Origin of the sequence: Pseudoalteromonas sp. T1lg24 (assembly GCF_002964745.1) — a bacterium.
Classification (GTDB): domain Bacteria; phylum Pseudomonadota; class Gammaproteobacteria; order Enterobacterales; family Alteromonadaceae; genus Pseudoalteromonas; species Pseudoalteromonas spongiae.
On the sequence record NZ_PQCB01000033.1, the window covers coordinates 161298 to 218968 of the forward strand.

A 57671-nucleotide genomic window follows, 5' to 3' on the forward strand; every position below is an offset into this window, starting at 1 on the left:
CTGCATGGATGTAGGTAAGGGCCGTGAGCAGGACGCGGAAGCTTTGCTCGATATTCGCTTAGATTACTAGGCCACACATCGAGCGCCGCGATAAAAGCACGCTCAAACAGAACAAAAATAGAACAGCAAAGATCAACAGACCCTATTATTCCCTGCTTGTTCGATAACATGCAACTAATCAATAAATTAGCGATTAAAAATATCCTTATAGGAATTAAGGTTTCTGTATTTGATTATTTACATTTTTGCTATAGAACAATGCAAAACATCGTTATAAACAGCTACTGTTAAGCACGCACTTTCCCTACTCCCCCTAAGCTTACTGGCTTTGGTTTTAAGTATCTAAAGTGCTTAGAATAATTTTGGCTGTTATAAAGTGTAATATTTTTCTAATCATTTTTTACGACAAACATTTTCATTACGTTTCAACTTAACGTAAAATCTCGGAAAAAATTTCTTTATATTTTACTCTGTTAGCCAGTTGGAGCCCCCTATGAAACTAAACGCTGTCAGAACCCTTGTATGTGCAGCCCTTGCAACATCAGGTTTTTCGGCCTATTCACAATGCCACAGCCCGATTTATGGTATTGCCAGTGATGCAGGCCAAGGTGTTATTCATAAGCTAGATGAATACACAGGTCAAAGCCTGTCAAACTCAATCGCACTTTATGATTCTGCCGCAATCGCACTCGATAAAGCGTCACAGCGTTTATATTATGTTTCAGTTCCACAAAATAATGGCCACAGTTACCTTGCATATTATGATATTAACTCGGGTTCACATCATCAGGTTGGTAAAACTAAATTCACTTACCGCTTGGTAAGCGATCCGAGCCAAAATTTACTGTGGGCCGCACACGACGATACCTTATTTACCATAGATCCAACGACAGGCTATGTCGCAATTTATGGAGAGCTTACAGGCTTTCGCAATGAACAAGATAAAAACTGGGGTGATTTAACCTTTATTGGCGACGACTTATATTTAGTCAGTAAAAACAGTTTGTATCGCGTTGATACAACAGCGTTAACCGTTGAGATTGTTAACCAGCATAACCTAGCATTAGCGACAGGGGCCGCTAAAAACCAGGTAGGCGAACTAATTTTTTCACGTCAGGATAATTTAGGTGGCTCTGAATTTTTCGCTTACGACATGGGTAAATCATCACTCAGCTATTTATCAACCAGTACTCACCGTTTTACCGATTTAGCATCGGCTAACTGTGGCAGCGATGGTTCAGACCATTCTGGTGGTGAAGACAGCTACTATAAAATCAGTGCAATTTACAGCCTAGATAAAAGTCCTGAAGAAGGTGATGAAGCGCACATCCGCGTGAAATTCAACAAAATCCTCGATGATGACAAAGATTTAAACTTAAAATTAAGCAGCGGTACCGCACAAAAAGGGCAAGATTTTAATACCACAGCGTTTATTTCATTTAACCGTGGCGAAAGCTATCCGTATTTAGTGGATTTAGCGAGCCCACAAAAGATCTCAGTACCGCCAGGTGGTCGTCATATCGATATTTTGCTTGATTTAAATGATGACGGCAAAGATGAAGATACAGAATACTTCACACTCGAAGCATGGCACAGAGATACACTGTCGGATCGCCTAACACTTAATCAAGATATTCTCGACCCATCAAGTAACCAAGGTGATCTTCGCGTCAACGCAGTTTATTCACGTCATACTGATGACCTTGTTGAAGAAGGCCGCACCATTAAATTCCGTTTGAAGTTCAATAAAGATTTAGTACTGCCAACTTTACTAAACCTTGAGCTTGATGCACTTTCGGCAACGCTGGGCGATGACTTTTCAGCTAACGCGAATATTTCATTCGACCGCAGTGAAACCTTTGTACAAAACGTTGACTTATCGTCGCGCAAAGAAATTTTGGTACCACCAGGTGGTCGCTATGTTGATATCCAATTTGAATCTTTTGAAGATGATATTGACGAAGGTTTTGAGGCATTAAAGCTTAATGCATGGCACCGTGCTGACCAATCTGATCATGAATTTGAAATTATCCGCATTCATGACGAAGACGCAGATCTTGATTTAGCAAAAGACGCGGTGCACTCGGTTTTTGCGCTCGATAGTAATGTAGAAGAAGGTGAATTTGTAACCTTTAGAGTTCAGTTTAATCAACCACTTAATGATGATGCAAAACTGCGTTTGCGTTTAAATGATGGCGCAGCAACCGCGCAACGAGATTACAATCCAAATGCAGAAATCTCGCTTGATGGCGGCATTACGTGGCCTATGGAATACGATTTATCATCAAAACAACGCCCTCTTATTCCTGAAGGCACTGAATATGTAGATGTTCGCGTGCATACTTTGCGCGACGATGAAGTAGAGAACAGCGAAGATTTCAATCTAGCTGCCTACTTAATTAGCGGTGGCACGGATACACAAACAACAACAGTTACCATTTCAGATCGCACCGAAAATAGCGATGACTTCCCTGAAGTAAGTAGCATTACGGCAACGCATTTAAAGTATCTGAAGGTAACTCAGCACTATTCAATGTGTGCCTAGACGGTACCACTACACAAACACAAGACTATTATTTAGAAGTAAACCCTGACACTGCGGTGCTTGCCGACATTGACCCAGTTGCATATATCAGCTTCGATCAAGGTATCACATTTAACACTCAAATTGACCTATCGAATACTGCGACAGTTGCAGTACCACAAGGATTGCGTTGTTTTGATGTAAAAGTGACAACTGCTAACGACACTCTTGACGAACAACAAGAACAGCTAGTACTTGCAGCTTGGGGTAAAGACGACGGTATCGACCGTAAAGCACAGGCGCTTATCATCGAAAATGAAGTTCAGCACACTGCACCAGAAGTAGCTGGCATTTTCCTTGATACAAAACAAGTAATCGAGGGTGAACCACACCTATTTACAGTGGTATTAGCGGAAGCTACCAGTGCACCTGCTGTTTATAAGCTGGCGTTGAAAGATGACTCTGCAATACAAAATAAAGACTATGCTACCGAGGTAAATTACAGTACTGATAACGGTAGCACGTGGACAACCACAACGATTACCAATGAGTTGGAAATCACAATTCCAGAGGGAATTAATCAGTTTAAGGTTAAGGTTGCAACATTAGCAGACGAAGAAGCTGAAGACACCGAAACATATAACTTCAGCGTGAATGAAGACACTATTGCAGCGCAAATTCTGGATAACCCAAATTCTATACCGGCACGCTTAATCGAAAATGCACCGCGAGAGTATGAAGTTTCTGAAGGCAACTATGCAGTATTTGAATTAAGTTTAGATAAACAAGTAGTCACGACACAAAACGTGTTTGTAGAACTAAAGTCAGACGATGCGACAGCAAATGACGACTTTGATCCTCAAGCTGAATTCTCATTTGACGATGGCGCTTTCTGGCAGACAATCGACCTTAGCGCAGCGAATTCATTCTTGCTTGAAAAAGATACGCAAGATTTCCTTGTTCGCGTATCGATTATTAAAGATCAACAGGCAGACGAAGAAATTGAAACCCTGCAATTACATGCATGGACTCAGCAAGAGCAACTCGATTTAATTGAAGCGCCAGTATTACTTATTGATGCGACGCCTAAAAATGCGGTAATTGATTTTATCAGCACTGATAAAAACCCAATGATGGAAGGTGAAGAAGTCACTTTCAATGTTGTGTTTGACCGTAAGTTGGAGAAATCGCAATCACTCAGCTTCAATGTGATTGGTTTAAATGATACCACTAATGACGACTTCTTAAATTCAGGATACGTTTCACTTGATAACGGCGTTACATGGCAAGAAATGTCGCTGGTTGACAATAAATCGGTTAACGTACCAGCTGAAATTCAAAATGTATTAATTAAAGTAACATCTTTAGTTGATGATAGCGTTGAAGAAAATGAAGCTTATGAGCTATCGGCATGGTTTGAAGAAACCAGCAAACACGCAAAAGCAGTATCAGTAACAGACGGCACAGCACCAAAACCACAAGTGATGTCGGTTATTGCGATGCCAGATCCTGTGTCAGAAGGTGCTACGACCACATTTGAGGTTACGTTAGATAGCAAAGTAGAACGCGAAATTAGCTTCCCGTTCCAGTTAGTTGACGGTAATGCGCTTGCACAAGAAGACTACGATACAACCGTAGAGGTCAGCTTTGACTTAGGTCAGAGCTGGCAAACCGTTTTACTTGCTTCAACACAAGATATTACGTTACCTGAAAACACAGATACTGTACTTGTAAAAGTAGCAACACTCACGAATGACGAATTTGAGCAGTCTGAAAGCTTTGCGTTAGTGGTGGATAACGTGGTTGGCAATGTATTTATTAATGACGATGACAATGCTGAGCCAATCGCAAACCCAGATACCCTTGAAATCAACGAAGATGAGTTCGCTGAATCAATTGCGGTTATCGCAAACGACGAAGATCCAAACTTCGATCCGCTGGTTATTTTAGGTACGCCGACATCATTACACGGCGTAGTGACTGTAAACGACGACAACAGTATCAACTATCAACCAAAAGCTGATTACAATGGTAAAGATATTATCATTTATAGCATTAGCGATGGTCGTGGTGGCGTAGCAACAAGCCAAGTTACCGTTGAAATTGCGGCTGTAAATGATGAACCACGTCAAACAGAACGCACGCTTACAACAAAAGAAGATGTTGAGATTACCAATATTAACTTGCTAGAAGGCGTAACTGATCCAGAAGGTGAAGCACTTTCAATTATTGGCAACCCAGTTGCAACAAACGGCCAGTTAATTGATGCCGGTAACGGACAGTTTACTTACAAACCAAATGAAAATTACTTTGGTGACGATGAAATCCTTTTCGTGGTAAGTGATGGTGAAACCGAATTAAACGCAAAGATTGCCGTTACAGTGACACCAGTTAATGATCTACCTACCGCAGAGATTGCTTCGCTAACGGTTGCAGAAGACAGCGAAAACGAGATTGTTGATACCAGCCCTTATACCGCTGATGTCGATGGTGATACCTTAACGGTAACGAATGCCACAGCTAACCACGGTGAAGTAAGCGTTAACCCAGATGGCACACTAAGCTATTCGCCAAAAGAAAATTATGCTGGTAGCGATCAGATTAGCTACACGGTAGTCGATGGTAATGGTGGTTCGGTAGTCGGTATTATCAATGTACTGGTAACAGGTGAAACGGATGCACCAAACGCAAATAACGATGAAGCACAAACCGATGAAGACCAGAAAATCGATGTGATTGATGTGCTAGCAAACGATAGTGATCCTGACAACGATACATTAACAGTAACTCAAGCTGAGTCTGATCACGGTGTTGTTACTATCAACGCTAATGGCACGCTAAGTTACCAGCCAAACGACAACTTCTTCGGTAAAGATACTATTCGCTACACCATTAACGATGGTGAATTAAGTGACAGTGCAGTGGTTATTGTTACGGTAAATGCGGTAAACGACGACCCAACAACAACTGAAAAAGTCATTGAAGTTGATGAAGACTCAAAAAATAATGTCGTTGATTTAACTCAACATATTTCAGATGTTGATGAAGATCCTGCAAAAGCAGTTTCGGCTACTGCGTTAAACGGTAGCGTAGAAGTAAAATCAGACGGTAGCTTGCGTTATACACCAAACCTAAATTACTACGGTGACGATACCATCACTTACCAAGTTGAAGATGGTAAAGGTGGCACAGCAGAAGGTGTTGTAAAAGTAACCGTAAAACCACTTGATGATGCGCCAATTACGCGTAGTGATTACCTTTCAATCAATGAAGATGAATCAGTTACTGGCTTTGATGCACTAAAAAATGATGAAGACCCAGACGGTCAATCAATTTCATTGGTCTCTGCAACAACTGCAAAAGGCAAAGTAACGGTTAATGGTAATCTTATTAATTACAAACCAGATGCTGATTTTTATGGCGAAGTCGGCATTGAGTACACCATCACTGATGGCGAAAATCAATCGACTGGCTACATTACAATTGATGTAATGCCTGTTAACGATGCGCCTACAATGCAACCAGTATCAGTTGCCGTTGATGAAAACTCAAAAAATAACGCGATTAATATTCTCGATAAAATTGAAGATAAAGATGGTGACAACGCTAAACCGGTTTCAGTATCAACTGATGACGGTATCGTTTCAGTAGATGGCAATGGCATTATTTACTTTACGCCAACCAAAGACTTTGTTGGCACTGCGAAAATTGATGTCACATTGTCAGATGGTAACGGTGGTTCAGTAACAGGCTCCATTACTGTGGTAGTAAACTCGGTAAATCAACCACCGGTGGCTGTAGATGATGGCATTCAAGCATTCCAAGACACGCCACTTTACAATGTTGATGTACTTTGGAACGACTCAGATCTTAACGGTGATGATTTAACGCTGATTTCTGCGGTTGCTAATCACGGTACCGTGGTAATTGATAGCAACCAAAACCTGACCTACACACCAGATGTTGGCTTCCATGGTCAAGATTGGATTACATACACCATCAAAGATCCTGAAGGTTTAACTGACAGTGCTTTAGTAGATGTACGTGTTAAACAAAACAACGCACCGTCAGCAAATAACGATGTTGCAACAATTGATCAAGATACGTCGCTAACACGCTTCAATGTACTTGCAAACGATAGCGACCAAGACTCCGATGCCCTTAGCGTTACAAACGCTGTTGCAAACGTTGGCGTAGCACAGGTAAACAGTGATAACACCATTACCTTTACCCCACCTGCAAACTGGGTTGGTAAAGCACGTATTACTTACACTGTGAGCGATGGTAAAACAAATGGTACAGCACAAGCGGTACTTGAAGTGACAGTACTTTCGACTAACCAAGCACCGGTTGCGAACCCAGATTCAGCATCGGTAACGCAAGGTGAGCGTTTATCGTCAATTAATGTACTCGGTAACGACAACGACCCTGATGGCGATACTCTAACCGTAACCAGTGTTAGCGCCAGCCACGGTAGTGCAACAATTAACAGTAACGGTACAGTGCGTTATCAAGCACCTGAAAATTACGAGGGTCTAGTAGTCGTTACATACGGTATTAGTGATGGCAAAGGTGGCACCGCTTCAAGCCAAGTGAATATCAATGTAACTAAAGCATTAGCCCAATGTATTACAGAATCTGGCAATGGTTTAACTTTTGCACCAGGTACCCGTATTGCATTCGCCCACAAACGTAGTGCCGATTATCAACAAGCGTATAAAGTGCTTTCTAATGGCAGCGCTATAACGTCGTGGATTCAGCCAAGCAACACCAGTAGCTGGGTAGAACAGGCAACATTAACCGGTGGTAACACCTTCTCTATTTCTTACCAATTTAAAGAAAATAACCGTACTTGGAAGTATGGTAGCTGTAAGACTATTTTAGGTAGCAATAACACAGGTTACATAAACTGTGACGATACCGGTGGTGATGGCGACTATAATGATACGCAGCTTCGCTTCCGTATCACCAATGCAAATGGTGTGTGTAAATAACACTCGTTAAGTCAACTTGTTAAAGGCCTGCAATTGCAGGCCTTTTTATTGCCGAAAACTATTCCATCTTGGGTTAATAGTTTGTAAACTCTAACACATCTGACCAGTTAAACAGGCAATACCTATGCAAACACGCATTACCGAACTTTTTGGCATTGAACACCCTATCGTATTACCCGGCATGAGCTGGATTTCAACACCAGAGTTAGTCGCGGCCGTATGTAATGCTGGCGGATTAGGTATTTTGGCGTCAGGTCCACTTAGCCAACAACAAACTCGAGATGCAATTGCAACAATTCGCTCGCTTACCGATAAGCCATTTGGCATTGGCATTACGTTAATGATGCCTGGCGCGAAGCAAAACGCCAAAATCGCACTCGAGCTACAAGTACCTGTGATTAACTTTTCACTTGGTAAAGGTGATTGGCTTGTCGAAGGCGCTAAGCAATATGGCGGTAAAGTAATCGCCACAGTGGTGACAGAAAAACACGCCCTTGCCGCACAAAAATCAGGGGTCGACGCACTGTTAGTGACCGGACATGAAGCCGCCGCTCATGGCGGTGAAGTTACATCGCTATGTTTAGTACCCAATATTGTCGATATTGTGGATATTCCTGTAATCGCCGCAGGTGGTTTTGCCGACAGTCGAGGTTTAGTGGCAGCTCTCGCCCTTGGCGCAGACGCTGTCGCAATGGGCTCTCGTTTTGCAACCAGCCTTGAGAGCCCGGTGCACCAAAATGTTAAAAATGCGGTGATAGAAAAGCGTGTCGCAGATACTATTTATTCCAAGAATTTTGATGGTCTTTATGCGCGCGTAATGAAAACACCCGCAGCACAAAAAGCCACTAAAAAGCCAATGAACTTTTTAATCGCCACCATTAAGTCATTTAAAGCAGCAAAAATGGTCGATATGCCGTTGTGGAAACTGCTTGTCGGCTTAATAGCCCAGTTTGATAAAATAAAAATGTTGTCATTATTTGGTGCCGCTACCGAAAAACTTGAAGCTGCAACCATCGATGGCGATTTAGAAAACGGTGTGCAATTTATCGGTCAATCGCAAGGGGTTATTCATGAGGTTAAGTCGGTACAGACAATCATCAATGATGTTGTTTCAGGGGCCGAAACGCGTATTCAAACACTTGCTAATAAACAAGTTTAATGTGTTAACCCCAATTAATTAGTCAATAAAAAGCCCCGATATTTTGGGGCTTTTTATTACCTAAAACACACTTTATTGGGTGCGATATTTTTCAAACCACGCCATTATATTGCCAACTTTCTGGATCAAGTTACTTGGCCTTGCCGCAATACCATGACTTGCTTTGGGGATACGTACCATTGCCGAATCCACTTTACGCAGTTGTAATGCTTGATAATACTGCTCAGTTTCACTCATCGGCGTACGCACATCTTCTTCGCCAGTTAATAACATTGTTGGTGTCGTAACATTGCCCACCAGCGAGAGTGGCGAACGTGCCCATAAATGTTCAACATGATCCCATGGCATGCCTGGCATCCAATATTTTGTAAAATACGAGTAACCATCAGCGGTCAGAGCAAAGCTCAACCAGTTAATCACAGGCTTTGCCACCACAGCGGCCTTAAAGCGGTCAGTTTTACCCACAATCCAAGCAGTTAAAACACCACCACCAGAGCCACCCGTTACAAACAAGTTATTACTATCAACATACGGTTTCGCAACCATGCCATCAACAACATCCATTAAATCGTTGTAATCTTGCGAAGGGTAATTGTGGTGGATAAGATTCGCGAAATCTTCACCATAAGACGTACTGCCGCGCGGATTCGCCCACACAACAACATAGCCTTTTGCAGCCATTAACTGCACTTCGGTACTAAAATTTGGACCATAAGCCGTATGTGGGCCTCCGTGAATTTCTAAAATCAGCGGATACTTTTTATTTTTATCAAAATTAGGTGGCAGCGCATACCAAGCTTGAATATCACGACCATCAACCGTTGATTTAACGGTGATTTCACCCATTTCAGCGGTTGTTTTATGGGCGAGTAAATCTTCATTTAAAGAGGTGACTTTACGCGTTTTTCCCTTTTTAACCATCGCAAGATCGGCAGGTCGATTGGCATTGGCTAGTGTCACAACCAGTTCATTCGTATCTACTACCGCAAATTCACCCGAAGTATACGGACGCCCTAAAGACTGACCGCCCAGTTTGGCAATTTTTTCTGTGATTTTTCCTTTCAGGTTTACATAGCCTACGTATTTTTGGCCAAAATCGTCGTAGCTAAAGTAAAGGCCACGGCCTTTTGTATCCCACTTAGGATTGCCTATTGGTCTATCAAGTTTCGCAGTTAAATTTTCAACATCAGAACCGTCATTGTTCATGATAAAAATGTCGTTATTTTGGCTCGATAGTTTTTTATCATCAAAACGTAAATACGCGATCTTTTTACCATTTGGCGACATCACTGGCGCAGCATCAGGGCCTTCGCGCTTGGTCACATTAGTGGTTTCGCCCGTAGCAACATTAATTTGATAAATGTCTGACTCACGTGGTCTGTCTTGCCAATCAGGGTGACGATCGCCACTGATAAATATCTGCTCACCATTTGGGCTCCACGCGATATTACCGCCATGGTGAAAATCGCCTGAAGTAATTTGACGAGGCGTGCCGCCCTCTGCTGGCACAATATAAATATGGCGATAGCCATGGGGTAAAAATCCACGTCCGTCGCTACGATAACTCATTTGATCAATATACTTTGCAGTACCGGCCCAATTAGCCCCTTTTGGTTTTTTCGGCATTTCGCTAAAAATACCTTTCGCCTCTTCTGGTTTAAACATAGAAAACGCGATCCATTGACCATTTGGTGACCAACTTATACTACTTACGCCATGTTCCACATTCGTTACGCGAGCCGTGTCGCCACTTTGCAACCAACGCACATAAAGTTGATTGTCGCCCTCTTCATTAGAAATATACGCCAGCTTTTTTCCATCCGGAGAAAAACGCGCCATGCGATACTGAGCCTTACCTGAAAGTAGCGGCGTGTGGGCATTGCTGCTGAGATTATACTGCCACAAGTTGATGCGTGTACTGTCACTCATAATGTCCATGCTACGACGCTCATAAACAATATTGTCACCACTTGGGCTAACTTGAGGTGATGCTGCATATTCAATGTTAAACACATCTTCATATTGCCAAGTTGCATTATCACTGGCAATTGCCGGGCCTGCGCTCAAACTGACTAAACCTGCTAATAGCGTCGTTTTTATTATTTTACTCATAAAAAAGGGTCCATTTTTATTGGTTGCTTAGGCAATGTAGCAACTCAATTCATTTTTGCAAGATGCCTAAGATAGATTGCATATTGACGGGTTTAAACGCGCTTAATAATTTAACATCATGTTATTAAAGTAGATTTATGCTATGCTTAATAGCGATAACTAAAGCAGAAAAGGAGTGCTCAATATCGACAGAGACGTAAAACTCAGTCAAGATGAAAGCTTATCAATTAAGTTAAGCTATTTATTGCTTCCCAAAGAAACGCAGCGCCTCGACCTGTATTTTTCTTTGCCCGTAGAAATGGGCATCAACACCAGCACCTTAAACGAAGAAGACTATTTTCACGCCCATGTGAAAAGCCACAGCGCCTATTATTCTGAGCAATTACATTTACCTTTAGTGCGCAGCCGTTTTATTAGTCAGTCAAAAGGTGAAAAATCCGACTATCGCTTGAATTTAAATCTGTACTCATACCAAATTCGCTTGGCACTTGAGGCTGATATTAAACACACGTTAAACATTAAGGATGCCGAGGTGTTTTACCCGGCAGCCACTGAATTGGTTGAACAAGCAGGCGTGCTATTGAAGAAATTACGCCGCTATACACCACCAGATAAAAAACTAAAATCTTATTTCGACAACGCCGATAACTACTTAAGTTGGCACTGTGAACAAATGTTTTTAAAGCTGTTGTCAAAAGGTCCAAAAAGCAGTGAGTTTGCAATAGCGCGTGATACATTGCGTGATTTTTGTCGCAGTGAAAGTGCCTACCGCGAAGAGCGTGAGTACAATTCTAAACAAACCTTAGAGGACCCCAATCGCATCACCAACAAAATGCGCTTACTGCAAAGGCTAATCGAATATGGTGTGGTGTTTAGTAAAGAAACCAAAAACCTTAACTTAAACCTGCAGCGTTTGGTACGCGGCACCGTCACAGCGGTTATGATGGCGTTTGTGATGTTTTTAGTTCTTAATGCGCGTTCAAATTTCCAAGAAGTTACATTAGCGCTGATTGCCATGTTGGGGGTTATTTATGGCCTACGTGAAACATTTAAAGAAGATTTAACCCGCGTAATTTGGCGCAAAATAAGGCAAGGGCGCCCCAAATGGCGACATATATTTAAAAGCAGTGCAGATAATAAAACCATTCATACCCAAACTGTCTGGCTTGAGCATATTCGTCGAAAAGCACTACCCGATGATGTCGAGAATTTATTTAAAAAACGACGTCAACAGAACAAGCAAGCGGCACACTTAATTCATTATCGCTGTGATAGTAAAGTGATTGCTAAAGCGTTTTTACCGGGCTATGAAGAAATTCAGCAGCAAGTGTTTTTTAACTTAACCCCATTTGTCAGATACTTAAAAAAAGGTGCAGGCAAGCTCTACAGTTTGGATGGCAGCAAAGTATCGGGTCAATCGGTAGAAAGGCGTTATCAAATAAACTTAGTGGTTACCTATTCGGCCAATGGTACAAAAACAGCTAAACGCTACAAAATTACCTTAAACCGCTCTGCGATTGTAGGCATTGAAGCAATGCCTGATTAGGGCTCGCTGATAACTAAGCCAAAGCGTAATTTAAACGAGAGCAAAGCAATCGTTTGTGTTAGTTAAAGGCATATTGGTAACTTAACACCAGTTGCCTGCCTTTTCCTGGCACCGCGCCATCCCAAACTCGCGGATCAAAAATGCTATAGTCTTTATCAAATAGGTTTTCACCTGTTAGTGAGAGCGTATGCCGCTCAAAACTACGCGCTAATTTTATGTTTACTAACGTGTAACTCGGTTGATAATAGCGAAATTCATCACTGCGCTCAGCTTCAATTTTATCACGCCATAAGGCATTAATATGAATATCGATAAAGTTGGTTGGATAGCTCAACTGTAGATTAGCAAAACGCTTAAAGCTTTGATTAATTGGCTCGTCAAATAACTGCGTGTAGTTAGCGGTTATTTGTAACTTTTGATAGAGCTTTTTAGCGGATAATTCCACCCCAGACATATTCTCATTAACACTGTTTTCAAAGGTAAAAAAGCTGGTTCCTGCGGTTGGTACTAAATTAATAAAGTCCCTTAATTGATTGTTAAATAGCACAGCTTCAAGCGACGTACTTTTGCCATTATAAAGCCACGCCAGTTCAGTTGTTTTAACGTATTCAGACGTTAAGTTAGGGTTACCTTTGGTAACACTGTCGCTTGAGTAAAGCTCATTATTAACCGGAGTTCTAAATGATTCGCCGTATTGGAGCTTAATAGTTTGGTTATCAAATGCATGCCAAATCGCTGAAAAACGGGGGGATAATTTACTATCTAGGTCTTTAATGTCATCGTATCGCGCACCAATAAAAAACAACCAGCTTGGATTTAACTGCCACTTTAATTGGCTGTATGCGCCATAAAAATCATGCGAAGCGCGTAGCGCTGCAAATTCAGGAATGTTCTTAATCCGTTGTAACTCGCCTAAATAAAACGCATCGTTTGGAATTATTAACTGACTATCAAAATCATAAAAGTTGGTTGTAACACCCGCTTGATATTGGCTGGCATGACGGTATTCAAAACCTGAGTTTAATTGCTTATCGCTTGATAACTTGTAGTTATGGGTAAACTTTAACTTGCTCCACTGCGTTCGCCAGTTTGGCCCAGTGAGAAAATCATTACTTACAATACCCGCTTCTGTTGGTAACACCATGCCAGAAGAATCAATTTGAAAATTAGCGTAGCTTGCCAGCGCGTCAATTTCATGATGATCATTTTGCCATATTTGATGCTGCAAACTAATACTGGCAGACTGACTGGTATGTACATTTTGTTTACTAAAACCACCGAGGTTTATAAACTCATCCAGTTGATTTTCAATAAAATGAAAACGCAATTCGCTATTTTGGTAGTCCAATTGTGCGTTTACAAATACATGCTTCAAAGGGTCGTTAACCGTTAATTGCTCCCCTACGTGGTATGATTGCCCATCACTGTGTTGTAACGACACATTCGCACTGAAGCTCATTTGCTCCTGTGTATTTGCGTAACTGCCACTGAGCGCTTTATAACCGTGGTCGCCAATCGCAACTTCAAACCTTTTATGTGCTTTTTTAGTAATAAAATTAACCACACCTAAAAACGCATTGCTGCCGTAAAGGGCCGAACCAGGGCCACGAATAATTTCAACTTTTTCAAGTACAGACGCCGCAATATAGGGAGTGTAAACCGTGGCTTTACCAAACGATGTTTCGTTTAAACGCACACCATCAAGTAAAATTAACAAATAGCCATTGTCTAACCTTACCCCTCTGGCATGCTCTTTTGGCACAGCACCAACCCAATCTCCACGAGCCATTTGCATACCAGGTACATAATTCAATACATCAAACGCATTGTTTACACCTAAGGCTGTGAGCTGCTTTTCATCAAACACCGTAATAGTAGAGGGAACCGTTGCTTTTGTTTCCAGTGTATTACTGGCAATAGTGACTTCAATTTCACTCAGCTGATACAAATCGAGCGCGAAGAGATCGGAATTTGTTGCACAAAAAGCATGTTCAGACACACTTAGCATAAGCGCAAACGGCAGCAGTGTTACACAACGAAAAGGCAATATTGGCATTATTATTAGTGTATGATACTTACAAAATATATATTTTAAGAATAGTAAAAAGTGCCGCAACAGCAAGTGGTTAAAGAAAAATATGAACGATACAATCAGTAAAAACCTGCCTAATATGCCCGTGTTTCAGGCTGTGGTATGCCATGTAATGACACAAACTCAAACGGCATTTCCCAACAAAATAGACATTTCATGCTCTACGTTAGCGCACATGTTAATTAATCAAGGTGGCTTTAATTGCGATTCGCCGCTCGATTTAGCAATAGAAATTAGCGCGGCTATTGATTGGCTAGAAAAAGCCGGACTTATTTGGTTTGGAGGCCATGAGCTTAATGATTATTTTGACGTAACGTTATCAAAACATGCATTAGCAAAATTACTGTCTGACATAAATGGCAGCAACTTGGCCGCACAACTTGCGAAAGCCACCACAAGCGAACAACAACTTGCTGTAGTAAAGCAACTCATTGCTTAACACTAAAATAAGGGTAACTTACCGTGATTAAAGGTTAGTTACTCTGCTTACCCATCTCAAAAAAACTTCCCACTACTCTTTTTTATTATGCCAATTCTGTTAAGTATGAGACCAAGAGTAGCGCTGAATAACTGAAATGATAACAAGACGGAATTTTTCTTATGTACTTATTCTACATTGATAAATTCTAACGCAGTTAGCATGATGTTTAGTCCGCTAGAATGATCAGCTACTTAAGTGAATTGGTATTGTTAGCTTAATACCCTATCCATCCACGTAAACTGCAATAACCAAACTGCTTCTTTTTTAGAGCCGTTTCTTAATTTAACGCCAGCTAAAAATTGCCCCGCATATATCGGAACATCAATTTACTTACAGCAGAAATAATTTTAATTGTAATAATATGACAACAAAATAAATTATTTTTAAATAATTTCAAAAACGAAATTAAACAAATAAATTCAGCAACTTAAAACTTAACACCATTTCAAAAACGTACATAAACACAAACATAAACGCCCCCTTAGATTTGAAATATTAGTTAGAGTTCATTAGAATTTATTTTTATTGAACGATCAATTAATAAAAATATGCCTAAAGTTGGATACGAACCCATACGTCGTCAACAGCTGATTGACGCCACATTAAACTCAGTTGCAGAGCTCGGATTAAAAGCGACAACGATTAATACCATTAGCAAACGTGCTGGATTGTCCTCGGGCATTATCAGTCACTACTTTGGTAGTAAGAATGGGTTAATTGAAGCGACCGTGCGTTACTTACTAACCAGTTTAAAATCCAGCTTAATCTCAAAAATCGACGAAAACATAAGTCAGCAACAACGTCTTATGTTAATCGTCGAAGCAAATTTTTCAGTTGTACAAAAGCAGGCTCATGTCACCAAAACGTGGCTGAGTTTTTGGGCAGAATCAATGCATGACGAACAATTACACCGCTTGCAAGCTGTTAACGCAAAACGTCTGTACAGCAATTTACTGTATTCGTTCAAAACGTTATTGCCTTATGAACAAGCATTACAAGCTGCAACTCTTAGTGCAGCGATGATCGACGGCCTTTGGTTACGTGCCGTATTAACCAAAGCAAACGAAGCCGAATTTAGCAATGCAGAATTGCTTGCTAAAAACTACGTAAACTCTCTAATTCCCGTGTATCAGGATTAATTATGTCTCTTCCTAAATTGCTCAACTTTATTCATGGCGAACTGCTTGAAAACAAATCAGGTCAGTCGTTTGATGTTATCAATCCCGCTACAAACGAGGTTATTTACCAAACTGAAATCGCAGACGATTTTATTAAAGAGCAAGCCATTGAAAGTGCCAAGCAAGGTTTTGCCACTTGGTCAGCAATGAGCGCTGTTGAACGTAGCCGAATTTTATTAAAAGCGGTTGCCCTATTGCGTGATCGCAACGACGATTTGGCAAAAATTGAAGTACTGGATACAGGTAAGCCAATTCAAGAAGCCGACTGTGTGGATATTGAAACAGGTGCCGATGTTATTGAGTATTTTGCAGGTCTTGCCCCAACACAACTAGGTTCGCAGCAAACGGTTGGTAATGACTTTTTCTATACGCGAAAAGAACCTTTAGGCATTTGCGCTGGTATTGGTGCGTGGAACTATCCACTTCAAATTGCCTGTTGGAAGTCGGGCCCGGCACTTGCGGCAGGTAATGTTTTAATTTTCAAACCATCTGAAGAAACACCTCGCGGCGCGGTTGAACTTGCCAAAATATTTATTAAAGCTGGCATGCCAGCAGGTGTGTTCAACGTGGTACATGGCGCAGGCGAAGTTGGTCAATGGTTAACAACACACTCAGATATTGAAAAAGTCTCGTTCACTGGCGAAGTGGGCACAGGCCAAAAAGTGATGCAAAGTGCCGCTAGTAACTTAAAAGAAGTGACCATGGAACTGGGCGGTAAATCGCCGCTAATCGTGTTCGATGATGCCGAAATCACCGAAGCGGTAAGCGCTGCAATGCTTGGTAACTTCTATACCCAAGGTGAAGTGTGTACCAACTGTACTCGTGTTTATGTTCAAAGAAATGTTTACGATGAGTTTATCGAAGAGTTAAAAAAACGCACTGAAAATAACATTGTAATGGGCGATCCACTCGATCCAAATGTTAATTTAGGCGCGCTAATTTCGAAAAAACACTTAGCCTTAGTTTTAAACTATATCGAGCTTGGTAAACAGCAAGGTGCCACGGTTTTAACTGGGGGTTATCAGGCAACGCCTAAATCTGCACCTAACGGTAACTTCGTTGCACCAACTATTTTTGTTGATTGTAGTGACGACATGACCATAGTCAAAGAAGAAATTTTTGGCCCAGTGATGTGTGTATTACCGTTTGACGATGAAGATGACGTGATTAAACGCGCTAATAACACAGAACTTGGTTTAGCCGCGGGTGTCTTTAGTCAAAACATTAAACGCGCTCACCGCGTGATTCATCAATTAAATGCCGGTATTTGTTGGATAAACAGCTATGGCAATTCGCCTGCTGAAATGCCCGTTGGCGGATACAAGCGCTCGGGTATCGGCCGCGAAAATGGTGTTGAAACACTAAATAGCTACACCCAAACCAAATCAATTTATGTTGGCATGAGCCAAATTGAAAGCCCATTTTAGCGAGTAATTTTATGCAGTACGATTATATTATTGTCGGCGCAGGCTCAGCTGGGTGTGTGCTCGCCAACCGTTTATCTGAAAATCCTGAACATTCGGTACTTTTACTGGAAACCGGTGGTTCAGATAAAAGTATTTTTATTCAAATGCCAACGGCGTTATCAATTCCAATGAATGGCGATAAATACGCATGGCAATTTCATACTGAAAAAGAGCCGTATCTTAATAATCGCAGTATGCACTGCCCGCGCGGCAAGGTATTAGGCGGTTCTTCGTCAATTAATGGCATGGTGTACGTACGTGGTCATGCAAAAGATTTTGACGAATGGGCCGAACACGGCGCCGAAAACTGGGATTACCAAGCGTGTTTACCTTACTTCAAAAAAGCCGAAAGCTGGTATTTAGGTGAAGATAATTATCGCGGCGGCGACGGTGAACTTGGCGTTAATAACGGTAATGAGATGGCTAACCCTTTGTACCACGCGTTTATCGAAGCGGGTAAACAAGCAGGTTATGACCATACCCACGACTACAACGGTGAAAACCAGGAAGGTTTTGGCCCAATGCATATGACCGTTAAAAACGGCATTCGCTGCTCAGCAAGTCGCGCTTATTTAGATCCAATAAAGCACCGCAAAAATTTAACTATAGTAACCAATGCACTGGTAACTAAAGTGCGTTTGGAAGGCAAAAAAGCAACGGGTGTGAACTACACCATTAAAGGGAAAGCGCATCGTGCCATTGCTAATAAAGAGGTTATTTTAAGCGCGGGGCCGATTGGCTCACCCCATATTTTGCAATTATCGGGCATTGGACCACGCGACGTGCTTGAACAAGCCGGCGTAAAAGTGCAGCACGAGTTACCGGGTGTCGGTCAAAACTTACAAGATCATCTAGAGTTTTATTTTCAGTACAAATGTAAAAAGCAAATTACGTTAAATGGCAAGCTAGGGCTGATTTCAAAAGGTTTAATTGGTGCACAATGGTTGTTTGCAAAATCAGGTCTTGGAGTTACTAACCACTTTGAATCCTGTGCATTTATTCGCTCAAAAGCGGGCGTTGAATGGCCTGATATTCAATATCACTTTTTACCTGCGGCAATTCGTTACGATGGTAAATCGGCATTTGATGGCCATGGTTTTCAGGTACATGTGGGCCACAATAAACCGAAAAGCCGTGGTGCAGTGACAATTCAATCCTCTGATCCGAGTATTGCACCAAAGATTCAGTTTAATTACTTGCAGCACCCCGACGATATTGAAGGGTTCCGCGCTTGCGTGCGTTTAACTCGCGAAATTATCGCACAGCCTGCGTTTGATGATTACCGCGACGGTGAAATTCAACCTGGCGAACAAATTCAAACTGATGAAGAAATTGATGCCTTTGTGCGTGATGCCGTTGAAAGTGCTTATCACCCAAGTTGCTCATGCAAAATGGGTGAAGACGATATGGCGGTAGTAAATTCAAATACGCAAGTGCATGGAATAAGTAATTTACGCGTGGTGGACTCTTCAATTTTCCCAACCATACCGAATGGCAATTTAAATGCGCCAACCATTATGGTTGCAGAAAAGGCGGCTGACATCATTTTGGCAAAGCCAGCGCTTAACTCAACTGCAGTGCCTGTTGGCATTAAGCCAGATTGGCAGCAGCAACAGCGCTAAAAATTGGTAGTAGCGATGAAAGCATCACAATTTTCATCGTTATTTTCAACAAATAGCAACTCGCTATTGATTAACTATGACAACAACAAATAGGAAAACTATGGACTATTTTTACTTATACTGGGAGGGTGACAATGACCTTATGGCTTAGTGCTGGCATTTTGTTCACCTTACTTTCAATCGCCTTTATTTTATATAAATGGGGCAATATGCAAGTAGTGGGTGTGACCCCAGTTAAAACATTTACCTTTATTGCAATTCTGTTTACATCTGGCCTCGACGTTGGCCTTATCATGTTTCCGCTAACCGAGTTTGCCGGTTATGCAGACATAAAAGCAAGCCCAGAATATGGCTTCACAAACCCACTCGCGATTGAGTTTGGTTTTTGGGGATTCTTAATTTGGGGTTTCTACTTTTTGACCTGTTTTTATTTCTGTGTAATTGAACCTAAAGTGAAATTTTTCGAAATTCCACTGGTAAAATTGGTTAACAACGTAGTGATTATCGGCACATGTGCGTTTACTGCCTTTTTGTTACTGAGTAACTTGCCATGGTACCTACCTGCGGTAGGTGATGGCGAATCAATTGTGCCAACATTTTACTTAATTGTATTTGCTGCAATTTGTTTTGCTGCTTATTCAAGTACCAGTATTCGCTATGTACGCTTTTTAAGTATTACAACAACCTGGGTATTTATCGCGTTAATTGTTGCTATGTGGGCAGGCGCCTTTGTATTTGGCGACAGCGAAATGAGTGCCTATACAAATAACTTAGCACTCATTGGCGACTACTTTGCGAATATTCACCATTTTGTATTGCCGCTTAACGACTACCATGAATTCTATTTATTCTGGTGGTTTGCGTGGAGCATTATGATAGGTCAATTCACCTCTCGTTTTGTTGGTGGACTTAAAACTTACCAAGTACTCGCAGCGATGTTAATTTTCCCATCAATTCCAATTGCTGCTTGGTTTGCCGTGCTGTATCACTACCATGATGCTGGTATTGCAACCGATGGTCTGGTGAACTTTGCCATGGTATTTGTCGGTATTGTGTTTGTGATCAATTCACTAGACTCACTGATCCGCTTGTACACAGATAACCTTAACCTTACCGTCGCCCGTTTAGGTAAGCGCAATTATCTGTTGCTAAATATTGTTGCACTTTCACTTTTAACACTATTATTTAAACTGAACTTTCTACAAATCCAATGGGTTGGTGCCATTGTTATTGCGATTTTCTTTGCTGGTTTTGGTTTTATTTTGGTTAATAAATTCAAAACTGTTAAGACGATTCATAGTTCACCAAAAGAAAACGCAATTGATTTTAATAAAATAGAGACAATAAGCTAATCATATGAAAAATTTAATTAAATTATCATTAATCCCGGTTGCAGTAATGACAAGCGTGGCGCATGCCGATTGGAGTACAACAGTAACTGGGGCATCTGACTATACCTTTAACGGTGTTAGCCAAACCATGAACGACCCTGCGCTACAGGTTAGTCTCGACAAATCATTTGAAAATGGCTTTTACGCGGGTAGTTGGGCATCAAATGTCGATTTTGGTGATGACACTAACATTGAGTGGGATTTTTACGCTGGTCACTATATCAGCCTTAACGATGCGTTAAGCCTTGATTATGGTATCGCGTATTACACCTACCACGGCGCAAGCTATTCAGATGATGGTAACTACCCTGAAGCTTACGCAAAATTTGGCTATTCATCAGCCTTAGGTAATACCGAATTTAACTTCTGGTACAGCTGGGATTACTTTGGCACAGGTGCAGGCCACACTATTGCGATGCTAGCGCATTCTTATGAAATCGCGCCAAATCATACGCTACGTGCAAGTTTTGATGTATCAAACTCACTTGATGGCGATAAGTGGTTATGGGATGGTAATAATTCGTCATACCATCACTATCGATTAGCCTATCAAACCAGCTTTAAAGGGTTTAACCTAGAGCTTGCAGCAGAGAATACAAACCTTGATTGGGATACCGCAGATGAGCGCTTAGTGTTCTCTATTTCAAGAACATTTTCGCTGTAACCTGCAATATTTAAACGCATAAAAGTAAAAAGGCGCACATTGCGCCTTTTCTTTTACCTAAATTAAATTAACCTAGCTCTGCCAAATGGGTAATTAACTCATTGAGCGCAGCAACGCTAAAACCGCTGTCATAAAAATAAACAACGTTACCCTTTTCATCTAACAACAAAACCCTTGCGTTGTTTGGTTTTTCATTGCCGGTAAAAGCCTGAATACGCTCACCGTCCTCATAAATTGTAATTACCCCACCCCATAACTCTTTTGGAATGCCGCGCCGCATACCCTCGTCTATTTGCGTGCTAAACATGCGCGGAAACATCCCAGCAATAGTAGGTAATTCAAAAGCAACCACATCCACTTCTTTCATATCAAGTCCAATTAACCAGCGATCAATATCAAATTGCGAATCTTGTTTATAGCCAATTAAATATACACTCGGCTTGCCAGCAACATGCGCTGGTAAACTGACGGTTTGTTTTTCTAAACTCGTGCCGGTGACATTTGGAAACCGTTTGCCTTCAATATCTTGGTTTGGATAATGCGTTGTGCATCCAGTAACTAACAGCAAAAGAATTAAACTAATGATCTGTCTCATAAGCTCCTCGCGCGTATCGCGTTTTTTAATTAAAATTTTTAAATTTAAGTAAGTTAGGTAGCTAAGGGAACGCGCTATTCTACTTCTTTAACCAAAGATTCGAGTTTGCTCATAAACACGTCTTTTAATTTACTGTGTTCATAATCAAGATGGTAGGTGTTGTGAAAGCCAAAACGTAGCAATACACCATTTCCTTTTAGGTAAATGGTGTAGCCGTCAATATCTGAAAACGCGGTGATCCCTTGATAGAGTTTACCGTCTTCAAAGTCTTCACCTTTTTGGTAGATAAGGTCGAATACTTTCAATAATAGTTTGGCGTCTAGCTCGTTTTTCATAATTAAGCACTCCCTGATTTCTCAAATTGTTACTTAATTATAGTGAGTTACTGGACGTTTAGATCAGTTAGCGGAACGTATCAAGGTAAAGTGCTTCAACTTTATCACGTGCCCATTGGGTACGACGTAAAAATTTTAGCGATGATTTAATTGAAGGATCGTTTGCAAAACAGTTAATCTTAATCTCGCGGTAAAGGCCATCCCAACCATACTCTTCGACCAATTGTGTCACAATTTTCTCTAACGTTAAGCCATGTAATGGGTTATTTGGTTGGTTTTGCATTTTTGCTGCCTTAAATATTAAAAAAGCCCTAAACGGGCTTTTTTTAAAGAATGGTTGAACTCTTATAGTTTAACCAAATCACCTTTTAATGTCACACCGGCCATTACAAAACCTGCGCCACATTCAAATTCAGTTTCACTTACAAATTCGCGTTTTTTGTAGTACGAACTAATGTTCATTACGGCATTCATGCCTTCTCTACGCGCGCGCTCTTGTAATGACTTCAATGCGCTAAGCATTACCCATTGGCACGCTTCTTTATCGCTTTTGTTGAACGCATTGGTTTTTTTATTGGTTTGCACTTCACCGTAAGTTGACTTTACTTCGCCCGCTTTTTGCTTACCAAAAAATAGTTTAATGTTTGGATCAAGCGCTTGCTCAGCTTTTGCTGTGCTTAGTAGCTCTTCAACCGAGTAACGACCAATATCATCACGCGCCGTTGCAGTACTTGCAGCAAGTGCAAGCGAAACACCAAGAATTAATTTTTTCATTACTTCTCCCTAATTTTTTAATGAATAGAACTTCCATGCAAAGCCAAAACCAAGTGCAACGTTGTGATTATCACGCAACAGGGGACTTTGCTGATTTGCACTGTGTGAATAATTATAATAACGAAGAAAACCGCCGGCCCAAAGCCAATCGTTATCGTAAGTTAATCCTAAACTAAATACCGATGCAAGATAACCCGCATCCGCATCAAAAGACAAACGGTCAATTGTTTGAAATTGTTCAGCAACGTGATAAAAGTAGCTGTTGTAAGCATGGCTACCAAAACGGGTACTAAAACGTCCAGTAAGGTTTACCTGATGCTGACCATCTTGATAAATCTGCTGCCCCGCTTCTAGCATAACGCCATACACACTGCCGATATCGTCAATATCTCCGCCATCAAATGCGTACGCTTTTCGAATAAAAGGTGAAATATATAAATAGTCGTCTGAGGTAGGATTACCAAAACTAAAATATTGATAGCTTGGGCCTATTTCGCCTACCCAGGCAAGGTCGTCCATGCCTTCGCGGGCGCGATTATCTTTACTTGATACGGCAATCGCACCACCTGCACTGACACTAATATAATGATTAGGTGCAACTTCATAAAATGATTCGAATTCGTTGCGCTCTACTTTATAGTGTTCTTTCTCAATGTGAATGTACGGCAGCGGAACCACATAACTTTCGTTTTGTTCCGCGCCTAAATAATGCGGGAGCGATGAATAAAACGCGCCAATACCAAACGTGACTTCATCGGCAACACTGTGTGTTGAGATAAACAGTAAGCTAAGTGCAATCCATCGCATCAACATGATTTACGACCAGCGTTTGAAGATTAACGAGGTATTGATCCCACCAAACGCAAAGTTGTTACTCATCACATAATCGGTGTTGATTTCACGCCCCTCTACACTTAAGTAATCGAGTGGCGCACATTCTGGGTCGACATTATCTAAGTTGGTCGTGCCACCAAACCAATTGTCTTGCATCATATGAATGCTCGCCCACGCTTCAATAGCACCGCACGCACCTAAGGTGTGTCCTAAATAACTCTTTAACGAACTAATCGGCACCTTACCTAACGCATTGAAAGTTGCATGAGATTCAGCAATGTCACCACGGTCAGTTGAAGTGCCGTGAGCATTCACGTAACCAATTTGAGATTTTTCTATACCCGCTTCGGCAATTGCTTGCTCAATCGCCACTTGCATGGTTTCGCTGGTTGGTTGGGTTACATGTTGCCCGTCTGAATTACAACCAAAGCCAACAATTTCGGCAATAATATGTGCGCCACGCGCTTGTGCGTGTTCTAACTCTTCTAAAATAAAGGTACATGCACCTTCACCAATCACCAGACCGTCACGGTCTTTATCAAACGGGCGTGGAGTGTGTTTTGGCGTGTCATTTTTGCAGCTGGTTGCGTACAAGGTATCAAATACTGCAGCTTCGGTTACACATAATTCTTCTGCGCCACCTGCCACCATTAACTTTTGACGACCAAATTTAATCGCCTCAAAAGCATAGCCCAAACCTTGTGAGCCTGATGTACATGCTGAACTTGTGGTAATAACGCGGCCTTTTAAGCCAAAAAATACGCCCACATTAACTGGCGCGGTATGCGCCATCATTTGAATATAACTCGTTGCTGTCACCCCCGTCATTTCGCCACTGTCCATCATGCGTCCAAATGGAATAAGCGGCGCAGTAGAGCCAATTGATGAGCCGTACGCGATACCTGTATCGCCATTCGTTAACGATGGGTGCTCTAAAAGGCCAGCTTGTTCGAGAGCTAATTCTGTTGCACGCGTTGCCATAAGTGATACCCGCCCCATTGAACGGATCTTTTTGCGTGAATAATGCTTAGGCTTTTCAAAATGCTTCACTGGCGCGCCCAAATTGGTATTTAAGCCATTAATAAATGTCCAATCTGGCATTGTCTCTACTGCATTTTCACCTGTTTTTAAGGCACTTTTAAACGTTTGCCAATCATCGCCTAGCGCAGTAATCGCAGACATTCCTGTTACAACAACGCGTTTCACTAAACTAACCCACCATTTACCGAAATAACCTGACGCGTAATATAGGCAGCGTCATCTGACATTAAAAATGCCACTGTACCCGCCACTTCTTTTGGTTCTGCCATACGGCGCATAGGTACCATTTTTAAAATTTCATCGACTGGTAAATCATCAACCATATCGGTTGCAACTAAACCCGGTGCGACGCAATTTACTGTAATTTTACGTTTTGCCACTTCCAGCGCCAGTGCCTTAGTTGCACCAATTAAACCCGCTTTTGCTGCGCTGTAGTTAACCTGGCCACGGTTACCAGCAATGCCCGATACCGACGCCATAGTGATAATGCGGCCGCCTTTACGAGTTTGAATCATCGGCATCACCAAAGGTTGCACTACGTTGTAGAAACCATCTAATCCTGTAGTTAATACTTCATCCCACTCTTCACCTGTCATTGCAGGAAAGGCGGTATCGCGTGTTACACCGGCATTACACACAACGCCATAATACGCTCCATGGGCTTCGACATCCGCAAGCAATGCTTGCTGCGTTTTTTGACGGTCACATACGTCAAATTGAACAAGGCTAACGTGACGGCCAAGTGCTTCTATTTGTTCTTTTACTTGCATTGCCGCGTCAATGCCACTGCGGCAATGAAGCGTAATATCGAATCCGTCTTCGGCCAATCTTAATGCGATGGCCTTGCCAATTCCGCGACTTGAGCCAGTTACTAATACACGTTTTGTCATTGTTGTTCCTTTAAAAACTGCACAGGATCATCTGGTTGAAAGACATTGATTTTAGCTTCAGCAAGAACCGTATCTGCATGCAGAATTTGGCATTCAAATACACTTAACCCTGTTTCTTCTTGAAACAGTTTTTTAACCGAAACAGCTAACGTCTGCCCTAACGTAAACTCAGGAGTGAATGTCTTATATTTACGCGAACCAATTAGAAATCCAATTTTAACCGCAGCATTGTCATCGAGTGCTAAAGCACCTGCGTATGCTGCGATAGATTGTGCCATATATTCAGTACCAATGTAACTTGCAACTGATTGAGTTTGTTCGTTAAAAAACGCTGATTGTGCAGAGATATCGACCTCGCAAACTGCAGAGTCTTGATCATAGCTCACCAAGCGGGTGAGTAAGATCATTGGGTCGGCGTGAGGAAGCACCGCTTCAATCGAATAATGAGTCATGAATCAACCTAAGTTTCGGATTAAGGGGGCAAAATAAACAACGCCCAAATCGGGCGTGAGCACTTAATCGAGTTTACTTGCGCTGGCACTTAGTAATTAGCACAGGTGCCTAGCGTTATATTTTTAATTCGGTGTTTTTCCGTTGATGCGCTAATTACCAAAAACAAGTGACACATTATTGCCACCAAACGCAAACGAGTTGGATAAACAAAAGCGTATTTTACCAGAAGAATTCGATGCTGCGAGTCTAATTGACGAAAGTTTTTCATCCAGTTCCGCTACAGGGTAATTGGCAGGAATAATCTCGTCTTTATTGAAATCACTTAGTAGCAACCAACAGATCCCCGCTTCCAATGCCCCAGCCGCACCAAGCGTATGACCGGTAACACCTTTGGTTGAACTCACTAAACAATCAAAACCAAGAGTATGAATGGCATTCGCTTCCATTTCATCGTTTTTCGGTGTGCCGGTACCATGGGCATTTATGTAACCAATCTCTTTGGCATCGATACCTGCGTCTTGCAAGGCTTTCGTCATACTTGCAATCGCACCACGGCCAGACGGTTCTGGCGCTGAAACATGATACGCATCAGAGCTCTCACCTGCACCACATAAACGCACAGCTGCAGGCTGTTTACTCATTACAAAAAGTGCCGCTGCCTCGCCAATATTAATACCATCACGCTCGCTGTGAAACGGTTTACAGTATTCAGCCGCGGTCGATTCAAGCGCTTTAAAACCATTTAAGGTCATTTTACATAAACTATCTACGCCGCCACAAAGCACCACATCTGCGATACCCGATTCAATTAAACCGCGCGCACTGACTAATGCTTTACCGCTTGAGCTACAGGCTGTTGAAATGGTGTAACAAGGGCCACTCGCACCCGTAATGTGCGCTAGATATTCACTTGGCGCGTGTAATTCTTGCTGACGATAATTAAAATGCGCTGGGTAATCACCCGCATCTGTAAATTGCTGATAGGCGTTTTCACCTTCACTTATGGCGCTTGTGCTGGTGCCTAAAACAATGGCAATACGTTGTTTTTCAAATTGCTCTGTAAGCGCTGTAAACGTGTGCTCAACTTGTTTGAACGCGGTTAACAGCAATTGATTATTGCGCGTATTAAAATGTGGCTCACAAATTTCTGGTAACGTTGCGCTTACAGCACCGACAAAAAATTCAGTTCCGTCATTGCCCGGTTTATCAAATTTGGTCAGTAATTGCGGCTGTGATAGTTCACTGTTTGACAGTGCTGCCATCACACTTTGCTTACTGTCGCCTAGGCTACAAACAAGCCCTAAGTCATTTAAACCGATTGCCATATTAGTTTATCTCTTCGATAGTGATTGTGTAGTGACGACGCATGTGGGTAATTGTCGTAGTGGTGTCTGTGTAACGAATGCGCATTACTTCGCCATTTAGGTCACTAATAATGCGTTCGTCTTGCTGCTGCGTAATGGATGCACCAAGTAGCCCTTGCTTTACATTTGTCAGCGGCCATGTCGCCAATTGCATATCGGCTAGCATATTGCTTGGGTACAAATTAATGCCGGGTAAATGGTTTTCAACGTGATAATTACCGTCTTTGAACAGCGATAATGAAAATAAACTTATTCCTTGCGCTGTTAGCGCAACTAAATTGAGTTGCTGCTCGGAACGTTCGCTTTGTAACAACAAGGTATTTTGCTCATCACCCCGTGTTACTGTGACCAATTGCAATGCAGACATTTTTGGCCAGCTTTCAGGTACTGCTTGTAATTTATAGTGAATTTCGTGATCAAGCGACACCGTATCAATACGGTGTGCACTTGAACAACCTACTACCAATAAACACAGTATTAGTAAGGTTACTGATACTCTTTGCATAACTTCGCTAATACATCTAAACGACGCTCGCTATGCGCAACGTATGGATTACTTGTATCCCACGCGTAACCAGCAAGAATTGAGCATACCATTTGTCTGATTTGCGGATCTTGCTCTTTATGGAAGATAACGTCTTGGAAACGACCGTCATACCACGCGGTAACAAAGGTTTTAAAGCAATCAACACCTTGCTTAAGCGGTTCTGCATATTGTGTAGCAAGATCTACTTCTTTGCCATCGAGCAAATCATTTACCACAGGTGCAATTAAACACGCAGAGCGAAGTGCAATGGTTACACCACTAGAAAATACAGGATCTAGAAACTCACCAGCATTGCCTAGCAGCGCAAAACGCTCGCCATGTAAACGTGTTACGTCCGCTGAATAGCCTTTAATTTGGCGTGCAGGTGCAATCGCTTTGGCATTTTTTAGCAATTGAGATAAGTTGGGTACTTGATTGATATAATCAAACAAAATCTCTTGGTGTTCGCGCTCAGCTGCCACAACTTTTTCAGGCTCAATTACTACACCAATACTTGCCGTACCATCTGAAAATGGAATTAACCAATACCATACATCTGGATGCTCTGGGTGAACAGTAATCAGAATTTTATTGCGGTCAAAGTTAGCATCATCAATATTGTCTTCAACATGCGTGAAATACGAACTGCGCACAGGGAATTTTGACGGTTTTTCTAAATCGAGTAAACGCGGTAACACTCGGCCAAAGCCGCTCGCGTCTAATACAAATTTTGCCTCAACCGTATAGGTTTCACCGCTTTGGTCAATCACAATTAAACGCATAAAATCAGCGTGTTCAGTCACTTCAATTACGGTATGACGATAACGAATTATCACCCCTTGCTGCGCTGCACCATCGGCAAGTAATTTATCAAAGTCTGCACGTTTTACTTGAAACGTAGTACCTGGTCCTTCGGTAAATTTATCGGTAAAGTCGAAAAAGGTGTGTTCGCCTGATTTTTCAAATGCGGCACCATTTTTAAACTGAAAACCAAGTGCATCCGCTTGTGAATTTAAACTATCAACTAAACCAGCTTCAGCTAAATAGGTCATACACTGAGGTAATAAGCTCTCGCCAATTGAAAAGCGTGGGAATGTTTCACGCTCAAGCACGACAACCTTTTTTCCTTGTTTATTTAATAAACTACTTGCAACTGCGCCTGAAGGACCTGCACCAATTACAACTACATCAACTTTTTCTACCTTCATTTCCTTTCCTTGACAATACAGGGAGCCAATAGGTAAAGGCTCACTAACCCGATAACTAAGGTTAAACCAAAACTAAAAACAGCCGGTGTTTTACTCAATATTAATATGCCAAACACCAAACATGATGAACATAATGATAAACTTATTGCCTGCAAGTTACTTTGGCACAAGCCTTTACTACGATAAAAAATTAGATAATCAATTGCCAGCGCTAAAATTAAAATTGTTGCGAGGTAATTAAATAAATTCACCGCACCTTGTATCCAACTCGAGAGTAACAATGCACACAGCGTCACTAAACCAATGATTAGCCCTGACAATAACGCCGTAACCAAGTCAAAACGTAGTGCCATAACGAGCATTGCAACCACCGCACTTAATGCCATAAGTCCCATTACTGTAGAGCGATAATGACCTAATGCATCTGAAATTTCTTGACGTTTATCAAGTAAATGCAAGAAATCTCCATGTTCGTTTAATAATTCATTCAGGGTATCACTCGTTAATGTGTCAACATTAAACCAAAGCACCGCATTGTGCGCATCTTCAAACACTAAATGTAGCGGTAACAGCTGCTTAAGTGGTGACTGTTTAAATTCGCTCACCGTTAATGGCGAATATTGCTCAACCCCCACGTTAATGCCAAGCGAATTACTCACCTCAGTATAGTGACCCGCCACTACTTTATTTTGTAGTAAGGTGTAGGTAGTTTGCTGCGCATTTAGTGACGGCAAGTAATTTGCCAAACTATTTACTTCAACCTGATTGGCGTTTTTCTCCAACCATTTAACTACCGTCTCTTGTTTTTCAAGCGCTGACTGCATGGAGTCAGCGGTCAGTAAAAAGTGGTGCTTATTACTTTGGCCAAGTAAAGCGAGGTTAAACATTTCATTATGTTTAAGTGTCTCACTTGTATTACTCAAAACAGCCACGTCATCTTGATGCACAATCGGTTTCACTAAAAAGCCAAGGGAGAACAATACAACTAATACTGCCAATAACTTCGCTTTTTCACGGCTTAATAGCATTAACACATTCGCCCAAGCAATACGCGGCTTTTTAACTTTAAGATCAAGTGCATACTGACAAAAAAGAGAAAACACAAGCGCACCAAGCAGACCAAAAATCATAAACACTGCGACTTGTTGTAATAAGGCCATTGGTGAAAAGCTATAAAGTGCATAACCTGCGGCAGTCGTTACAAAGCCAAGAACCAAGCTCGTTGTGATAGTGTTTTTATCCGCGCACAGCACATGGAATAAGTAATCTATGGCGACACCAATTAAGGTCACTGAAAACACTAAACCAATCAATTCAATGTTATCGAATACTAATACCAGCGCGGCCATACCCCAAATACAGGCGTTTAAAATTGTCACCAGCATCAGCCCAATAACAATTAAATTTCTAAAAAATACGAGTACAAGCAACACCACTGCAACCAAGCTAATGATGCCAAATGTCGAAATTTCATATTCTGCTTGTTGCGCATTTTCACTGCCATGAAAGGCAAAGCCTGAGAAATAAATCCGGCTGTTATATTCAGCCTCAAACTGGCTAATTAAACCGGTAATTTGTTGCGTTAATGCGATATTTTGCGAAAAGTCTGCGCCGTTTTTAGTTAGCATAAAACGCGCAAGATAAAAGGTTTTGTGCGCGTCATCCGCGGCAAAAACCTGTTGTTGCGACCGTGACAACTGAACTTTAAACAAGCCATCTTGCTGCCCCATACTGCCCATATGTGACACACCATTTAGAAAGCTTGCCAATGCTAATGTAGGGTCACTCGATAGCGAACTTGCACTTAAAGTACTGTCTGGCTTGGTTAATTCTGCCAAAGTGTAATTGAGTAATTCACTGGGCTCTGACAGTTGGCTAGGATAACTGCTCGACATTAAACTGCCTGGATAACGGGAGTAAAACGCCACCACTTCGTCGAGCTTAATATCAGGTGGCGGTATGTAAGTCAGCGCAGCATTTTGCTCTAACCTTTGCTTGAACGCGAGTAACGCGTGTTTGTTGCCACTACTAAACACCAGCTGCCCTGATGAGCGCTGCTGTATAATTGCCTTCGCTTGCGTAATCGCAGGAGACGTAAGTACATCAGATTGTGGCACCACCGCTAAAATATCACTGCTAAATTGTGTGTCGCCGCTGGTAAATTGCTTTGCGATAATTGCACAAAACAACGCAGCAATCACAACAAAGGCAAGCGCGATGGAAATTCTGTGAGAATTCAACTTAATTAGCCGCGGCATAGGTTAATTTGATCTCAGTGGTATGCCCTGCTTGCTCGCTGAGCACAATTCGCGAGATGGTGCCTGTTCCACACAGTTTTACCGCACTAAACACTTGGTCAAGCGGCTCATTTGCCGACAAGTTTATGCAATTATCTACCACCGATTGAACCTGTAAATAGTCAGACAACTTAACCGGATCTTGCAATAACAAGGCTTGTAGCAGCGGAATATAAAGATCAGCATTCGTCATTTGGCTTTCATTTCCGCGATGATCTATGCTGTAAATGCCTTGTTCATCCATGCGGATTGTTGAAGCAATCGGTGTTTTTTGCTGCCACACAAAGCCGCTTTGATCGGCACTAAAGCTACCAGCGGAAACAATACTGTTTTTTAACACTTTAATTTTTTTGTGTTGCTCAAATTGTCCACTAACCTTGCTCTGATTAACAAGCTTTAGCTCGCTAAACGCGTCAACAAGCGTGGTATTTGCGTTTGCAAAAAATGCCGCAAACGCAATACAAACTAACAATGCGCTACGCATCTAACACCTTTGATAGTTTTTCAATCAGTGCTGGCGGGCTCACATACTGCATTTCACCATCACTAATGCCCACCGCAACCTGAACCGAATAACCTTTTGTAAGCTTTTCGCCAGTTTCTTTACAGCTGATCACATAATCAATTTTGATGCGGTTTTCGTATTCTTTTAAATACGCCGTTACCACAATCACTTGGCGAAAACGCGCAGGTTTAATGTATTTACAACGCATATCGATGATCGGCCACATAAAGCCAGAGGCTGCCATTTCATCATAATCGTAATCAAACAAGCGCAACAATTCACAACGCGCTACCTCAAAGTAACGGGCATAGTTACCGTGCCACACCACCTGCATTGGGTCGCAATCGTGAAACGGTACATCAATTTCAACCTGCGTAGTTAATAGCGCATCTCGACTATTCATATAACTTCCATTTCTGCTGTTGAATTGCATCGACTGTGTCACGCAAAGTACGCTCAAGCGGGCGGTCTTCATCAAGATTCGGGAAATAACCAGTAATGTCTTGATACATTTCGGTTAATCCATTGGCAAGACTGTCGGCATCAACTTCGCCGCGCTCTTTACGAATGCGCAATGCCTGAATTGACGCTAACAACGTACTTGCTAATACTTGCTCTGTTAATTGAATAACGCGCAGTGCGTCACGCGCTGCAATGGTGCCCATGCTCACTTTATCTTGGTTATGACATTCAGTAGAACGAGAGAATACACTTGCCGGCATTGTTAGTTTTAACGCTTCAGCAGTATATGCAGATGCGCCAATTTGCACAGCTTTAAAACCATGGTTAATGTACTGACGCTCTGGATCGCCATTTGATAAGTTACTTGGCAAGCCATTGTTAAACTTACTATCAACTAATGACGCAATTTGACGGTCGGCTAAATCAGCTAAGTTAGCAACCGCCGTTTTCAGCGTATCCATTGCCATTGCAATATGACCACCGTAAAAATGACCACCGTGCAACACGTGTTCACCAATACCATCAATAATTGGGTTATCGTTCGCCGAGTTTAGCTCGTTTTCAATTAACTGACGTAACCAAGGTAACGTATCTGCTAGCACGCCAATAATGTGCGGCGCACAGCGAATAGAATAACGGTCTTGTAGACGGTCGGCATTGCGCGGGTGAGTATGATAATTTAGGTCGTCACGGATCCAAGCCGCCACTTGTTGCTGCCCTGCATGCGGTTTTACCGAGAATAAAATATCATCGAAATGGTGCGAATTTCCCATTAACCCTAAGCTCGCGAGTGACGTAAGGCGAGTCGCAAGTTTGACAAGGTATTCGGCGCGGTCGTATGCAAGACATGCAAGAGCTGTCATCACCGCCGTACCGTTCATAATCGCCAAGCCTTCTTTAGGTCTTAACGTAAGCGGCGTTAGGTTGAGGGCTTTCATCACATCGCCACTATTTGCCACTTCACCATTAAAATACACATCGCGTTCGCCAACTAAGGCGCCAGCAACGTATGAAAGTGGGGTTAAATCACCACTTGCGCCCACTGAACCTTCTTGTGGAATAACAGGCACAACATCGTGGTTTAGGTATTCTTTTAACAGCGTCAGCATATCCCAGCTAACACCCGAGTAACCTTGTGCTAAAGAGTTTAATCGGGTCGCGAGTATTGCGCGGCCCTGCTCTTTCGAAAATACATCGCCCAAACCACAGCCGTGAAAACGCGTTAAATGCAGTGGTAATTCATTTACTAGCGATAGTGGTACGGCACGCGTTACGGAATCGCCGTATCCGGTTGTTACACCGTAAATTACGCCGTCTTCTGCGAGTAATTTATCTAAAAAGGCTACGCCTGCGTCAATGCGTTGAGTAAATCCGGTATCATTCGACAGCTTAGCCTGTGTGTGTCCTTTTGCTATCGCGACAATATCTTCAATTGAAAGCGGTCCTTGGCCGAACGTCAGTGGCCCTGTTTGCTGTTGATTAATCACTTCTTACTCCGAACTAATCTCGGCTGACTTTACTGTCGTCAGTCCAAAAATCATAAAAATTAAACCATTGGTAAGGATACTGACTCGCAAAAAAACTCAGACGATCTGAAAAATGCTGAATTGTTGTTTGTAGATCCTGCTGTCGTGTTTTACGGCTAAACTTTAACTTATCCGCAACTTTTTCAAAAATAACTAAATAGCGGTTATGCGCTTTTAAACAAAATAAATAATACACTGGGCATTCGAGTAAACTCGCAAGAATAAATGGCCCTTGCGAAAACGGTGCTGGTTTACCCATGAAATTACAATAGTTTACCCTGCCAGCGACGCTTGAGCTAGTGCGGTCACCAACAATCACAATCACTTCACCATCATCAATTTTTTGTTTCAATAAAATCGCCAAGGTTGGGCTCATGTCCGTAACTTGGATGAGGTTTACTTTGGCATCGGCATTGATTTGTTGCAGCACCTTATTAAATTCAACTGCATGATGGGTAAACACTAAAACGTTTATGGTTACTGCGTAACGGCCTTGACTGAGCGCCCGACATACTTCCAAATTACCTAAGTGAGAGCCAATGAAAATGGCCCCTTGCTTACTTTTTTGTAATTCGGCAAATTCTTCATGATTTTGATACTGAATGGCGTCGAGTGAGATTTTGCCAAGCCACGCGTCAATTTTATCAAACGCTGAATCAGCAAATTTACAAAAATGTTTTAACCCATGCCAAAAACCAGCATTGACTGGCTGATTGTTATGCTTTGCCACTTGGTTTAAAAACGCGATGCTCGCCGTACGCTGCGTTTTACCCGTACAGTAAAAATAAAACACCACAGGAAACAACATTAACCACAATACACGACGCCCTACCAAACGATAAAAGCCTAGTAAAATACGCATGCCAAGCAAGGTACCGCGCTCTTGCATTGTCGACCAATGTTTAGCCACGCAGTTTTCTCCAAAGCAGTAATGGAATGCGTGGTAACATGCCGAAAAATAAGCGTGTATGCATCCAGCTAATTAGCACGTTATCTTCAAAGGCGCGAAAGTGTGAACTACCGCCTTCTGGGTAGATAACTTTCGTTGGCATAAACCGACTTGGCGTACCACGCCAGAATAGGCGCACCATGATTTCAATATCAAAATCCATGCGCTTGCCAAGCTGTTTGTCACGCAGCAGTGCCGCCGTTTCTTTCACTGGATAACAGCGAAATCCACACATTGAATCTTTTATACTGAACGATAAGGTTTCAATCATACCCAAAAATGAGTAATGTAACGACTGTATAAACGCACTTTCGGTACAGATTCATCATATATAGGCTGGCCGCTAATGACGCTGTCGGGATACTTTTTGCCAAGGTAGATTAAGGTTTGAATATCGGTTAGGTCGTGTTGACCATCTGCATCAACTTGTATTGCGTGGCTATAACCCAATTTATCGGCTGTTAGTAAACCCGTTTGTACTGCGCCACCTTTGCCCTGATTTTCACTGTGCTCAATCAACGTCAATAACGGAAACTGAGACTCACATTGACGCATGACAGCACTCGCATCGGCTGTTGAACCGTCATTTACCATAATAATCGGTAAATCGAGGGCACTTAACTCCGTTAAAACCGATTCAATCACAGCAACATGATTATAATTTGGAATAACAATACAAGCGTGCATAACGTTAGCTGTGCACCACTACACGGCCTGATGAATGCTGGCCATGTTCTGAGTGAAAACTAAAGGTAAATTTGTTGTCGTTTTTCTTGGTGAGAGTCAGCTCAACCTCTGAATTTGCAACAATCACCACTTGAAACTTCAATACTTCAACAGAATCAACCAGCGCAGAACTTAATGAAAAGTATTGTTGTGCGTATTTTACTGCCCAATCTAACTGCACAACACCGGCTAAAATCGGTGCTTGTGGAAAGTGACCGTTAAAATAATCTAAACTACCGTCAACCCAAAGAGTGAGTCTTACCGTATCGTCTTGCGCTTCAACGGCGCGTACTTCTGGTAATGATTCTTGTAACTTAGTCAAATAACTTCTCCAATTCTGCAAATACGTACTTACCTTGGCTGTTAACTGGCAACTCATCCACATAACGAAATTTACGTGGCATGCACACCGCCTCAAACTGCCCAGCAAGTACTTGCTTTAAGCGCTTATTGAGCGCTAGTTTACCGTTTTTATTCAATTCGCCAAGCCCAGCAGCCGACAATTGTGCAACTAATCCAAGTTGCTGGCGAAATCCTTGCGTTAACAAAACCACTTTACACTGGGTAATCGCACTATCGTCGCTTAATACACGCTCAAGTGCATCTAAATTAACGCGTTTTTCTTCAAGTTTAATGGTGCGGTCTAAGCGGCCTGACAAACTAAAGCGCCCGTCCTCTAAAATCTCACCACAATCTTGAGTGACAAACATTGCATCATCAAAATAAGGCGATTTAACCGCAAGCTGCTGCTGATGCTTTAATACCGTTATACCGTCAAAGCACTGCCATGGTTCAGTTTTAAACTCAGAGACTTGGCGATACGCAATGCCGCCCGTTTCAGTGCTGCCATATATTTGCGTCGCCGCAACGCCCAATTGTTGAAACAAGGTCACTGCACTGTTGTCGCTAAGCGGTCCGCCTGATGAAAATACCCCCGCAATATTGTGTTTAACTGAAACACATACATTGTCGCGTATAAGGCGGTCAATAAATGCGGGACTGGTAATAATAACCGAAGGCTGTGTCGCGACTAAGGCACGTAATTGTTCAGGAAATTCAACAAATGTGAGGTTTACTGTGTAATTCGCACGTAACGGCCAAAATAACTTAAATAGCAGGCCATAAATGTGCTGATGAGATACCGTCGCAACGATTTGGCAATCAGAATCAAATTCAAAGGTATTGCACAAATTTGTAAGCTCAGCATTAATATGCTGCCAAGACTTTACAACAGGCTTACCGTAACCTGTTGAGCCCGATGTATAAAATGTAAGTTTTCCAGATTCTGGTAGCGTTAACGCATCGGCAGATTGCTGTATTGATCCAGCAAAACTAAGGGATTCAAGCGAAAGGTGTTTGTCGCCACTAAATTCATCGACCAACACATAGTCGGCATTTTCACTGGCGATCTGGATATTTTCTGGCTGTCCATTGGCTGGAAATATAACATCAAAACCTGCACGTGCGGCCGCGAGCAAACGTACCAAAAAAACATCACTTGCAGCATGGTATAACACCAAAGACTGCGCACCGGTTTGCTGTTTAAACACGCGTAATTGGTTGGCAAGTGCCGTTACCGCATTAGCACAGATATCTCTATCTAAAATCGAAGGGCTGGTTGTATGCATACTAATTTAATGCTCAAGCTCGTGACGCTGCTTTACAACATGACGAACAAGTAACTCACCTGCCATTAGTACGCCCATTAAAATGTACGCAATCAATCCGTTGTATAGCGTCCAAAGCGCAATATCTCCGAGGTATATGGTGTAACATGCAAGTGCAATATTAATGCTAAAGAATACGCACCACACTTTGGTGACATTTCGCGTATAGGCAATAACATGTTCTGGTAATGTTACATTTTGCTTATCTTTGCTTTTACGCTTTTCATCAAGTAACGCAAAGGTTTCTATCACCGTAGGTCCTTTGAACAATGAATACGCAAACGTGACAAGCATAGTGCCTGATATAAGCACAGGGTAAAACAAAGTAACCTTGCTGTTATCAAGTAACCACGCCAATGCAACACATACGCTGCCTAATACCGTTGCCGGTAAAAGCCATGGCATGGTGTTACTGGCCGCTCGTGTAAATACATAGCGACCAACAATGGCGATGAGTAAAACAGGTGCAATACTGGAAATACTCGCATACTGCAGGCCAAAATAAATAAGCACTGGGTAGGCCAGTAATAATACAATGAATACTGTATTCAGTATTGCTTTTATCATGTGTTTTACGCTGAAACCAACTTGCTTACTTCGTTTACCACATCTTCTACAGTGCGTACTTGCTTAAACGCTTCAGGATCAATTTTTTGTCCTGTGATTTCACGCAATTTCACTACCAGATCAACCGCATCAATACTGTCGAGATCTAAATCTTGATAAAGGTTTGCCTCAAGCGAAATATCGTCTTGATCTATTTCAAATTCTTCCACCAAGATATCAGTTAATACTGCGAAGATTTCTTGTTGTGTTTTCATACCCTACCCGCTGTTATGCGTTTTGTTCAATAAACGCTGCTAACGCATCAACCGATGCAAAATGCTGCTTTGTTTCTTCTGAGTTTGCGTCAATTTTAATATCAAACTCTTTTTTAATCGCTAAGCCAAGCTCTAGCGCATCAATGCTATCAAGGCCCAAACCATCAATAAAAAGTGGTTCGCTGTCGTTAATATCATCAACGGTAATATCTTCTAAATCTAATGATTCAATAATGAGCTTCTTGATTTTAATTTTTAAATCACTCATAGCTGTCTAATTCTCCTTGAAAAAATGCCTGCATATCGCGCGTAAAACTACGCGCATGCTGCGTCAATTTCGACGCTTCAAAACTGGGTAATTGCAATTGTTGTTTCGTCATTGCGAGATCAAATTTAGCCTGCGTAGGTGCCACTTCGTACCACATTTCTGACTTAGTTAACGTTGACGGTGCAACATGAATTAACACCGAAACGATATCAGCACGACAGCGCAGTGCGATATTTGCCGCGCCTCGTTTAAATTTTAACGCTTGACCAGGTGTCGTACGAGTGCCCTCGGGAAACACTATTAAGTTATTTCCCGCAGCAAGTGATGCTGCACAATCCGTTAGTAAGCCCTCAGGGCTTTCATTGCTTATATAACCGGTGGATTTTATCACACCTCGCATAAATGGGTTACTAAATAAATGTGCTTTAACAACACAATCTGCATTGGGAATAAGTGAAATAAGTACCACAACATCAATCAAGGTCGGGTGATTAGCAAGTACTAACTTGCCTGTTAAATTGGCAAATTTAGTTCGATCAGCAATAGTGAATTTAAAGATTCCTAATGCGCCCATCAAGCCAACAAAAAACTTAAACAGCAAATGCACTGTATAGCGCGCTGCTTTGCGGCGTTTTTCTTCATCACGATAAATAAGGTACTGAATAGGCAATACAATTAGCGGAACTAACAATCCACCTAAACCAAACACCGCAAAACAAAAACCGGTTGCGACAATGCGCCAGCAGCGTCCTAGCTTGGTTAACAAGGCGTTACCTCATCAATATGCAAGTGCCATGCACTTTGACTACCGAGCACAAGCGCGTCGTTAGTTTTGTTTGTCGCTAAAAATTCCACAAACTGTTTTGCCTGTAACGGTGTATTGTTAGGCGTATCGCTAGGAGTTAACGACAGCGTAATACCCTGTTCATTGTCTTTAGATACGACAAATGCACACGCCAAATCACAACTATTCACATCGTCAAATCGTGCATAATCGTCTGGTAGTGGTTGATCGCAATACACAACGAGTACTTCGGATATATTCGGGTTATTTAACTGAATGCTTGCTTCAATTAATGCCATCAGCAGGGTGTTCTCGCCAGCCGCGATACTGTTCATTGGCTGTTGATTATTCGTCAAAATCGAATAAAGCCCAATGACTGCATTATGAACAGATAGGCCAAACGATGTTGGGCTGATCACTTCTTGGTGAGCTAAATCTTTTAAAATACTTGATGTACGGTGAAAGTCGCCATGTTGCGATGCAAATACAACGGGCATCGATTCTGCACTACTTTTCTCGGCGCTATTTGCTGCAACAAACAACGCCATTTTTGCATAGTGGCTAAGTCGTCGGCGCTGCATTGCTGGAACCCAATCCAATTGTGGGCTTTTGCTCATTGGATCAAACATTTCAATTTTTGCGTTGGCGAGCTGTGCTTCGTCCTTAGCTTTACACCAATAATTAAAATGTGAGAGCACCATTTTCATGTGATGTGCGTCCATGTTGTTTGAAAATGAGGCGAAACTATAAAAAAACTGCGCAAAAGAAGCAATGCTAAAACGCAAGAATGTTAAATTTATGCGTACTTTAGACTATTTTTAACTCAAATAACTGTATTTAACGACATGTTAATAGCATGTTTCAGTTAGCGGATGCTGAATTTGACAGCGTGCTCATAATAAAATTAATAAACTTTGCCTCTTTCAACACCCCTGCATGTGATGCATTAAAGCCCATCATTTTATTTGCTTCACGTTGAATATTAAGCGGAATTTGACTAGATAATGACACAACGCCATCATCACTTGCACCGTCTTGATAGGAAAATACCAAAGCGTAATTAATTTCTGGCTGCAGTGTCTGAGTATGCAGCTGATTAACATAGTCACTGTTAGTTGCAACATCACGCCATGAGTTAATTACAAGGGGCGAACTTTCAACCCCTTTTCGAGCACTTTGCATACCCAATAACGGACTGTTTACCGTAATGAAATGATTAATTTTATAGTTACGTGCATTACCTTGATGACTTAGTACGTAACCTCGGGTAATCAGCCCACCCATGCTGTGCGCTAACACCGAAACCGCATCAAAACCGTAGCGTTTTTGCATAACCTCAATGCTTTCTAACAGATAGTCTTTAACCAAATGCAACCCTACGCCACTTGGGTAGTACAATACCCACACTTGATAGTCAGAATCTTCAAGCGCTGCAACTAAAGTGGAAAATTCGCGCGGGTTGCCCATCATGCCATGCACTAGAATAAGCGGTTCTTTTTTAGCGTTATACGGAGACAACATAAATAAACCGGATTCCACTTGTGCAAGAAAATCAAGCGGTCGCCAAAACCCCATATCAACATTATGGGCATCAAACATAGCGTGCTCTAAATTCGCTAACTTGCCGATATTATTAATATTGTAATTATCACTGTATTGAACCGCATACCCTTTTTTTACAGGCTTTGCGAAGTGAATTGGTTTGGCTTTGTATTTGGCTTTATCGGTAAGCGTAATTGCTTGTAACATGCCAACCGAGTCAACATAAGCAACGCCTGTTTCATTGTCGTCGTAGGTCAAATTGTGATTACGGTCTTGGTATACAGCAACGTAATAAGTGCCTGGTTTTAGGTAGAATTTAAACTGCCCATTGCTATCAAGTAGTTTCTGATTTTCTATCGAGAAGGTGTTGTCGTTACGGCTTAATACAGCAACTACGAGTTCGCCACCATCTGAATTAGATTGATAATCAACTCGTCCATTTATTTCAGCAACACTGTCGAGTAATTGAGATTGTTGTTTAGCTTGGCGAAAATGCTGACAGCTAATTAAGCTCAAAACACAGCAAAGTAGTAAAATATGTCTCATCGAATTCCCTTTGCGTTAGTCACACACAACTTACCTGTTGATAAACATCTTATTATCACAATCAGCAAGGGCGCAACATCTGCTTGATATTTGTGTTGTTACATCATGTGTAGCGCAATAAACTTGCGATAAACGTGATCGTACACCCTTTTGTTAACGATTAATTACATCAACTTATTGCAATAATTACGACTATAGTTGAATAATGTACCGTCGTTAGCCAAATTTAACTAATTATGCCCGTAGTATTTGCTTTTTTGTTATTTTTTCCGCTTTTCTTATTTGCCAATACCGAATTTGAGCAAATTTTTGATGATCACACCGCTGTGATGCTGTTGATTGAGCCAAAATCAGGAAAAATTATAAAAGCCAATCAAGCCGCGGCGGATTTTTATGGCTACGGCTTGCAAGCACTGCAAAGTAAAACCATACAAGAAATTAACTTATTTACCGCAGAGCAAGTCGCAGAAGAGCGTGAAAACGCCCATCGACAAAAGCGCAACTATTTCATCTTTCGCCATCAAACAGCAGCGGGTGATATTAAAACCGTTGAAGTTTATTCCATCCCCATCGAGTTTCATGGTGCAACACTGCTCTATTCGGTCATTAAAGATATTTCCACACAACGGCAATATCAAAGCGAAATTTGGCAATACCAGAAAAACCTAGAACAAATGGTTGATAGCCAAGTTGCGATTATTAAAACCAAAAATAATAAAATACATGCCATTTACATTGCGGGTTTAGTGGTATTAATTGCGCTTGCACTGTTTTTAACCTATTTACTACGCATTACCCGAAAAGCGCAAAAATACAGTACCAAACTCAGCCAAATAGTGGAGCAAAGTCCCTCTGCAATTATCACAACCGATTTACAGGGCTATATTGATTATCAAAATAAACATTCTGAAAGTGCGTTTGTTGCAAAATTATCATCAAGTAAACAAAGTTTATTTGATGAATTACGTAATTTAACGCAGCGCAGCGATGAATTTGATAACGCAATTAGCACTAATACCCCTTGGGTTGACCGCATTAATTTAGGGCAAGAACAACATTGGCTCCATGTGCATCTTTATCCGCTGATAAATAACCAGCAAAAGAAAGACGGCTATGTACTTATTCTCAATGATATTTCAAAACAAAAGCAGGATGAGAAACAGCTTAGGCTTACATCAACAGTATTTCGTACCGCCAATGAAGCCGTAATGATTTGCGACAAAAACGCAAAAATTCAAGCAGTTAATGAAGCCTTTACTGAAATAACCGGCTACAGCAGTGACGAAGTATTAAATAAAACGCCAGATATATTGAGCTCAAACCTGCAAACAGAACCTTTTTACGCCAATATGCAGCACCAACTTGATGAAAATAACCAATGGCAAGGCGAAATTTGCAATCGCCGTAAAAACGGTGAGCTTTATTATGAATGGCTTTCAATCACCGCCCTTCGTGATAATAACGGCGAGATTGATGCGTTTGTAGCACTGTTTAGCGACATCACAACACGTAAAAAGGCAGAAAATAAAATTTACCAGCAAGCTAACTTTGACTCACTTACAGGGCTTGCAAACCGCAACTTATTCTCAGATCGTTTTGAGCAAGCACTTAATAAAGCACAGCGCGAGAACTCATTTCTGGCGCTATTGTTTATCGACTTAGATGGTTTTAAACACGTTAACGATACCCTTGGTCATTCACAAGGCGATACTCTTTTACAGCAAACAGCAACGCGCCTTAGCGAAACCTTACGTAAATCAGATACTATTTCTCGCTTGGGTGGTGATGAATTTGCGGTACTTATCGCAAGCGATAACAATCAGTTTAAAGTTGACCGAGTCGCCCATAAAATTCAGGCGGCAATCGCCACCCCGTATCAACTGGATAACGCACAAGGGTTTGTCTCTGCTAGCATCGGTATAACAACTTATCCAAACGACGGGCAAGACGTAGAAACACTGATGCGAAAAGCCGATAGCGCCATGTATAAAGCGAAAGCAAAAGGTAAAAATAATTTTCAGTTTTTTACTGCGGAAATGGACGAAAAAGCGCAAAAAAGGCGCACCCTTGAGAGCGAACTGCGAACCGCCATCGATAACCAACAGTTTTTCATTGATTACCAACCCATTTTTGATGCTAAACATAATGTTATTTATGCGTGTGAAGCATTAGTACGCTGGCATCACCCTACCAAGGGCCTTGTTTCACCTGACCAATTTATTGAACTTGCTGAAGAAATTGGTGTAATCGCCAATATTGGTGAGTTTGTTTTAGAACATGCCTGTATTACCGCAGCAAAGTGGCAAAATGAATATGAAAATGCGCCCGGTATTAGCGTTAACATTTCTACTATTCAATTCCAACGTGATGATTTTATTGCCACTATTAAAAATGCAATTGAAGTCAGTGGCTTGCCAAGCAACAAGCTGATATTAGAGATTACCGAAAGCTTACTCATTGAAAACGATAAAAAAACCATTGCCCAGCTCACTATGTTAGCTAATTTAGGCGTAAAAATAGCCATTGATGATTTTGGCACCGGCTATTCATCGCTCAGCTACCTAAAGAAATTCCCGGTGCATAAACTCAAAATTGATAGAAGCTTTATTAAAGACATTGAACATAACGCCGAAAGCCAAGCCCTTACCAAAGCCATTATTGCAATGAGTAAGAGCTTAAAGCTTGAAGTAATTGCCGAAGGCGTTGAGCTCAATGCGCAGATGCACTGGTTAACCGCATCGGATTGCTCGCTAATTCAAGGCTATTGGTTTGCCAAGCCCGTTGATGCGTTAACGATTAAAGAATTACTCACTGAGCACAACAGTTAGCATACACTTTCAGCTATACCACTGACTTATTTTGCCACGGCGCAAGTTTGCTCTGGCGTGTTACTTGGCGCTTTAACCAGCTTTTTATTAAATTCACGACGAATTAACAGGTGGCTGACCAAAGCTTGAATAAACACAGTAACAATTGAACAATACCAAATTTGTTCAATGTAAAAGTCGTCTTGATTCACTAAATAAATAACTGAAACCGCAAACAGTGACAAGCGCACAAAGGTGCTCAGTAACGCGGGCCACGTATTTCCAAGCGCTTGAAACATGCCTGAAATGGCAAATACATAGCCCGCAGGAACAAAATTAAGGCCAACAAAACTCAAGAACGTTGCTGCAACTAACACCACGTTGGCATTGTCACTAAAACCGGTGACAAATAACTCAGGTACCCATAAACACAGTACCATTAACATGCCCATTAATGAGCACGTTAAAAACGCGGTGATGTGAAAGGTTTCGTATACGCGTGAGATTTTCCGCGCTGCGAAATTTTGTCCAGCGATGGCAGGCGCGGCAAAGGCAATGGCCATAACCGGTAAAAATAGCGATTGCATAATACGCCCACCTAAGCCAAAGCCGGCTTGTGCTTCAGCAGATACACGACTAAGCGCCCAATAAATCAACGACATATACAAGAAGGTCAGTAAAAACTCACCGCCCGACGGTAAACCAATATTAAGTACTTTGCGTATCGTTTTCGCTTTTAACGCAAACGATAACCAGCGCACTTGAAGATATTGCTCTTGTTTATTGAAATAACGCACCAAAAGCACAAACGATAGCAACATTGAAATACTGCTCGCCAGACCCGCGCCAACGACACCGAGCTCAATGCCAAATCCCCAACCCGTTATCAAAATGGGCGATAGAATAATGTTAGCGATAATACCAATCACCGAAATCGACATAACCGGTTTTACAATACCGGTACCGCGCAGCGCAGCACTTAATGCGGTAAACACAAACTGCAGCAGTAACGACGGTAAAAACCAATAAAAGTAACTCTCGGCTAATGCTTGTGTGGCAATGTCGGCGGTCATAAACGCAAAAAATACGTGACCAAATGCGTAGCCTATCGCTGCACAAAACAGGGTTGCCCAATTGGCAAGCGCTAACGTTTGATTAAATACGTGACTGGCTTGGCGCTGTTTTTTGCGCCCGACCGCATGCGATACTAGTGTTGCACAACCAATATTGAGTACTTGCGTTAATGCCATAACAAAGAAAAACACACTTGATGCATTACTCACAGCGGCAATCGCGGCACTGCCTAGTTGACCAACAAAATACAAATCAACTAAGAAATACAGCGTTTGAATAAGCAGACCAATGGCGATTGGCACTGCCATTGAAATAATGTGTTTTGGAATGCTTCCTTTCGTAAGATCGTGCATAACTGCGCAACTTTCCTTTTAAATAATAAGGCTAACCGAGCCTTGCAAGCGCTTTATCGAGCTCATCAGCAAAGGCTTTTTTATCAGTGTTTGATAACGCGCTCGGGCCACCTGTTTCAACGCCACTGGCACGCAAAGTATCAAAAAAGTCACGCATATTTAAACGCGCTTTAATGTTACTTGCGGTTAATAACTCGCCGCGCGGGGTGAGCGCAATCGCTTCTTTAGTGATCACTTCATCGGCGAGTGGAATATCTTGCGTAATCACTAAATCGCCCGCGACTACACGTTTAGCAATTTCGTTATCGGCAACATCAAATCCTTTTTCGACCTGTAATCGCTTGATAAAACGAGACGGTGGAATGCGGAAACTGTGATTAGCAATAAAGGTTGTGTTGATCTGTGTACGCTCTGCTGCACGAAATAAAATCTCTTTAATTGCAACAGGGCATGCATCTGCATCGACCCAGATATTCATAAAGTTCCTAGGCTCTTAAATAAAAATGCAGTATACGGAAGCGACTAACTGAATGCGAGTGATTCTTAACGGCGAAATGTGTTAACGCTTATTTTTAAGCGACAACATAAACTGCTCTACTTTTAAGGTAAGGAATTGTTCTACCTGCTCTTCCATGCTGTCGACAGTAAAGTCATTTACGCTTAACACACGTTCGGCTTGCTCTTCTGAAATTAACTTACCGTTCAGTAAAAACTCCCATTCAGGCAAGGTTTTATCATAGCGAGGGATCACATCAAGGGTGACAAACGGATAGGTAAAATCAACCCGATTTATCAATCGGCAAAAATCTTCAATGTAATCAGTACCCGTTGGCCCTAAACACCCAGGCTCTAAACGAAAGCGTATTGCTAATTTCAAATAGGACATACCTCTTCCTTTAAACACGCAACATAGAATAAAACTACTTTACAAACTATGTGATGTAACACCGCAAACCGCAAGTTAATGTTTAATAAACTTTCTATGTGTATAAATTATCGCTATGACGCTTGAAGCGCAGTTTAAGATAGCCTAGTGTATAGTTTTTAACGTCAGGTTAACAAAACATGGAAGAATTTATCGCTCAGCTCGATCTCAATCAATATCTGCCAACAGCACTTGATTGGGCAACTAACCTATTACTTGCCTTCGCCATTTTAATTATTGGTATTTGGCTTGCCGGCAAAGTAAATAGAACCATCATCAAAATCTCTAATCGTCATGCACAACTAGACGATACCTTGTTTAAGTTTTTTGGCAGTGTCGCTAAATACACCATTTTGGCATTTGTCGGTATTGCGGTGTTAAACCGTTTTGGTGTGCAAACAGCCTCTATAATTGCACTGCTAGGTGCCGCTGGCCTTGCGGTTGGTTTAGCACTTCAGGGCACGTTATCGAACCTTGCTGCGGGTGTAATGCTGCTTATATTTAGACCGTATAAAGTGGATGATTTTATTGAAACAGGCGACCAATTCGGCAAAGTGGCTGAAATAGACATGTTCACCACCATTTTACAAACCTTTGATAACCAGCGTATTATCATTCCTAATAGCGATATTTGGGGCAATAAAATTGTCAATCACTCTCACCATGAGATACGTGGTGTTGATATGCGTTTTGGCATCGCCTATGACGAGAACATCGACGCTGCTCGCACAGTTATTAATAAGGTATTAGACGCGCACCCACATATTTTGAATGATCCTAAACCTTTTGTTGAAGTTGAAACCCTCAACAATAGTTCGGTCGATTTCTTAGTACGTCCGTTTTGTTTGGGTGAACATTATTTCGATATTTTGTATTCGGTACCCGAGCAAATTAAAAAAGCGCTTGATGATGCCAATATTGAAATTCCATTCCCTCACCGTAAAGTTATTTTAGTTAATGAGAACAAATAAATAACGTGTAGGCATGCCTTTAAAACCCATGCCTACAGTTTAGTTTTAAGGATTTAAATGAATTTAAACCAAGTAACATTACCGGTAACGCAAATGAGTGATGCCGTTAGGTTTTACCAAACGCTCGGTTTTGAACTTATTGTCGACACACCGCATTATGCGCGTTTTGCCTGCCCAGAGGGCGATTCAACATTTTCGCTGTCACTTGAAGAAAATGCCGTTAATGGCGCCACGATTTATTTTGAACATGCACAGCTCGATAACTGGGTTGCTGACTTACAAGAAAAAGGCGTTATATTTTCCCAGCTACCAACTGATGAAAGATACCTGTGGCGAGAAGCCGTGTTATTTGACCCTTCAGGCAATAAAATCAAGCTTTATTGGGCAGGAGAAAACCGTTTAAACCCGCCGTGGCGTGTTAAAAACTAATATTTATACCGTTACGACGAACTAAGGATAACGATGCAATTAGCTCAACTTAATATCGCGCTTGCAAAATACGCACTTGATGCCCCAGAAATTAAAGACTTTGTTGATAACCAAGGGTCTGTTGATCTTTGCTGTTCTATTTTTGTTCTGCTTGAGCGTGCTTTTATCGCGGCGCTCGATGTGTGGCCTAGCAATCTAAGCGAATATCGAGTAAAGCTTCCGCGTCCTGCTCACGCTCCTTACCTACATCCATATAGGCAACAATGAGAAAAGGGCGCTCAAAAGAACCGTTCGGCAACGCTTGATTGGGTTTTCTACTGTGTTATCGGCTGACTCACATAGAATAACTATGCCACGCAGCCTCTGCCTTGTATAAAACCCAATCAAACTGCTGCAAAAACGAACTTGAAAGGTCAACAGACCCTAGATAAAGTAAATTCACTCGCTGAAAAAACCGATGGTTTTGTATGGCGCCTTAAAGATGATTCTGGCGATGCAACCAGTATTCAAGCTTTTGAAAACCCTAATATGCTGGTCAATATGTCGGTTTGGCAAAATGTCGATAGCCTGAAAAACTTTATGTTTAGAACCAACCATCGTGACTTCATGCGCAGGAAAAACGAGTGGTTTGAAAAGCTAAATGAAGATAATTACGTGCTTTGGTGGCTAGAAGATGGCCATATTCCATCGCTAAGTGAAGCGATATCACGACTAAACCATCTTCGTGAGCACGGTGATACACCTTATGCATTCAGCTTTAAAGCAAACTTTACACCGCGCGATTTAAGCGAAGAAGCCACCAGCTAATTGCTGCTCTCAGTGCCATTTAGCGAATATCCATTTTCTCTTTCATCCATGTTTTTACCGGCAGAACCCACTGTGGCAATGGACGGTAAAACGCGCCATGCGATAAACCGGTGTTTATCGCTACTTCTTTAAATGATTGTACCTGCCCACTTTTGTCTTTTAACTTTTTGCAGGTATTTGATTTATCGGTTTTTTCATAAACAGATAAAACATGCCCATACACTTTTATATCATCATGCTTGCTTGAGATTAAACGGCCGCAACCTGCTAGTAATACAGTATTTACGCCAAAATCAGCTAGATGGTTTGACATTAATCCCGTAATAAACGCGCCACGTGAAAAACCAATCAAGGTAATGTTGTTGGCGGGCACCCCATTTTTAATCATGTTTCGGATTGTCGCGCTTTGCGCTTTTGCATATTCAAATGGATCTGTGTTCTTTTTACGATGAACCGCAACTAACGTGTAGCGATCATCAGCAAGCGCTTGCTTTACCTTTGGAAAATCATACAAACCCCAACCATTTTTCACTTCAACGGGCGTTGGGTTGTCTCCTTCAACAATATAACCATGGGAGTAGAAAACAAATTTATCACTTAGCTCAAATTGCTCGGGTAACTTCTCGACAATCTCAGCAGCATTTACAAAACTTGAAAGGAGTGCACAAAGCACAAAAGAAAAGGTGTTTAAGCGAGGAAAAAGCTGCATATAGATATTATTTTTATTTTATAAATTATGCGCTTAGTTTATTAATACAAAAGCTGTTTGTATATCGCCAATTTGTAAGAAAACGAAACAAGACCAAAAAGTGATACGTACTTAAGTGTAAAAAAGCGCGATTGTGAATCGCGCTTAGTTCAATAGCTAAAAAGATTATTAACGTTTCGATTGTGCATTAAAGTAATCGGTGGTGCCGTGCGCTTCAATAGCTTCGGTTAAAGCACGCAACGCTACGTTATATACACTGTCGCGTAGTGTAATGTCTTTTTCTTGATAGATTTGCCAAGCATTTTCAAACGCTTTTTCAAGCTTTTGATGCAGCTTTTCTTCTACTTTATCGAGTGACCATTGCTCGCCTTGTCTGTTTTGCAGCCATTCAAAATAACTTACGATAACACCACCAGCATTTGCCAAAATATCCGGCACCACTGTTACGTTATTTTGCTGCAAAACACTATCCGCCTCGCTTTCAACGGGACCATTAGCAATTTCAACAATGTACTTAGCGCGCACATCATTGGCATTATCACAGGTGATCACACTATCGAGCGCTGCTGGGATCAAAATATCAACATCTAAAGTAAGCAGTTCTTGATTGCTAATGTGTTTAAACTCTTGCACTTCGCACACCGATTGTTCGCAGTACACCGCAGAGAGTTTTTTGCTGCGCTGTTTTTCTTGGAAAATACTATCGACATCCAGTCCTTGTTCTCGATAAATACCCCCTTGCGAATCGCTTATAGCAACGATATTAAAGCCTGCTTGCTGCAGCAATTTAGCGCAGTGGTAACCACCGTTACCAAAACCTTGTATTGCCACAGTGAGCTCTTGTGGGTTTAAGCCCAGTTTTTTAACCAACATTTGCGTACAAATAAATGCCCCGCGACCTGTTGCACTTTCGCGCCCTAAACTACCGCCTAATGATATCGGTTTTCCGGTGATCACCGCAGGGGCTTTACTGCGCGTTATTTTTTCGTATTCGTCCATCATCCAACCCATAATACGCGCGTTGGTGTAAACATCGGGTGCTGGAATATCGGTATCGGGGCCAATAAAATCAGCCATCGCGCGCACATACGCACGCGATAATCGTTCAAGCTCCATTGGCGATAACGTTTTCGGGTTCACCGTAACACCGCCTTTGCCGCCACCAAGTGGTAATCCCACCACTGCGCATTTTAATGTCATCCAAAACGCGAGGGCTTCTACTTCGTCTTGATTCACCGCTTGGTGAAAGCGAATACCGCCTTTGCATGGCCCTAAGATATCGTTATAACGGCAACGATAGCCTTTAAAATAAGCTAAACGACCACTGTCTAAACGTACGGGTAAATTACACGCTAATGTGGCATGTGGATGACTCAGTGCTTCAATCACTTGCTTGGAGGTATTTGCTTGCTCTCCAATTCGTTGCAAGCGCTCTATTGCACTTACCAATACAGAATTACTCATACACTATCCTTAATTATGAACACTTCAATTAACAGCCATTATTCGTACTTGGCTAGCCTAATACTAGAGCGTGTTGAACTTTACAGTCTAGGCTACTTTAGGGTAACAGTAATAACTCATCTGGTTAAACCCATCACGTCGTTGCCAATCGACTTTGGATAATAAATTACGTTACACTGTTTTGGACGAGTGGCCCTAGTCGACACGCTGCGTATATACATAAGTGTTTGGTTTTATTATAGACCTTATCCAATACACTGTTTTTTAACGTTACGATCAGTTTGCCTGCGCACACTGTGTATTAAACCAATTTTAAAGATGAGAAACGGATGTTCGAGATAGATTTAGATTTCACCTTAATAATGTTTCACTTTAAACAACTTGGTATCGCATTTTTGCTGTCGTTACCGATTGCATTAAACCGTGAATCAAGAGAAAACGGCGCTGGTCTTCGAACATTTCCACTCGTAACCATTGCCTCGTGCGCTTTTATGCTGGTTGGTATTAATGTGTTTGAAGGTTCTGATGCCGAAGCAAGGGTAATGTATGGCATTATCACAGGTATGGGGTTTATCGGTGGCGGTGCTATTTTCAGAGATAAAGACAGCGTAAAAGGCACAGCTACCGCAGCCGGACTTTGGAATACAGGTGCAATTGGTGTATCGGTAGCATACAGTCGCTATGAAATTAGTATTGTGTTGTCGTTTATTGGGTTTTTAATCTTTCAGTTCTCTGAAGTACTCAAGCCTAAACAAAACGCCAAATAACAATAGCGCGTTACTTTATTAATAAGCTGATAATTTTAATTAGCTCGGAATGGGATGAACCGCATTTTTGGTTATCAGGATTATCCATTAATCCTTTTACAAAGCCCGCCCCAAAAGATGCCATAAGCCCTTCTTTTGACGATAAAATCGATTTCACATTCGTTTTTGCGACTTGTGTGTTGTAGTCATCAAACGCCTTTACCGCGAGGTATTCGGCTTTGGCTTTTTCAAGTTGGTGCAGATCATCTTTAAGTAAAAACTCCATGTTAGTCTCCGTTTAAAAGTAAAGACGCACTCGCTTTAAACCCCACGCGATGCCATATACGCTTAAGCTGAATAAATAGCCATACAGCTAATGCACTGTTAAGAAGTAACAAACTTCCAATTACCAAGGCTAAACTGGGATACATTTTATACAGAGTTAGCCCAACCACTGCATTAAGCAAGAGCCAAATAACACTGACAATCACGACCAGTGTTAAACAAATCGCGAATGAGAGTAACGCAGCGCTGAGGCTAACTTTAGCCTCAGCCGCTACGAGATTTTTTGACGTAATGAGCTTGGCAATTTTACTTTCAAGCAATGCTGTTACGCTTTCGAATGTTTGCGTCAGCTTCGCCTCGTTTTCAGGCTGCTGATTTGGCTCGCTTTGATTGTTAAAACCGCCCTGCTCGGGACCTATGTTGTCCATCGTCTTAAACCTATATTATTTACGTTTAATAATTGCAGACACCAACATACCGAGTGAAAATGCAATACCTGCTGTTGCTACTGGGTTTTCTACTGCGTATTTTTTAACGGCTGACTTTTCCCACTTAGCTTTCATTTCTTGCTGCTTTTGCGCCAAGCTTTCAGAGCTTGAATGCGCAGTTTCACGCAATGTTTCTTCCGCTGTACCGACCTTTTCAGTGATGGTATCAACTGATTCATGAAGTGATTCGTTGAGCTTATCGGCAACTGGGTGCGCCTGAGTTGAATTTTGCTTTGCTTTACCATTTGTGGTGTTTTGATTTGATGTAGCCATTTCAAGGTTCCTTTTCCTGGTTAAAAATTTGTTTCTCATATTTTTTAAACTTACTAATACTCAAGCAACTATGATTCCAACAAAAAATAACCAATAAAATCAGTAAAATAACAAAATTTAATTTGTAGTCAGTCATAACAACCATGAAAAAATTACACCTTTTATTGTAGCTTTTGCATAACACAATTTACTTTTTACACATGGGCTAAATTAGCGTAAACAAATAGCCTTACATGCGAGTAACAGTACAAAAGCACTTCTCAAAAATAGTAGTAAGTAAACGAAGTTTGTTTAGCCCATACACTTTTAGCTTTGGTTTAATCCGCTTTATTCGTGTTTAAGCCGTTAAAAATACAAAATAGTCGCTATAAAAGGCTATTTATCAGTTGCCTACCCTAACTGCTTTTTTCTTTTTAGCACTGTGTGTTCATACTTCATGGGATTAATGTAAATCTTTCATAATTAATGTGTTTTTTACATTCATCAAATACTCAAAACACTCGCAAAAAAGCATTAACCTGTTGTTTTATTTACAATTTAAAATTTGGTCTAGGCTTTGCAACGCTTTGGCTGTATTAAACGCAAATAAACACAAGGAATTTTTATGAAAAGTAAACTACTTACAACATTATTCTTATCATCAGCTATTTTTGCACAGCCGTTACTAGCGAAAGATAACAAGCAAGTAGATCATCGCGGTGTTTATGTGGGTGGCGGTTATGGATTAATAAGTGCCAGTGGTGACGATGATTTTGATGATGACGACGACGCGTACAATGTATTTATTGGCACCCAGTTTAATCAAATGATCAGTTTAGAAGCGGGCTATTTGGATTTTGGTAAGTTTGGCAACGATACCTTTAACACCAAACTCGATGGTTATACGTTAGGACTTAAGCTTGGTTTACCTGTTACTGAACGTGTAACGCTGTTTGTAAAAGGCGGTAATTATTGGTGGGATGCCGATTTAAGCGGATTTGATAATACGCTATCACTTGATGGAAACGAGTTATTTTACGGCGCTGGTGCATCATTTGCTATTTCAAAAAACTGGCAACTTAATCTAGATTACACCCGCTACGACTTTGAATTTGAAGATGATGAGATTGGCATTTTTTCAAATGTAGATAAATTTAATGGTGAAGTCGACTACGCAAGTCTTTCGGTGCAATACACCTTTTAATCAATAAAATCAGCGCTAACGGCCGCTGATGATTTTTAATATTTTCGCCCTTTTTACTGCTAATGCTGTAAAAAGGGCGTTTTATATTAGCTTGCTTCGCTTGATGACGCAGGTTTGCGCGATTTAGTCACCGCTTTTTCAACACTTTTACCGGTGACAGCCCAAATCATCAGGCCTGACCACGCAATAAGTGAAAAACCCGCTGGCACACATGCCGCTGCGATTAATTTTGCATGTTTGCGATTAAAGAAAAACGCCAGAACTGCCGGTAAAAACCATAAAACCAAGGTTGCTAATGCAACAGCTAATATAAACACCGGATCTGCGTTGGCAAAAAGATCTTCAAAAAAAGTAAGTGTTTCCATAATCGTATTCTCAATAAAAGTAACTGGGGCCAGACTACTTGGCTATGAGAAATAACTTGGCAAAAAATGCTAAGCGGCAAAATGCGGTGATTAATGGTTAACACCCAATGTAGTACCTAGATACTACCCGTTAATTAACCAAGTGGTTTACTATTTAGCGCATAGGTTAAACACGTTACACGCAGCATTGATGCGAGATTTTTAACACTGCCATGGCGTTCAATTACTTCTTGATACAAGGTGGAAATAAACTCCGGCACTGTTACTTTTTCATCGGCTGCTATACGCTCGAGAATTTGCCAGATTTTATTTTCTAGCGAAATACTTGTCACCACCCCCTGAATGCGTATTGAACGCTTGGTGCTATCGTAAGATGTTTGCGGCTCTTGAGCATATAATTCACACATAAGGTATTCCTAACAATGGCAAAAATGATTCACAGTATGATCCGCGTAGTAGACGAATCAAAATCACTGCAATTCTATCAAAACATACTTAACTTAACAGAAAAACGCCGGATTACTTTCGATAGCTTTTGCTTAATTTACTTAGGTAATGATGAATCAGATTTTGAACTTGAACTGACATTAAATTTTGACCAAAAAGCACAGTATGATTTGGGTAACGGATACGGCCACCTCGCAGTAAGCGCCGAAAATATAGAAGCACTGCATCAAAAAGCCGTTTCTCTTGGTTATCAACCAAAAGACGTAAAAGAGTTTTATAACGGTGATTCACTCGTTGCGAAATTCTTTTTCATTAACGATCCAGACGGTTACGCGATTGAAGTAATTGAGCGTTCAGATACATTTAACTAAATCACAATGCGAATACAGAGTAAAACAAGTGCTTACGCTGTATTCGCGTCTTCTAATACGCAAAATCGCCATTTTGCGTGTTCACTCATATTTGCCAGCGTACTTAATGCTATATACAACAATATTTATCGCTTTAATAAAACCCTAGTCGATTCAACCCTATAACAGGAACGTATCAGGTAATAGTTTCGATAGTGCAAAATTAACAATAATTATTATCATTAACTATTCCAATTTTATTGCCGCTTGCTTAGAATGCCCGCAACCTTTAAAGAAAATAACGTTTACTTAAAGCAAAATTAAACGGCTAACTTAAAAATACAGCTTGTCCGCCACATTTTGCCTCACTGAAGCGTTTAAAGCACATTTGGTCCGTCAATCAAATATGTAAAGCAGCGAGTTACACAAGCTTAGCTCGCCGCTACCGTTATAATGAGCAATAAAATATGAGTATAAGAAAAGCCTTTTTTTGGCTTCACCTAATTATTGGTTGCATCGCTGCCCTATTTATTTTTTTAATGTCGGCCACCGGTGCGCTACTTACCTATGAACGCCAAATTATTCATAGCGCAGAGCAACAAGATTATCCCCAAGCACCTTCTGCTAACACACAAAAACTGACGCTTGAACAAATAAAGGCTATTGCCAATACCTTAGAGCATAAAAAGCCGTTAAGTATTGCGATTAGAAACGAACAAAACGCCTTTATTCAAATTAAAGAAGGCCGCAAAACCCTTGCCTATTTAAACCCATACAACGGTGAACACATTAACGAACCGGGGCTTGCAACTAAAACATTCATGCGTAAATTGCGTGCTTTTCATCGCTGGCTAACCCTTGATGGTAAGTTTAGTGAGACAGGTCGCTGGGTTAATGGCATCGCTAATATTATTTTCTTTATTCTAGTGCTTTCGGGTCTTTATTTGTGGCTACCAAAACGCTTTAATAAACGTGCGTTTAAACAAAAACTTACTTTTGCTAAGTCTTATCCAAACACCAATGCGCGCGATTACCAATGGCATAATGTGTACGGTATTTATTTAGCGCCAGTACTTGCGGTACTTATTGCAACTGCTTTCTTTTTCTCTTTTAAATGGCCGGGAAACACCCTAAAAGAAATGGTATCAAACGATGCGAAAGTTGAGCAGCTAAAAGCGTCGCCATTAAATAATGGCACGCCACAATCGCTTAATGTGTTATTTGAAAATGCAATTAACCACACACCAGAATGGCAACGTGCACAGTTTACACTTGCTAATAAACCTATGGATAAAATAGCGTTTAGCCTTGATACCGGCACAGGGGGCGAGCCACAAAAGCGCTTAACGGTAACGGTAGATACCCAGACTGGCGCTGTATTACAAACACTCACATTTGATGATTTATCAAACTACCGCAAAGCACGCAGTTACATTCGCTTTTTACACACAGGCGAAGCATACGGCATTATCGGCCAAACCATCGCAGGCCTCGCCTCATTATTAGCGTGTTTGCTCGTTTATACAGGGATCATGCTATCGTGGCGCCGCTGGCAAAATTATCGCTTACGAAAAGCAAAACTAGCATTAGAAGCCGCTTAATATCATCAAACTAAAAAAGGTTAACCAGGGGGTTAGCCTTTTTATGTGCCAGCCCTATCACTTTTCCAGACCAACTTTACATTGCCCACATCAAAAACTACTGATAACCTACAGAAATTATTAAATAAAACAGTTGTTAGTCTGAAGATTTATGGATAAGGAAAACTTCCTTAAATCGAAATGCGCACTAATAAGCTGTTATGCTCAACTTTATCATCCATTGGTGTAATCACTAAACTATGAATTTTTTTCACAAATCTAATACAAGTAAAAAAGTCCAAATCCAAGAAATATTTGAAGGAATAGAAAGAGCTAATTTAGTTCCTGAAAAATATTTTTCTGTTTTTTCTCATATCGCTGAATTGGTCTTAAATGTGTATCACCATTCGACCTCTAGTTCGTTTCTATGTGTGAACTGGTCACTTAACATTGAAAAAATTAATAACAAACTAATAATAACCGTATCTGATAGTGGTCAAGGAATTGAAGAAAGTCTTAAAGCAAAAAATATTAAAAATACTGATCTTAACAAGTTAATTGAGTTCGCTGTGGAAGAAACGTTAGACGATAGAGGTCAAGGTCTGCGAGCTATTTATGATTCAGTAAAAGCCGGTGAAATTCACGCCTTACAAATTAAAAGTTCACAAGTTAAGTACTTTGTGGATTTAAATAATAAAAGCATTGATACCCTAGATATCAATTATCAGGGCGTTGAGGCTCAGTTAGTTGTGATGCTTGGGGAAGTATCATGAAGAATGTAGATATAGTTTTAAGTGAATATAACAAATTTATGTATGGACGATTTCGAAGTGACGGAGATAAATCCGCAGAAGCGTTTAGGGAAGATGTGTTAAAACCTGCGATGGTTAAGAATGATATGGTTACACTCGATATTTCAATGAAGTACGGACTAGCAAGCTCTGCACTGGAAGAAATATTTGGAGGTCTAGTTAGACATTCTGACTTTAGTGCAGAAGAAGTTCTTAGTAGACTTAATATAATCTCAGATTGCGAATTTACCAAAGATAGTGCTGTTAGATTTATAAAATATG

The 57671-nt window shown here is 41.3% G+C and carries 57 protein-coding genes and 1 pseudogene (1 of these 58 only partly in view); 21 read left to right on the forward strand and 37 right to left on the reverse strand.

Annotated elements, in window-relative coordinates; all coding sequences use genetic code 11:
- Positions 1 to 493: 493 nt before the first annotated feature.
- The 3 genes from C2M30_RS12985 (at position 494) to C2M30_RS12995 (ending at position 8677) form a co-directional block, all read left to right on the forward strand.
- On the forward strand, positions 494 to 2545 hold the full coding sequence (locus C2M30_RS12985; protein ID WP_105171921.1) for a Calx-beta domain-containing protein: 2052 nt from the start codon (positions 494 to 496) through the stop codon (positions 2543 to 2545).
- Entirely contained in the window at positions 2536 to 7518 is a 4983-nt protein-coding gene (locus C2M30_RS12990; RefSeq protein ID WP_105171922.1) for an Ig-like domain-containing protein, read from the forward strand. The genes C2M30_RS12985 and C2M30_RS12990 overlap by 10 nt, the downstream gene beginning before the upstream one ends.
- A 124-nt stretch (positions 7519 to 7642) precedes the next feature.
- Positions 7643 to 8677 carry an NAD(P)H-dependent flavin oxidoreductase gene (locus tag C2M30_RS12995; protein WP_105171923.1) on the forward strand — a complete coding sequence of 345 codons (1035 nt, stop codon included), beginning with the start codon at positions 7643 to 7645 and terminating at the stop codon, positions 8675 to 8677.
- A gap of 72 nt (positions 8678 to 8749) precedes the next feature.
- On the opposite strand, the gene C2M30_RS13000 is transcribed toward C2M30_RS12995, so the two are convergent.
- Positions 8750 to 10789, reverse strand: a complete 2040-nt coding sequence (locus tag C2M30_RS13000; protein ID WP_105171924.1) for a S9 family peptidase — start codon at positions 10787 to 10789, stop codon at positions 8750 to 8752.
- A 175-nt stretch (positions 10790 to 10964) separates the two neighbouring features.
- Here C2M30_RS13000 and C2M30_RS13005 point away from each other — a divergent pair, with 175 nt between their 5' ends.
- Complete coding sequence (locus C2M30_RS13005; protein WP_105171925.1) at positions 10965 to 12335, forward strand: hypothetical protein; 1371 nt, start codon at positions 10965 to 10967, stop codon at positions 12333 to 12335.
- Positions 12336 to 12393: 58 nt separating this feature from the next.
- On the opposite strand, the gene C2M30_RS13010 is transcribed toward C2M30_RS13005, so the two are convergent.
- Positions 12394 to 14334 carry a TonB-dependent receptor plug domain-containing protein gene (locus C2M30_RS13010; protein ID WP_158683425.1) on the reverse strand — a complete coding sequence of 647 codons (1941 nt, stop codon included), beginning with the start codon at positions 14332 to 14334 and terminating at the stop codon, positions 12394 to 12396.
- Positions 14335 to 14473: 139 nt separating this feature from the next.
- Here C2M30_RS13010 and C2M30_RS13015 point away from each other — a divergent pair, with 139 nt between their 5' ends.
- The 6 genes from C2M30_RS13015 (at position 14474) to C2M30_RS13040 (ending at position 21229) form a co-directional block, all read left to right on the forward strand.
- Positions 14474 to 14866 carry a hypothetical protein gene (locus tag C2M30_RS13015; protein WP_105171927.1) on the forward strand — a complete coding sequence of 131 codons (393 nt, stop codon included), beginning with the start codon at positions 14474 to 14476 and terminating at the stop codon, positions 14864 to 14866.
- Positions 14867 to 15456: 590 nt separating this feature from the next.
- Positions 15457 to 16047, forward strand: a complete 591-nt coding sequence (betI, locus tag C2M30_RS13020; RefSeq protein WP_105171928.1) for a transcriptional regulator BetI — start codon at positions 15457 to 15459, stop codon at positions 16045 to 16047.
- Between the two features lie 2 nt (positions 16048 to 16049).
- Entirely contained in the window at positions 16050 to 17513 is a 1464-nt protein-coding gene (gene betB, locus C2M30_RS13025; RefSeq protein WP_105171929.1) for a betaine-aldehyde dehydrogenase, read from the forward strand.
- Positions 17514 to 17524: 11 nt separating this feature from the next.
- The gene (gene betA / locus C2M30_RS13030) at positions 17525 to 19174 is read left to right on the forward strand and encodes a choline dehydrogenase (RefSeq protein ID WP_105171930.1); all 1650 of its coding nucleotides are present in this window, start codon (positions 17525 to 17527) and stop codon (positions 19172 to 19174) included.
- Between the two features lie 134 nt (positions 19175 to 19308).
- Entirely contained in the window at positions 19309 to 20526 is a 1218-nt protein-coding gene (locus C2M30_RS13035; RefSeq protein WP_105171931.1) for a choline transporter, read from the forward strand.
- Positions 20527 to 20530: 4 nt separating this feature from the next.
- Positions 20531 to 21229 carry a TorF family putative porin gene (locus tag C2M30_RS13040; RefSeq protein WP_105171932.1) on the forward strand — a complete coding sequence of 233 codons (699 nt, stop codon included), beginning with the start codon at positions 20531 to 20533 and terminating at the stop codon, positions 21227 to 21229.
- Positions 21230 to 21296: 67 nt separating this feature from the next.
- Here C2M30_RS13040 and C2M30_RS13045 read toward each other — a convergent pair whose 3' ends face one another.
- The 25 genes and pseudogenes from C2M30_RS13045 to C2M30_RS13165 form a co-directional block, all read right to left on the reverse strand.
- A complete protein-coding gene (locus C2M30_RS13045) occupies positions 21297 to 21824 on the reverse strand; it encodes a hypothetical protein (protein ID WP_105171933.1) in 528 nt (175 codons plus the stop codon).
- A 74-nt stretch (positions 21825 to 21898) separates the two neighbouring features.
- The gene (locus tag C2M30_RS13050; RefSeq protein ID WP_010559402.1) at positions 21899 to 22159 is read right to left on the reverse strand and encodes a DUF3081 family protein; all 261 of its coding nucleotides are present in this window, start codon (positions 22157 to 22159) and stop codon (positions 21899 to 21901) included.
- A gap of 67 nt (positions 22160 to 22226) precedes the next feature.
- On the reverse strand, positions 22227 to 22442 hold the full coding sequence (locus C2M30_RS13055; RefSeq protein WP_105171934.1) for a VF530 family DNA-binding protein: 216 nt from the start codon (positions 22440 to 22442) through the stop codon (positions 22227 to 22229).
- 62 nt (positions 22443 to 22504) lie between these two features.
- Complete coding sequence (locus C2M30_RS13060; RefSeq protein ID WP_100914973.1) at positions 22505 to 22933, reverse strand: excinuclease ABC subunit A; 429 nt, start codon at positions 22931 to 22933, stop codon at positions 22505 to 22507.
- Between the two features lie 9 nt (positions 22934 to 22942).
- A complete protein-coding gene (locus tag C2M30_RS13065) occupies positions 22943 to 23746 on the reverse strand; it encodes a MipA/OmpV family protein (RefSeq protein ID WP_100914972.1) in 804 nt (267 codons plus the stop codon).
- A gap of 3 nt (positions 23747 to 23749) precedes the next feature.
- Positions 23750 to 24973, reverse strand: coding sequence for a beta-ketoacyl-ACP synthase (locus C2M30_RS13070; protein WP_105171935.1), 1224 nt, complete (start codon positions 24971 to 24973; stop codon positions 23750 to 23752).
- Positions 24973 to 25698: a 3-oxoacyl-ACP reductase FabG gene (fabG, locus tag C2M30_RS13075; protein WP_054980760.1), complete on the reverse strand. Its 726-nt coding sequence runs from the start codon at positions 25696 to 25698 to the stop codon at positions 24973 to 24975. The genes C2M30_RS13070 and fabG overlap by 1 nt, the downstream gene beginning before the upstream one ends.
- Positions 25695 to 26150, reverse strand: a complete 456-nt coding sequence (locus tag C2M30_RS13080; protein ID WP_010559408.1) for an ApeP family dehydratase — start codon at positions 26148 to 26150, stop codon at positions 25695 to 25697. The genes fabG and C2M30_RS13080 overlap by 4 nt, the downstream gene beginning before the upstream one ends.
- A gap of 150 nt (positions 26151 to 26300) precedes the next feature.
- Positions 26301 to 27476 (reverse strand): beta-ketoacyl-ACP synthase, encoded by a 1176-nt coding sequence (locus C2M30_RS13085; RefSeq protein ID WP_105171936.1) that lies wholly within the window; start codon positions 27474 to 27476, stop codon positions 26301 to 26303.
- A 1-nt stretch (position 27477) separates the two neighbouring features.
- Complete coding sequence (locus C2M30_RS13090) at positions 27478 to 28020, reverse strand: DUF3261 domain-containing protein (RefSeq protein ID WP_100914969.1); 543 nt, start codon at positions 28018 to 28020, stop codon at positions 27478 to 27480.
- Positions 28002 to 29249: an NAD(P)/FAD-dependent oxidoreductase gene (locus C2M30_RS13095; protein WP_105171937.1), complete on the reverse strand. Its 1248-nt coding sequence runs from the start codon at positions 29247 to 29249 to the stop codon at positions 28002 to 28004. Before C2M30_RS13095 ends, C2M30_RS13090 begins: the two co-directional genes overlap by 19 nt.
- Complete coding sequence (locus C2M30_RS13100) at positions 29246 to 31489, reverse strand: MMPL family transporter (RefSeq protein WP_158683427.1); 2244 nt, start codon at positions 31487 to 31489, stop codon at positions 29246 to 29248. Before C2M30_RS13100 ends, C2M30_RS13095 begins: the two co-directional genes overlap by 4 nt.
- 1 nt (position 31490) lies before the next feature.
- Positions 31491 to 32030, reverse strand: coding sequence for an outer membrane lipoprotein carrier protein LolA (locus C2M30_RS13105; RefSeq protein WP_105171939.1), 540 nt, complete (start codon positions 32028 to 32030; stop codon positions 31491 to 31493).
- Complete coding sequence (locus tag C2M30_RS13110; protein ID WP_010559414.1) at positions 32023 to 32454, reverse strand: acyl-CoA thioesterase; 432 nt, start codon at positions 32452 to 32454, stop codon at positions 32023 to 32025. Before C2M30_RS13110 ends, C2M30_RS13105 begins: the two co-directional genes overlap by 8 nt.
- A complete protein-coding gene (locus C2M30_RS13115; RefSeq protein WP_010559415.1) occupies positions 32447 to 34000 on the reverse strand; it encodes an HAL/PAL/TAL family ammonia-lyase in 1554 nt (517 codons plus the stop codon). The genes C2M30_RS13110 and C2M30_RS13115 overlap by 8 nt, the downstream gene beginning before the upstream one ends.
- Before the next feature lie 13 nt (positions 34001 to 34013).
- Positions 34014 to 34928 (reverse strand): LpxL/LpxP family acyltransferase, encoded by a 915-nt coding sequence (locus C2M30_RS13120; RefSeq protein ID WP_105171940.1) that lies wholly within the window; start codon positions 34926 to 34928, stop codon positions 34014 to 34016.
- 13 nt (positions 34929 to 34941) lie between these two features.
- Positions 34942 to 35675: pseudogene (locus tag C2M30_RS13125) on the reverse strand (glycosyltransferase family 2 protein).
- A gap of 4 nt (positions 35676 to 35679) precedes the next feature.
- Positions 35680 to 36036, reverse strand: a complete 357-nt coding sequence (locus C2M30_RS13130; RefSeq protein ID WP_105171941.1) for an ApeI family dehydratase — start codon at positions 36034 to 36036, stop codon at positions 35680 to 35682.
- A complete protein-coding gene (locus tag C2M30_RS13135) occupies positions 36029 to 37342 on the reverse strand; it encodes an AMP-binding protein (protein ID WP_105171942.1) in 1314 nt (437 codons plus the stop codon). Before C2M30_RS13135 ends, C2M30_RS13130 begins: the two co-directional genes overlap by 8 nt.
- Positions 37343 to 37348: 6 nt before the next feature.
- Positions 37349 to 37948: a hypothetical protein gene (locus C2M30_RS13140; protein WP_105171943.1), complete on the reverse strand. Its 600-nt coding sequence runs from the start codon at positions 37946 to 37948 to the stop codon at positions 37349 to 37351.
- Between the two features lie 5 nt (positions 37949 to 37953).
- A complete protein-coding gene (locus tag C2M30_RS13145) occupies positions 37954 to 38202 on the reverse strand; it encodes an acyl carrier protein (protein ID WP_010559421.1) in 249 nt (82 codons plus the stop codon).
- Positions 38203 to 38215: 13 nt separating this feature from the next.
- The gene (locus C2M30_RS13150) at positions 38216 to 38470 is read right to left on the reverse strand and encodes a phosphopantetheine-binding protein (protein WP_010559422.1); all 255 of its coding nucleotides are present in this window, start codon (positions 38468 to 38470) and stop codon (positions 38216 to 38218) included.
- On the reverse strand, positions 38463 to 39236 hold the full coding sequence (locus C2M30_RS13155; protein ID WP_010559423.1) for a lysophospholipid acyltransferase family protein: 774 nt from the start codon (positions 39234 to 39236) through the stop codon (positions 38463 to 38465). Before C2M30_RS13155 ends, C2M30_RS13150 begins: the two co-directional genes overlap by 8 nt.
- Complete coding sequence (locus tag C2M30_RS13160) at positions 39230 to 39961, reverse strand: beta-ketoacyl synthase chain length factor (RefSeq protein WP_158683429.1); 732 nt, start codon at positions 39959 to 39961, stop codon at positions 39230 to 39232. Before C2M30_RS13160 ends, C2M30_RS13155 begins: the two co-directional genes overlap by 7 nt.
- 154 nt (positions 39962 to 40115) lie before the next feature.
- The gene (locus tag C2M30_RS13165; RefSeq protein WP_105171945.1) at positions 40116 to 41342 is read right to left on the reverse strand and encodes an alpha/beta fold hydrolase; all 1227 of its coding nucleotides are present in this window, start codon (positions 41340 to 41342) and stop codon (positions 40116 to 40118) included.
- Between the two features lie 236 nt (positions 41343 to 41578).
- Here C2M30_RS13165 and C2M30_RS13170 point away from each other — a divergent pair, with 236 nt between their 5' ends.
- Entirely contained in the window at positions 41579 to 44170 is a 2592-nt protein-coding gene (locus C2M30_RS13170; protein WP_105171946.1) for an EAL domain-containing protein, read from the forward strand.
- Positions 44171 to 44196: 26 nt separating this feature from the next.
- Here the strand turns inward: C2M30_RS13170 and C2M30_RS13175 are convergent, their stop codons facing one another.
- The 3 genes from C2M30_RS13175 to C2M30_RS13185 form a co-directional block, all read right to left on the reverse strand.
- Positions 44197 to 45576, reverse strand: coding sequence for an MATE family efflux transporter (locus C2M30_RS13175; protein WP_100914957.1), 1380 nt, complete (start codon positions 45574 to 45576; stop codon positions 44197 to 44199).
- Positions 45577 to 45607: 31 nt separating this feature from the next.
- Positions 45608 to 46054 (reverse strand): YaiI/YqxD family protein, encoded by a 447-nt coding sequence (locus tag C2M30_RS13180; RefSeq protein WP_054980777.1) that lies wholly within the window; start codon positions 46052 to 46054, stop codon positions 45608 to 45610.
- A gap of 81 nt (positions 46055 to 46135) precedes the next feature.
- The gene (locus C2M30_RS13185) at positions 46136 to 46462 is read right to left on the reverse strand and encodes a hypothetical protein (RefSeq protein WP_100914956.1); all 327 of its coding nucleotides are present in this window, start codon (positions 46460 to 46462) and stop codon (positions 46136 to 46138) included.
- A gap of 179 nt (positions 46463 to 46641) precedes the next feature.
- Here C2M30_RS13185 and C2M30_RS13190 point away from each other — a divergent pair, with 179 nt between their 5' ends.
- The 4 genes from C2M30_RS13190 (at position 46642) to C2M30_RS13205 (ending at position 48708) form a co-directional block, all read left to right on the forward strand.
- Positions 46642 to 47472, forward strand: a complete 831-nt coding sequence (locus C2M30_RS13190) for a mechanosensitive ion channel family protein (RefSeq protein ID WP_105171947.1) — start codon at positions 46642 to 46644, stop codon at positions 47470 to 47472.
- Positions 47473 to 47529: 57 nt separating this feature from the next.
- Positions 47530 to 47901, forward strand: coding sequence for a VOC family protein (locus C2M30_RS13195; protein WP_054980780.1), 372 nt, complete (start codon positions 47530 to 47532; stop codon positions 47899 to 47901).
- A 33-nt stretch (positions 47902 to 47934) separates the two neighbouring features.
- A complete protein-coding gene (locus C2M30_RS21755) occupies positions 47935 to 48168 on the forward strand; it encodes a DUF3291 domain-containing protein (RefSeq protein ID WP_234004730.1) in 234 nt (77 codons plus the stop codon).
- Positions 48169 to 48306: 138 nt separating this feature from the next.
- Positions 48307 to 48708 carry a DUF3291 domain-containing protein gene (locus C2M30_RS13205; RefSeq protein WP_234004731.1) on the forward strand — a complete coding sequence of 134 codons (402 nt, stop codon included), beginning with the start codon at positions 48307 to 48309 and terminating at the stop codon, positions 48706 to 48708.
- Between the two features lie 19 nt (positions 48709 to 48727).
- Here the strand turns inward: C2M30_RS13205 and C2M30_RS13210 are convergent, their stop codons facing one another.
- Both C2M30_RS13210 and C2M30_RS13215 read right to left on the reverse strand, forming a co-directional pair.
- Positions 48728 to 49417 (reverse strand): alpha/beta hydrolase, encoded by a 690-nt coding sequence (locus C2M30_RS13210; protein WP_105171949.1) that lies wholly within the window; start codon positions 49415 to 49417, stop codon positions 48728 to 48730.
- Between the two features lie 168 nt (positions 49418 to 49585).
- A complete protein-coding gene (locus C2M30_RS13215) occupies positions 49586 to 50881 on the reverse strand; it encodes a Glu/Leu/Phe/Val family dehydrogenase (RefSeq protein ID WP_105171950.1) in 1296 nt (431 codons plus the stop codon).
- A gap of 329 nt (positions 50882 to 51210) precedes the next feature.
- On the opposite strand from C2M30_RS13215, the gene C2M30_RS13220 reads away from it, so the two are divergent.
- Positions 51211 to 51648, forward strand: a complete 438-nt coding sequence (locus tag C2M30_RS13220) for an MgtC/SapB family protein (RefSeq protein WP_010559434.1) — start codon at positions 51211 to 51213, stop codon at positions 51646 to 51648.
- 10 nt (positions 51649 to 51658) lie between these two features.
- On the opposite strand, the gene C2M30_RS13225 is transcribed toward C2M30_RS13220, so the two are convergent.
- Genes C2M30_RS13225 through C2M30_RS13235 form a run of 3 tightly spaced genes read right to left on the reverse strand, consistent with a single transcriptional unit; the run spans position 51659 to position 52673 of the window.
- Positions 51659 to 51913 carry a hypothetical protein gene (locus C2M30_RS13225; RefSeq protein WP_100914950.1) on the reverse strand — a complete coding sequence of 85 codons (255 nt, stop codon included), beginning with the start codon at positions 51911 to 51913 and terminating at the stop codon, positions 51659 to 51661.
- A 1-nt stretch (position 51914) separates the two neighbouring features.
- On the reverse strand, positions 51915 to 52340 hold the full coding sequence (locus C2M30_RS13230) for a hypothetical protein (RefSeq protein WP_105171951.1): 426 nt from the start codon (positions 52338 to 52340) through the stop codon (positions 51915 to 51917).
- Positions 52341 to 52355: 15 nt separating this feature from the next.
- Entirely contained in the window at positions 52356 to 52673 is a 318-nt protein-coding gene (locus tag C2M30_RS13235; protein ID WP_105171952.1) for a DUF883 domain-containing protein, read from the reverse strand.
- A gap of 604 nt (positions 52674 to 53277) precedes the next feature.
- Here C2M30_RS13235 and C2M30_RS13240 point away from each other — a divergent pair.
- Positions 53278 to 53856 (forward strand): outer membrane beta-barrel protein, encoded by a 579-nt coding sequence (locus C2M30_RS13240; protein WP_105171953.1) that lies wholly within the window; start codon positions 53278 to 53280, stop codon positions 53854 to 53856.
- Between the two features lie 86 nt (positions 53857 to 53942).
- On the opposite strand, the gene C2M30_RS13245 is transcribed toward C2M30_RS13240, so the two are convergent.
- A complete protein-coding gene (locus C2M30_RS13245; protein ID WP_100914947.1) occupies positions 53943 to 54221 on the reverse strand; it encodes a superinfection immunity protein in 279 nt (92 codons plus the stop codon).
- Positions 54222 to 54355: 134 nt separating this feature from the next.
- Positions 54356 to 54628 (reverse strand): ribbon-helix-helix domain-containing protein, encoded by a 273-nt coding sequence (locus C2M30_RS13250; RefSeq protein WP_010559441.1) that lies wholly within the window; start codon positions 54626 to 54628, stop codon positions 54356 to 54358.
- A 15-nt stretch (positions 54629 to 54643) separates the two neighbouring features.
- On the opposite strand from C2M30_RS13250, the gene C2M30_RS13255 reads away from it, so the two are divergent.
- From C2M30_RS13255 to C2M30_RS13270, 4 genes are all read left to right on the forward strand, one after another.
- The gene (locus C2M30_RS13255; RefSeq protein ID WP_105171954.1) at positions 54644 to 55039 is read left to right on the forward strand and encodes a VOC family protein; all 396 of its coding nucleotides are present in this window, start codon (positions 54644 to 54646) and stop codon (positions 55037 to 55039) included.
- Positions 55040 to 55485: 446 nt separating this feature from the next.
- Positions 55486 to 56619 carry a PepSY-associated TM helix domain-containing protein gene (locus C2M30_RS13260; protein WP_105171955.1) on the forward strand — a complete coding sequence of 378 codons (1134 nt, stop codon included), beginning with the start codon at positions 55486 to 55488 and terminating at the stop codon, positions 56617 to 56619.
- Positions 56620 to 56858: 239 nt separating this feature from the next.
- Positions 56859 to 57371 carry a hypothetical protein gene (locus C2M30_RS13265; RefSeq protein WP_105171956.1) on the forward strand — a complete coding sequence of 171 codons (513 nt, stop codon included), beginning with the start codon at positions 56859 to 56861 and terminating at the stop codon, positions 57369 to 57371.
- Positions 57368 to 57671: the 5' portion of an STAS-like domain-containing protein gene (locus tag C2M30_RS13270; RefSeq protein WP_105171957.1), read on the forward strand. The gene runs 17 nt beyond the window's last position; only the first 304 of its 321 coding nucleotides appear in the window; the start codon lies at positions 57368 to 57370; the stop codon falls past the right edge of the window. Before C2M30_RS13265 ends, C2M30_RS13270 begins: the two co-directional genes overlap by 4 nt.

Bases quoted from the DNA above. Each gene is read 5' to 3' on its own strand.
- C2M30_RS13085 (WP_105171936.1), bottom strand. From the start codon at position 27,476: ATGGCAATCGGTTTAAATGACTTAGGGCTTGTTTGTAGCCTAGGCGAC.
- C2M30_RS13255 (WP_105171954.1), top strand. From the start codon at position 54,644: ATGGCAAAAATGATTCACAGTATGATCCGCGTAGTAGACGAATCAAAA.
- C2M30_RS13215 (WP_105171950.1), bottom strand. From the start codon at position 50,881: ATGAGTAATTCTGTATTGGTAAGTGCAATAGAGCGCTTGCAACGAATT.
- C2M30_RS13065 (WP_100914972.1), bottom strand. From the start codon at position 23,746: ATGTTGATGCGATGGATTGCACTTAGCTTACTGTTTATCTCAACACAC.
- C2M30_RS13095 (WP_105171937.1), bottom strand. From the start codon at position 29,249: ATGAAGGTAGAAAAAGTTGATGTAGTTGTAATTGGTGCAGGTCCTTCA.
- fabG (WP_054980760.1), bottom strand. From the start codon at position 25,698: ATGACAAAACGTGTATTAGTAACTGGCTCAAGTCGCGGAATTGGCAAG.
- C2M30_RS13140 (WP_105171943.1), bottom strand. From the start codon at position 37,948: ATGATAAAAGCAATACTGAATACAGTATTCATTGTATTATTACTGGCC.
- C2M30_RS13180 (WP_054980777.1), bottom strand. From the start codon at position 46,054: ATGAATATCTGGGTCGATGCAGATGCATGCCCTGTTGCAATTAAAGAG.
- C2M30_RS13090 (WP_100914969.1), bottom strand. From the start codon at position 28,020: ATGCAAAGAGTATCAGTAACCTTACTAATACTGTGTTTATTGGTAGTA.
- C2M30_RS13260 (WP_105171955.1), top strand. From the start codon at position 55,486: ATGAGTATAAGAAAAGCCTTTTTTTGGCTTCACCTAATTATTGGTTGC.
- C2M30_RS13250 (WP_010559441.1), bottom strand. From the start codon at position 54,628: ATGTGTGAATTATATGCTCAAGAGCCGCAAACATCTTACGATAGCACC.
- C2M30_RS13175 (WP_100914957.1), bottom strand. From the start codon at position 45,576: ATGCACGATCTTACGAAAGGAAGCATTCCAAAACACATTATTTCAATG.
- C2M30_RS13105 (WP_105171939.1), bottom strand. From the start codon at position 32,030: ATGCGTAGCGCATTGTTAGTTTGTATTGCGTTTGCGGCATTTTTTGCA.
- C2M30_RS13220 (WP_010559434.1), top strand. From the start codon at position 51,211: ATGTTCGAGATAGATTTAGATTTCACCTTAATAATGTTTCACTTTAAA.
- C2M30_RS13045 (WP_105171933.1), bottom strand. From the start codon at position 21,824: ATGAGACAGATCATTAGTTTAATTCTTTTGCTGTTAGTTACTGGATGC.
- C2M30_RS13235 (WP_105171952.1), bottom strand. From the start codon at position 52,673: ATGGCTACATCAAATCAAAACACCACAAATGGTAAAGCAAAGCAAAAT.
- C2M30_RS13245 (WP_100914947.1), bottom strand. From the start codon at position 54,221: ATGGAAACACTTACTTTTTTTGAAGATCTTTTTGCCAACGCAGATCCG.
- C2M30_RS13240 (WP_105171953.1), top strand. From the start codon at position 53,278: ATGAAAAGTAAACTACTTACAACATTATTCTTATCATCAGCTATTTTT.
- C2M30_RS13000 (WP_105171924.1), bottom strand. From the start codon at position 10,789: ATGAGTAAAATAATAAAAACGACGCTATTAGCAGGTTTAGTCAGTTTG.
- C2M30_RS13150 (WP_010559422.1), bottom strand. From the start codon at position 38,470: ATGAGTGATTTAAAAATTAAAATCAAGAAGCTCATTATTGAATCATTA.
- C2M30_RS13195 (WP_054980780.1), top strand. From the start codon at position 47,530: ATGAATTTAAACCAAGTAACATTACCGGTAACGCAAATGAGTGATGCC.
- C2M30_RS13265 (WP_105171956.1), top strand. From the start codon at position 56,859: ATGAATTTTTTTCACAAATCTAATACAAGTAAAAAAGTCCAAATCCAA.
- C2M30_RS13185 (WP_100914956.1), bottom strand. From the start codon at position 46,462: ATGTCCTATTTGAAATTAGCAATACGCTTTCGTTTAGAGCCTGGGTGT.
- C2M30_RS13210 (WP_105171949.1), bottom strand. From the start codon at position 49,417: ATGCAGCTTTTTCCTCGCTTAAACACCTTTTCTTTTGTGCTTTGTGCA.
- C2M30_RS13190 (WP_105171947.1), top strand. From the start codon at position 46,642: ATGGAAGAATTTATCGCTCAGCTCGATCTCAATCAATATCTGCCAACA.
- C2M30_RS13120 (WP_105171940.1), bottom strand. From the start codon at position 34,928: ATGCAAGAGCGCGGTACCTTGCTTGGCATGCGTATTTTACTAGGCTTT.
- C2M30_RS13060 (WP_100914973.1), bottom strand. From the start codon at position 22,933: ATGAAAAAATTAATTCTTGGTGTTTCGCTTGCACTTGCTGCAAGTACT.
- C2M30_RS13225 (WP_100914950.1), bottom strand. From the start codon at position 51,913: ATGGAGTTTTTACTTAAAGATGATCTGCACCAACTTGAAAAAGCCAAA.
- betA (WP_105171930.1), top strand. From the start codon at position 17,525: ATGCAGTACGATTATATTATTGTCGGCGCAGGCTCAGCTGGGTGTGTG.
- C2M30_RS13135 (WP_105171942.1), bottom strand. From the start codon at position 37,342: ATGCATACAACCAGCCCTTCGATTTTAGATAGAGATATCTGTGCTAAT.
- C2M30_RS13160 (WP_158683429.1), bottom strand. From the start codon at position 39,961: ATGAAAATGGTGCTCTCACATTTTAATTATTGGTGTAAAGCTAAGGAC.
- betB (WP_105171929.1), top strand. From the start codon at position 16,050: ATGTCTCTTCCTAAATTGCTCAACTTTATTCATGGCGAACTGCTTGAA.
- C2M30_RS12985 (WP_105171921.1), top strand. From the start codon at position 494: ATGAAACTAAACGCTGTCAGAACCCTTGTATGTGCAGCCCTTGCAACA.
- C2M30_RS13050 (WP_010559402.1), bottom strand. From the start codon at position 22,159: ATGAAAAACGAGCTAGACGCCAAACTATTATTGAAAGTATTCGACCTT.
- betI (WP_105171928.1), top strand. From the start codon at position 15,457: ATGCCTAAAGTTGGATACGAACCCATACGTCGTCAACAGCTGATTGAC.
- C2M30_RS13165 (WP_105171945.1), bottom strand. From the start codon at position 41,342: ATGAGACATATTTTACTACTTTGCTGTGTTTTGAGCTTAATTAGCTGT.
- C2M30_RS13110 (WP_010559414.1), bottom strand. From the start codon at position 32,454: ATGAATAGTCGAGATGCGCTATTAACTACGCAGGTTGAAATTGATGTA.
- C2M30_RS13015 (WP_105171927.1), top strand. From the start codon at position 14,474: ATGAACGATACAATCAGTAAAAACCTGCCTAATATGCCCGTGTTTCAG.
- C2M30_RS13230 (WP_105171951.1), bottom strand. From the start codon at position 52,340: ATGGACAACATAGGTCCCGAGCAGGGCGGTTTTAACAATCAAAGCGAG.
- C2M30_RS12995 (WP_105171923.1), top strand. From the start codon at position 7,643: ATGCAAACACGCATTACCGAACTTTTTGGCATTGAACACCCTATCGTA.
- C2M30_RS13040 (WP_105171932.1), top strand. From the start codon at position 20,531: ATGAAAAATTTAATTAAATTATCATTAATCCCGGTTGCAGTAATGACA.
- C2M30_RS13080 (WP_010559408.1), bottom strand. From the start codon at position 26,150: ATGACTCATTATTCGATTGAAGCGGTGCTTCCTCACGCCGACCCAATG.
- C2M30_RS13055 (WP_105171934.1), bottom strand. From the start codon at position 22,442: ATGCAAAACCAACCAAATAACCCATTACATGGCTTAACGTTAGAGAAA.
- C2M30_RS13170 (WP_105171946.1), top strand. From the start codon at position 41,579: ATGCCCGTAGTATTTGCTTTTTTGTTATTTTTTCCGCTTTTCTTATTT.
- C2M30_RS21755 (WP_234004730.1), top strand. From the start codon at position 47,935: ATGCAATTAGCTCAACTTAATATCGCGCTTGCAAAATACGCACTTGAT.
- C2M30_RS13035 (WP_105171931.1), top strand. From the start codon at position 19,309: ATGACCTTATGGCTTAGTGCTGGCATTTTGTTCACCTTACTTTCAATC.
- C2M30_RS13145 (WP_010559421.1), bottom strand. From the start codon at position 38,202: ATGAAAACACAACAAGAAATCTTCGCAGTATTAACTGATATCTTGGTG.